Here is a 57,671-nt window from a genome sequence, read left to right on the forward strand (position 1 = left end):
CACTTATTATCAGCCAACAAAAAGATCTAATTCCTAATACACCGTTACCAGCAATCGATGTGCAATCCATTATTTTGACACATTTAACGGGAAAGGAACAAATTATGAGTACGGGCGGCTAGCTCATGGCCATCAGGCTAAGCGTCCAAGAGTCAAGATTGAGGCAGGCAGAGATAAATTTGGGCCCTTTTTGGAAGCGCCGAAACCATCCATGCGGCTCGATGTTGTGCATCCATGCACAACCACGTTCCAAAAAGGGCCCAAACTTACCTCTGCTGCGAGACTGTAAGTACTCTAAACATAGTATTTTCTGTGGTGCTAAGAGAACTATTTGCTTAGCCTGACAGCTATGGGCGGCTAGCTCTAATCGGTATTAGCAATTACCTTATAATCGCTTAATTTTAGATAGGTATTATAATTACCATTGAAGTTCAAAGTTTAGATATGTTATAACTTTGCACATTCTGATATAGCTTATCCTTGTTGTTAACGTAACCTTCTTATGCAAGACGTTCAATAACCTACATGATGTAAAAGAGAAATCTATGCAAATAAATTTAATCGATGGCAGCGTCATCGAACTAGAAGCTGAATCTAATGGGCTTGACTTAGTACGCCAAATAAAAAAATCACTGAATAGCCAGGCGCTAGCACTTAAAGTAAATGGCCTCTTTAAAGATCTTAATGTTAAACTGCAAGCGGGGGATAAAGTTGAAGTACTGACTTTTGATGACCGTGAAGGAAAAGAAATATTCTGGCATTCTTCAGCGCATTTACTTGCGCAAGCGATAGCACGTCTGTATCCAGAAGCTAAACCAACCATAGGGCCTGCTATTGAATCTGGTTTTTATTATGACTTTGCTGATTTGTCAGTTTCTGCGGATGATTTTCCCAAAATTGAAGCTGAAATTCAAAAAATTGTGCAAGAACGCATTGAACCTAAACGCATTGAATACTCTAATAAAGAAGAAGCGAAAAAAGCATTTAGCCATAATCCATTTAAAATAGAAATGATTGAAAATTTAGATGAAGGCTTAAGCGCTTATTCTCAGGGCGACTTTATTGATTTATGTCGAGGCCCACATATTCCCCACATGGGCGTAATTCAAGCATTTAAGCTTATGAAAACTTCTGGTGCTTATTGGCGCGGTAATAAAAATAATCCGCAGTTAACGCGCATTTATGGCATCTCTTTTCCAGATAAAAAATTATTAAAGTCTCATTTACATTTTTTAGAAGAAGCAGCAAAGCGTGATCATCGTGTTATTGGTAAACAGCTTGGCCTCTTTTCTTTTCATAAAGAAGGCCCAGGCATGCCCTTCATTCATCCCAAAGGCATGATTATTTGGAATGAACTGATGCGCTATTGGCAGGAACAACATGATAAAGAGGGCTATAAGCAAATTAAAACACCCATACTGATGTCACATGAATTATGGGAAACCTCGGGCCACTGGGATTTTTACCGCGAAAATATGTACCTTAGTGTGGTTGATGAAAAAGCAAGTGTACTAAAACCTATGAATTGCCCGGGCGGTATGTTGTTTTATAAAGAAGACATGTATTCCTATCGGCAACTTCCCTTGCGTATTGCTGAAGTAGGTGTCGTACATCGTCATGAATTTAGTGGCGCCTTATCAGGGCTATTTCGGGTTCGTTGCTTTCATCAAGATGATGCGCATATTTTTATGAAACCTACGGACATCGCTGATGAAATTCACAAGGTTTTATCGTTAGCAACCTCGATGTATCAATTATTTGGACTTGATTATCATTTAGAATTATCAACGCGGCCAGAGCAATCCATTGGAACGGATGAACAATGGCAATTAGCAACAGATGGTTTAATCGAATCATTAAATCGCTGTGGTTACACGTATCGCCTTAATGAAGGCGATGGCGCTTTCTATGGGCCTAAGATTGATATTCATATTAGAGATGCCATCGGCAGAACTTGGCAATGTGGGACTATTCAATTAGATTTAAATTTACCAGAACGATTTGACTTACATTACATTGATGCTCATGGCGAAAAACAGCGTCCAGTGATGATTCATCGGGTTGTTTATGGCTCCATAGAGCGGTTTTTTGGCATTCTTATTGAGCATTACGCAGGTAAATTTCCTCTTTGGTTAGCGCCTATTCAAGTCACAATATTACCAATTGCAGAAATTCACCATGACTATGCTCAGCAGGTATTAAACCAATTTATACAAGCTGGTTTGAGGGCTGAAGTAGATTTTGATAATGAATCAATTAATAAGAAAGTACGTAAAGCGCAGCTTAAACAAATTAATTACATTATTGTCGTGGGTGATAAAGAAGTAGCTGAGGGTACTTTAAGTGTGAGAGCAGCTAACACGCTTGTTGGGGCTAAACCGATTGCTGAAGTTATTCATCATTTAAAAGATGAATATCAAACACGCTCACCAAGGCGCAATACAATTTGATTTGGTATTTTGTAATAGCTTGCTCATAGGATAGCAAGCTAACTACATGGATAATGCGGTTTGCAAATCCCTCATGATATCTGCTTTGTCTTCTAAGCCAATATTTAATCGTATCAGTTGCCGGTCCTGCCAAGGACCTTGGGTAACAATCATGCTTGTTGCCAGTGATTCATAACCGCCCCAGCCAAATCCTAAACGAAATAACTGCAATTGATTTAATAATTGACTAACCTTTTTATCATCTTTAAGTAAAAAACATAACAAGCCACTGCCGCCATGAAATTGTTTTTGCCATAAAGCGTGATTATGACTTGCTGGTAATGGCGGATAAAAAACAGCTTCCACTTGCGACTGTTGTGTTAACCAATCAGCGGCATGCAACGCATGTTGATAATGCTGATTCATTCTTACTGGTAGCGTTTTTAAACCACGATAAGCTATTGCTAAATCATCTGCGCCAGCATATTGGCCTAACAGCCGACTCGTATTTAAAACGTTATCGTATAAGTTTTCATCCTTAAAAACGATACTGCCCATAATAGAATCTGAGTGACCAGCAATGTATTTAGACGTACTATGAATAACAATATCTGCACCTAATGTTAATGGATTAAAAAAATAAGGTGTCGCCCATGTGTTATCAACAATTAAAGGAATAGAGCCAATTTGTTTTTTTACCAAAGCAACGTCAGGTATCTCATAGCAAAAGGTGCCGGGAATATCTAAATAGACAAACTTAGTATTTGGCTTTAGATAGTTATCAATGCATGCTAATTCTTGAGCCGAAATGATATCAATCTCTAAATTAATTTTATTTTTAAACTCATTTAAAAAACGCATTAATGAAGGATAGCAAGTTTGGTTAATAATAATATGATTATCGTGATTCACTAGTGCCAAAATACATGTCGTAATTGCTGCTAATCCTGAACAAGTCACAATCGCTGCTAAACCCTGCTCAAGCTCAGCTAAAGCTTCACAAAAAATATCTGACGTTGGCGTACTCCATCGACCATAAATATGTTTAGTCTTCCCTTCATGCATCTCATCATAATCTTTAAACAAGACAGTTGAGCCGCGATACACAGGTGGGTTAACAAATCGACACTCATCTAATGAGAGATGACCAGAAAGGATAAAGTGGGTTGCATTCGTTTTTTTCATTTAAATAAAGCCAAAAAACAACAATCTACTGTGTCCTTAATCTAATTTTTTTTAGAAAACACTGCAAGTTTCTTGACTACCTGTTCTCGCTTTACGCCAAGCAGATTAGATTAAGTAGGCTAAAGTGTCATAGATTATATTTTTTATTATTCCTTTAAATCTGCTTGATTTTTAACTTAAGTGCAGTTAAATTTCCTTGGATGGAAACTGTATAAACAATTGGAAAACACAGATTTAAGGATAAACGATGAAACTCTCCCTTTTTAATCATCCCTGGATTAAAAAAGTTACTGCAAATAAACAAACACTAAAACAACAAGAAGCTTTGCAAGCCATGCAGAGATTCATTGCCCAATACGAATCTCGCTTTCATCTTATCCCAGCTCCCTTAGTGTTTGACAAAACCGATTTTGATGAACTAAGTGCTGCTACCAAAACCTTAATGGCTGTGCAAAAAAAGATCTTAGACGTACTCATACACAGGTTTTCTAAAGAGGAGATGTTAGACTACTTTGATTTACCCCAAGAAATCTTACCCTTGATTGATTGGCATGAATTAAGTTCTGGTGAAAATATGATTGCCAGATTTGACGTTTTACCTAATGAAGGTGGTTATCAATTTTGTGAAATTAACGCAGAATCCTGTATTGGTGGCTTAAAATTAAGGGATTGTTATAAAAAAAATATGTTGGCTTTAGGCATTGACTATGATCTTGATGAATCACCAAGACAAGCAGTAGCTGACTACCTTCAGCAAAAAGTAGGAGAAAAAAATTTAGAGCATGTGGTTATCTTCTCTATGAAACAATATTTAGAAGAAGGTACCGGCACCGTGCGCGCCCTCTACGACACAGTCTGCCAAACAATCAAAGATAAAAAAGTCATCTTAGCGCATGAGGGCGATTTTCCCGAAGCGTTATTAACACCAGAAAAAGGCGCCAAAACCTTAGTCTATCGTTTAGCTATGTATGAAGATGTGAACTGCCAAGCGCTCTTTCGTAACATCTTTGCCAGTGGCGCGACCATGGTAAACTCCTTTGCCTCGGAAATTCGCAGTAATAAAAAATGGTTCGCCATTTTCCACAATCCACAATTTCATGAATTATTAACTGAGAAGGAATTAAAAACTATTACTAAGTTTGTTCCTTACACAGGTTATCTAACTTACGAAAATATTGAGCAAGTACTAAAAGAAAAAGACAATCTGGTATTTAAAAAAAATAGAGCTTACGGCGGACACGGCGTTCTAATGGGTAGGGAGCACGAACTAAGTACGTTGCAAGAAAAAATAGCTGATCTAACCCATTGGACTTTTCAAAAATTAGTTCAATGCAACACAATTGATTTACCTCTTGATGATTCATTTAATTTAACAGCGTGCAAAGTTGTTCTTGGTTTATTTTTAATTAATAACCAAAATTCTGGCATGCTAATTCGGGCAAGTAATAAAAGCTCTATCGTCAGTGTTGCTACTGGCGGCGCTCATATTGGTTGGATGATACCAATGACTTCCTCACAAAGAGATAATCTTATTCAGCAAGTCGATTCATCGATTGATGAAAACGAGGAAATAGAAAAAAGTAGGAAATATACAGTTTTTTAGTTTAACTTAGGATGTAATACATGACGTATGCGATACAAGAACAAGAAGAGCAAGTACAGCTGACTAATATCATAGACATTTATGACATTTTCACTAGTAAAGCCGATGAATCATTAAGTCATCATCCATTTAAAAAAATAAAGTCTCAGGAAAGTATTATAAACTTATTTCCGCATTTCTTAGCCCTTTCTATCGCTTTTCCTTACATTCAAGCAGGTTCACAATTGCCTCTTATTCAAAACCTAATTGATAGTAATGAAGATGTTTCAGCAGCCCATGAAATTTTATCCGTGGTTGGCCATTTCCTTTGTTGGGATGAAACCGGAGGAGCGAATGTTTTGGAGTTTTTTGGTAAACCAGGTTTAGCTAAAATTTTAGAAACCAAAAAATGGTTTCATGCCAATATGCTCAGAGAGGATATTTTCCAAATCACAGGCGAGCAAATAAAACCTAATTTTGCTGAACCAACAAAAAGTTATTTAAATAAATTAATTAAAGGGTTTAGCAACTTAAATCCAGTTATCCGTTGTGCTCATATGGTTGCTTTTGAATACCATGCCCATGTCATCATTGATTCGTTATGGCATAGTATCGGCAAGCAATTTACTGTTAATCCCAATCAGCTCAAATACTTTAGAATTCATGTTGGCGGCGATGATTGTGCTGAAGCGTATCACGTCACTATGACTAAGGAAATGATAAATTACATTGTCAAACCTGCAGACAAACAGCTATTTATTACAACAGCACTTGACGCAATTGATACTCACCTAAACTGGTCTTTAAAAATTGCAACTTGCTAGGATATTAGGATGAATCAGCAAAAAACAGTGTTTGCCAAAACGCATAATAATTTGCAAGGAATAGTACGCCTAACCCTAATTCAGCTAATCCTTGCAAGCTTAATCTATCAACAAAATGCATTAGGCCCACTTTGGTTAAAATTACTTTTTAGCGTACTGATAGGCTTTGTGCTCTCAGGAATGATTAATTTAGCTCACGAATGCTTACACCAAAAATTTGCTGGCCATAGGTGGTTAAACTATAGCGTAGGAAGAGTTGCGGCGAGCTTATTATTAGTTAACTTTACCGTTTTTAAATGGCACCATCTTTTTCATCACCAATATGTAGGTACCGATAAAGATACTGAGAATAATGCTGATTTTAAAACGCTAAGCCAATATCTTGTCGCCTTATCGGGGCTGCGCTTAGCTAAAAAGAAAATAGCCAGTAGTTTCGCCGTGTTAGGCCAGCAATACCCTTATTATATCAATACCCAAAAGCAAAAGTCAGAAGCATATTATGATAGTTTAATATTACTTATTTTTCTCTTAATTTTATTAAGTTTAACCTGCTTTTATCCGCAACATATGCTGTTTGCTTACTGGCTGCCTTTGTTATTTGCTTACAGCGGCATCATGTTTTTTGCCATTCCTGAACACAATGGCTGTAAGCCTATTAAGGGTTATTATTCCCTAGCTCGTTCTGTTTTTACTAATCGCTTAGTCCGTTTTTTTATGTGGAATGGTAATTTTCATGCTGAGCATCATATTCATCCAGGCGCATTACCTTATGTCCTAAAAGATATTTGCGAGAAAGAAAAAAATTATATCTGGTATCGAGAAAAATCTTACCTCAAATGGCACTACCGATTATTAAAAAAATTAGTGATTCAACCTACAGTAGAAGAAAAGTAAATATGCCAAAAATAATTATCGGAAATGGTTTTAGTGATGCCATGGTAGGAGACGTGAGCAAGAACTCACTTGCGGTGCGGCGGACAGCTGCAGTAGAAGCCCGCAGACTAACTTGGTTTGTAGAAAATGAGGATTTGATTATTTTACCATCACCAGTTTCCAACGAGCTGATTAGTTATGTTAACAACATCATGCGCACGCAATTAAGCCAGAAGAATTTTATCTATACTTCACAAGATCCGCTAGAACCAAAAATAATTACCAGTGAAGTTTTGTTGAGCGAACGCATGTTATCGCAACTTAAAACTGCCACCCAACATACCAATAACTGGCAACTATTCCCCTACTTTTATACCTCTTCCATACAAACGCTCGCTGATGTTTTGCAAAATGAAGCGCATCACTGCCCCACCTTCCTAACACAAAGTGGTGCTGATCTTTTAAATCAAAAAGCGGCTTTTAGAGCAATTTATGCGCATGATGTGCCCATTGCAAAAGGCGCTGTTTGTCGCAATGTGCATGAACTGTATCAACAGGCAAAATTGCTGCTTAGCCAGACAGCTAAACTTATTATCAAACAAAATATGAACGCGAGTGGCGATGGCAACATTCTAGTGTCCATTGATAAAAATGGGCCGTTTGCTGGTATTCGAGACATTATATTTATCGACACATCAAAAGATTTTACATTGAATATGGCCAAGCAACTTTGGGACATGTTATCGGATGCGCATGGTAACCATCAATTGGTTATTGAAGAATACGTCACCAATCAAAACACCTTGTATGCTGAATACAATATAAAATCAGACTCAAGCTTTGAGATGCTAAGTTACGGCATTGTGCGCATGGAAGGTTCAGGCGATAAAAGAGGTAATGGCATAGCCAACTGGGTTGGTTTTGAAATACCTTATAAAGCGAACGTCGCGCCATCATTTTTAAATCATTGCAATCAGCTTGCTAGAACCACAGGACAATTAGGTTTTGTTGGCCGCATCAATTTTGATGCTATCGTCTGCGAAGATAACCAAATTTTATTTACTGAAGTCAATGGCCGTTTAGGTGGCTGCTCTCATTTAGCGCACGTTTGTCAAAAAATTCTTGGTAAACGTTTTCTTGATGAGACTACCTTAATTACCCGCAATCGTGTTCCAATTGCAGATTTTAAGCAAGTAATCTTACTTGCTGAGAAATTAAAACAATTATTTCGTCATAGCGGCATCATTATTTTAAATGAAGACATGGCATGCCTTAGACTAATGGAATATCTAGTTTATGCGCCAACTAAAGCAGAAGCTTGTGCTTTAGAGCAACAGTTTTTACACCAGTTAACCCTAATTCAAGAACGATGTAAGGAAATAATATGAGAGCTAAACACTCGGCAGACTACTTTGGTAGAACTAGAAATTTTTGGTGGAACAATGATTTTCTCAAGCTAATGGGCCAGCGCTGGGATTTATCAAATGTGCAACGTGTTTTAGATGTCGGCTGTGGTGTAGGTCATTGGGGTTTTATGCTTAATGAAATTTTACCTGAAACGGCAACGCTAGCTGGGATTGACAGAGAACCAGACTGGGTTAAAGATGCTACCGAGCGGGCTTACGATTATGGGTTATCTGAGCGTTACTCGTATCAACAAGGTGATGCTAATAACATTCCATTTGAGGATAATACCTTTGACATGGTCACGTGCCAAACCTTATTAATTCATGTGGCCAACGTTGATCATGTTTTGAGTGAAATGATTAGAGTATTAAAACCAGGCGGCTTATTAGTAACGGTAGAACCCAATAACATTGCTCGGAGCTTATGTTTAAGTACGCTGGATTTAGAAAACCCAGTTGATGATATTATTGATATTGCACGTTTCCAACTATTGTGTGAACGCGGTAAATTTAAATTAGGTGAGGGATATATTTCTATAGGCGATCAGCTGCCTGGTTTTTTTGTAAAACATAGCTTAAAAGACATCAAAGCTTACATGAATGACCGAGTTAAAATGGTTAAGCCAGACTATAAGACAGAAGAAGAACAAGCCATTATCGAAGAATTAAAACAATGGTCTAAAAATCTATTCTGGATTTGGAATAAAAAGGAGACGAAACGATTTTACTTAGCCGGTGGCGGTGAGCCTGAGAAATTTGAAGTTTATTGGGATAAAGCACTAGATCGCCAAAATAATCGCGCTCTCCAAGGAATTGAAGAAGGCGAATATGCAACAGTGGGTGGTAAATTAAATTATTGTATTTCTGGAAGAAAATAACGAAAGGTGCGCTTAGTGCACCTTATTCTGTTATGCGATGCTCGCCTTTGGCAATGCTTTGAGCCCAGTTCTTGCCATCAAATTGCACGTATTCAATATCTTTGGCAGGACTTAAATCTAGGCAGCGTGCATTCACACTAAAATAACCTACAGGATGTGATTTAGGACGATAAAACGGCATGATGCCGCAAACAACACAAAAAGTATGATCAGCAATGCAGTCACCGAATCGATAGGGTTTTAAATATTCCTGGCCGCTATGTAATTTAAAGCGCGCTTCAGGAACCATAAGCTCTTGATGCCCCGATTTATAACAAATACCACAATTACATTCAGTAATCAGTAAGTTGCGAGTGGCTGCCGCTTCAAATTTTACGCCACCGCAGTGACATGAGCCTATGTACCAAACCAAATCTTTTTGTTCATTGTTATCTTGTATTGTCACAATAATTCTCATTAAACATCAATGTTAGCTAGTGCATTTTAAGCTAGAGTGGTATAAAAATCTACATGAAGTTCAATGATTTAAGCCAATATGAGCATAATGACTGAACGCAAATTTACAAACTTAACTTATCATAAGTGAGCTTAGGATGCCTTGAAAACTATCTATATGATGATAATATTGCCCACTTAGATAACTGGCCACCTGAGAACCAAGCAAGTCAGGATTATAAGCGTAAATAATACTCGCCTAGCACATAACAGGATGAATACGATGAGTGATAAACCTACCCCGCATGATAAACATCGTACGATATTTCTAATCCTTATGGTCTTTATTGTGGCGTGTATTGAAACAGACATCTACTTGCCAGCAATGCCAGACATGATGCGTTATTTTGCCACCACTGAAGCCATGATTCAGAGCTTGTTAAGTTGGAATTTTATTGGTATTTGTTTGTCTGGCCCCTTATATGGCCCCTTATCGGAATCTTATGGGCGTAAACGTTTGTTAATCACCGCAATGTCAATTTTTACGCTAGGTAGTTTGGGAACTGTGTATAGTGATAGCATCCATACCATGCTAATTTTTCGTCTATTACAAGGGCTTGGTTGTGGCGGTTGTTTTACAATTGGCACAGCGATTATTTTTGATAAATTTCATCATGAAGAAGCAACGAAGGCTATCAATAATTTAAATGGTATTATACCCGTAATTATGGCCGCAGCACCTTTAATTGGCGGCTATTTAAACCTTCATTATGGTTTTCGTTCTAATTTCACGGTAATAGCGGGATTATCTTTAATCTCGTTGTTTATTTGTTTTTGGCAATTAGATGAATCCTTGCCAGCCAAGCAACGCACGCCATTTGATTTAAAAGGGATCCTTTCTGACTTTGCGCGTGCTATGCGCTGTTTTCGTTTTTGGGCACCTACTATATTGGTTAGCAGTATCTTTGCCGGTTATTTAAGTTATATTTCTTATTCAGCCCTTTTATTAGTCAATGACTTTGGTGTAAGCAAAGCTATCTTTCCCTTTTATCAGGCGACTGCGCTAATTGCTTTTCTTTGTGCTAGCTTAACTGCTAATCGCATGATCAAACAAGTCGGGGTTAATCGCATGAAACGATATGGGATGAGCTTATTAGGCTTTGGCGGGATAAGCTTTATTATTTTAAGCCTAGTATGGCCAAGCCAATATCAATTATTTCATAGCGCCATGCTCATTTACTCTTTCGGAGCAGGTTGGCTGATAGGACCTTTTTTTACTGAAAGTATGGAAGTCTTACCCGATATTAAAGGCGTTACAGCGAGTCTGGTAACAAGCTTTAGATTGCTGTTTACGGCATGTTTTATCTCAGTCGTTAGTTCATTCTATACCAGCTCACCAAAACCGTTAATTGTAGGCTTTATCTTTTTATTCGTTTTAGGTGCAATTACCTTATTTTTTTACCAAACAAAAACAGATAACGTGCTTATAGCCACTGAGCCATAAGATGGGGTTAGGCATAAAATTGGATAGAATTTAGCCTATTGGGATTACCTAAATAAGGAGCGATATTAAGCTATTTCTTAAAAATATTACTTGAAATATGTAAATTATAAATTCATAATGTGCTTTAATAGAGCTTTTTAATGGGTGTATTTATGAAAAAATTAATACTGGCTTCGTGTCTATTAGGTACTTCTTCAGTTTTTGCCGATGCATGTACTTTTAATTTAACTTTTAATAATAAATGGAACAATTTTAAAAACTGGACGATAGTCATAACGGATGTCTCAAACCCTGAACTACAAGAAGTAGTTGGTGGACAACTCTTATACTATGGAAAATTTCCAGACTCAGGTACATTAAAGGTACCCGTTCCAAATTGCTCAAAAAACACTCAAATTGGCCTTTTTGCTCATGCTCCAGGTCGTTCTGTAGCAATAGAGTCGGCGCCTATGAATTCAGACTCAGGCGTTCATGCACAAGCTTTTGCTCCCAATAGTTTCTTGGAAGGAATGTCACATTGCGTGGGTGATATAGCACCAACAGATTGGACAAATATCAATTTAGAAGTAGGAAGTATTGGTAAGCCAGGTGATTTTTTATTTACAGCTAGCCCAACAGGTAGTGAACCTGATTCATGGACAAAAGCTCAGCTCAATGCGACTTGCAAAAACCCCGAATTAAATCCTGGAGGAACTGACTAACTTTCTTAGTTAGTCGTTTACCCTAGGCTTTGTGGCTTAATTATATTAATCTTCTTGGCACGATGAGTTTAAATGACATAAATGTTAGTAAAAATTACTAAAACAATTAGTGAAATTATTCTAAGTGCCATATAATTGAATGAAAGATAAATAACTTATTAATAATATTAAAAATTTGTAAATGATTATGACAGATGATGAAGGTAAAAGTTACGATCTAATTGCATCGAAGTTTGCAGACATTAGAAATTCATTTCAAACCGAACAAAAATACATCGATTTATTCACATCCTACTTAAGACCTAGAGCTCATATACTTGATGTTGGATGCGGCTCTGGGACTCCGGTTTCCTCCTATTTAATTTATCAAGACTATAAGGTAACCGGCCTTGATTCCTCCGAAAAACTTTTAAAATTTGCCAAAAAAAATTGCCCCACAATGGAAATCATTTATGGCGATATGCGAACAGTTGAAATTAAGCAACAATTTGATGGCATTATAGAATGGTGGGCTCTTTTTCATGTACCTAAAAAAGATCATGCACTGATGATTTCTCGTTTCGCATCGTGGTTAAAAAAAGGCGGTTTCCTTGAATTTACCACGGGCGATACAGACTGCCATCTACGCACCTCCGAAATGTTAAAGCAAGAACTAAATTTTTATAGCCTCCACCCAGATGCGTATGAAAAAGCGCTGAAAGAAAATGGCCTTAAATTAATTTTAAAAGAATATGATCAAGCAGAACATTTAGTCTGGCTAGCCATGAAGGAATAGCAGGTGCCTTGCAATAAATAAATGATCTATACTCTGTAACTAGCTAAAATTAAACATTAGATGGGCGACCCTATACTCACTCATCATTTTGCATGCTCTGTCTAGATTAATTCTGCGACAGAGTCATTTTTTTCTTGTACTTCAGCATCAATTTGAGTATTTATAGGAAAATTAACAGTTACCTCTTCAATTTCAGAATTTTCTGCAGTGTCTGTATTTACAAAATCCACTCCCACATCATCCTCTTCCGTATCTGTTGCAATTAATTTTTTACTTTCCTCATCTTGCGACGAAAATTCAGCGCCAAGGCCCCCCAACATTGCCCTTAGTTTCTGATTAGGGTCGTCTATACCCTGAAGATTATCCAGAGGTAGAAGAAATGGAATGGAGGAAGAGTCTACAGTGGGAGTTTGCCTCAGACATGCCTTAATACCCTTCACTAAACCAATAATAAGTAAGGTAGCAGTAGCGCCAACAGCAGCACCAATACCAGCGCCTATAATGGTACCTAAGCCTGGAATAGGGATAAATGTTCCCAATATTGCTCCCACGATCGCGCCCGCCGTAGCGCCTGAGCCTACACTACCCACCATAGTAAGTACTTTACCTATTACAGAATTATTTTTCTTATATAGCCATTCATATGAACCTACCCCAGTTAATCCTAATGAGGCTACCCCGACACCACCAATTGCAGCGCCTAAAGCTATACCCATAGCGGTACCTACACCTGGGATAGGAATAAGTGTACCCAATACGCCACCCAATATCGCACCACCAATAGCTAACACGACACTTGCAGCAGCTTTGTCAAAAGCCTTGTTATTTGCAGTTAAAGGAATAGGAATACCTAGCTCTTGTTTTTCTACCTCAGCTTCAGTTTGTTTTATTAGAGTTATATTATTGCCAATTAAATTTACACACTTTTGAGGGCTAGTTGAAAATTGCAAAAACAACTCAGGATTTGTTCTAGGGAAATTACCTGCATATTCAGGGTGAGAGGGAGCTAAAGGTTGTACTCTGTTTTCATAATAAACAAAATCTCCTTGCTCATTACATACAGATATAACTGAATCCCCCATTTGGATACCCATTAGCGCAGCTTTATGAAAAATGGCTTTCGCTTGATGTATTATTTCTAAGTTGGCTTTGGGATGCTTTTTGCAGCTGTCAACTTTATCAGCAGGAACCGCCCTAAATAAGTCCCAAAGGGTATCTTTATTAATTTTACTAGGTGACCATAACCTTGAAAGATCTGCGCAATGAGCGCCGTAAAGTATAGCTTTTATTGCAGCAGCTTCAGCATTCTCTGGCGCTTCAATATCAAAGCCGTCATCTATATAGGAATGTGTTAAATGCTCTGCGTAAATTTTAACTTCTTCTTCACTAGAGAATAAATTTGGAATAAGTTCATTATCTCTTATATATTTTTTAAAGTTTTTAGCCGAGCTTTTTCTATATTTATGGTATGGCCTATCTAGATCCTTTTCCCAACCTTCCTCACCTTCTCGACCCGATACATAAAAGGCCATTGCTATTTGTAATTTAGTAATAAATTTTTGCTTTTTTTCCGGCGTATTAATTTGCTGATTAATATATTGTTTAACAGGATCCGAAGCATGAGCCTTATTAAACTCAACAACATCATTAACTAAAACCATCGTTTTTGCTGTGTGGCATAAACCGTGATTAGGACGATAGACCGCTAAGGTATCCTTCGTATGCCCATCTTCATAAAAAGACTTTAGCGTTTGATAAAAATGAAATTTATTACCCTTTTTGACCATAATTGGGTGCCAGGACCAATGATTACTTACGGTGCCCTTTGTGTTTGTTTCTTTATATGGTTGAGAAAGGTAGTCATCATAAGCAAATTTTAAAGCTTTTGCGGCTAGCGGCTGTATGGAACGTTCAATTACTTTAATAGGCGCAGGAGGTATACTTATAACTTGAGAAAATTGACTGTCTGCATCCTCATTATTTGGATTTGTTACTTCTGAGATGGATTGTCTTGGAGATCTTTCACTAGGCGTACGCATAATTAATCTGACTAAAAACTTTAATTCTTGTTACATTATAAATCACTTTTATTAAGAGAACGTTAAATTTTGATCTTATCCTGCATGTCACTAGCATAAACGTATTTAAATCTAAACAAGATCCATAAAATAATTAGGGTTAGTGCAGATAACAAATTGATTAATGATAAAATTGATAATGTAGCGCACTTCATATTATTCTTTATAAAACAAGTGCTTTTAGGTTAGCCACAAATCGCTAATATTTAAACTCTACTAGTGGCACAAAGCTTCTATTGTTTGCTAGGATAAAATTATGGCGTAGGTATCTATTTTATTACCCTTAAATTATCTCATTTATCAACGAAGTTTAGTAAAGTTACTGTTAAGGGTTTAGTCAGGACAATGGAATGAAAACAATAGCGATAGTAGGATTAGGATATGTGGGACTTGAGCTTGCAGTTTCACTAAGCAAAAAATATCGGATCATCGGGTATGATATACTTGAGCAGCGGATTCAGGAGCTTCGGGCTGGCCATGACAGAAATAACCTTGTTAGTGATGCACGCTTAGCTAAAAGTTTAATGACTTATACCACCGATATTCAGGATATTGCCGATGCTACAGTATATATAGTTACTGTCTCCACACCTGCCTATTATTATCTAATTCCTAATCTTGAGCCCCTGCTTAAGGCAACTCGTGATTTGTCACAATTTATTAAAAAAGGTGATCTAATCATATTTGAATCTACTGTATATCCTGGAACAGTTGATGAAGATTTAATTCCGCTGATAGAAAAGATTAGCCATATGAAATCTGGTGAAGACTTTCATGTGGGTTATTCTCCTGAGCGCATCAATCCTAACGATAAGGTACATACACTACAAACCGTGCCTAAAGTTATTGCCGGACAAAATGAACATGCATTGTCAATCATAAAGGAAGTCTATAGTGCTTGCTGTGACGAGCTATATCCAGTCTCAAACATCAAAACAGCTGAAGCTGTAAAAATTCTCGAAAATGTTCAGCGTGATATTAATATCGCAATAATGAATGAATTTACTGAATTTATGCATGCCTTAGACATTAATATGTATGAGGTTTTGGAAGCCGCAAAAACTAAATGGAACTTTTTATCTTTTAAGCCAGGTTTTGTAGGCGGACATTGTATTGCTGTAGATCCGCTTTATCTTGCATTCAAAGCTAAGCAAGAAGGGATAAACTATGATTTAATCCAAACTGCTCGCAAGATTAATGATAATATCACACATTTTATACGTTATGAGCTACTAAACTTAATGGTAACTCATAATCTCGGGCTCAAAGAGTGCACAATAGGTATATTTGGTATTACGTATAAGGAAAACACGCCTGATTTTCGTAATAGCATAGCATTAAAATTAATCAAGGAAATGAAAAAATATGGGTTTCACTTCAAGGTGAATGATCCATTTGCTGATCCCAGTATGGTCAGCAAAAAATACCATTTTGATCTAATAGAATTTGATCAAATGAATGATATTGATATTGCTATTATCATTAATGCACACCATCTATATTGTCAGGCTAGTATGGAGGGGTTTGCAGCAAAATTTAGTGAGAAAGTAATCATTATGGATATCCCTAATATATTTGCTAATGAAGCTAAAAATTATCCCAATATTGTATACTGGAATTTGTAAATTAAAGTGATATTTGCTGCCATATAAACACAGAAAGGATATTCTATGAGTATACGGAGCTGGGAATATTGGGTTCACGCCCCATTACGTAATATTTTTTATCATGAAAAAGGATTTACTATGATAGAAATACTTTTAGTTATTATAATATTCATTTTTTTTATAGTTATTTTCGCTTTGCCTGGCTACAAACTGTACCATAAATGGTTCTCTGAGGCTTCCTCGCCTATTACCAAAGAGCAGCAACAAATGATACAGTCCAAGCAGACTATAGAACCTGCCCTAGTAGATGATGTTAAAGATGCCAAGTTGCTTGCGATTGAAAACGCACTTAATTTTTATAAATTGGATAATGGATTTTATCCAACTAGCGAACAAGGCTTAATAGCATTAGTTAAAAAACCTGTGACTCCTCCAGTTCCTCAACATTGGGTCCCTTATCTTAAAAGCATTCCAGCATCTTACCGGTTAGTCTATTATAAAAATAAACCTAGGGTGATCGATTGTAGCGTATCTCATAATAACGAGATCTGGTTTATGAATATTGTCCAATGGCTTGGGTTAGATCCTTGTAATTAACGCTTACCAAAAAGGAAATTATATGAATGTATTGATCACTGGTGGTGCAGGATTTATAGGATCCCACATTGTAGAGTTTCATTTGAGCAGGGGCGATACAGTCTACGTGATAGATAATCTCAGCACTGGATCGCTTGATAATATTAAATCCTTTATGTCTAATCAAAAATTTCACTTTGACGAAAGTGATATACTCAATTCTGAAAAGCTAATCGAGTTCATTCGTAAGGCTGATCGAATTTATCACATGGCAGCTATGGTTGGTATGTATCATTTGCTAGCCCATCCTATAGAAACATTAATTACCAATATTACAGGTTGTGAGCGTATTCTGCGAATCATTAGTCAATATAATTTCAATGCAAGAGTGCTAGTTGCATCTAGTTCAGAAATTTATGGTCCTACTCATCATCAGTTTCTAAAAGAGGATGATTTATTACCTTTTAAATCTGCCGCTCACAGTAAGTGGGTCTATGCTACTAGCAAATTCACAGATGAAATTTTCTCACTTGCCTATGCTCGTGCTAAAAATATGAAAGTTACAGTATTGCGATTATTTAATACCATAGGCCCACGTCAAAATGGTATATATGGAATGGTGGTTCCTAGGTTTATTGAGCAAGCTATAAAAGATGAGCCGATTACAGTCTACGGTACGGGAGAACAAACTCGTAGTTTTTGTGACGTGAGAGATACTGTAGCAGCACTTGATTTGATTGCATGCAATGAAAATTGTGCCGGTGAAGTATTAAATGTCGGACAAGATCAGTGCGTAACCATTAATCAAATAGCAAAAATGATTATAACTTTATCTAACAGCGGTTCTGACATACGTTTAGTGCCCTATAAAGAAGCATATGGTCAGGAATATGAAGATATTATGCACCGACGTCCTGATCTGAAAAAATTTTACCACTTTACCCAATACAAATTTCGTTGGAATTTGCAAGATACCTTGCTTGATTTAATTCAGGCGAAACGTAAAGCTCTTAGTATTGAGTGGTAATTAAGGCAAAGGAGGCTGTTTTGCAAGCAGTAAATCTCTTGATTTTAGAATAGGCCCTTCACTTTCTCGAATAACAATACTGCCGTCAATAGTACGGACTACTGGCATCTCATATAATACATCAACTACCTGGCCTGGTTGCCAAGCTGAAAAGTCAATTAATCTATCAAATTCCCAGGCTTCCCAGATTATAAGTTTTCCATCATATGTGTAACAAAAAGCACCAGGAAATGGGCGGCTAACGCCTCGCACTAGATTAATAATTGTATTTGTCTTGTCTTTAGTAAAATCTATTAAACCATCTTCAGGGGTTCGCTTAGGAAAAAACCAAGGCTTACCATTTTGTGGCTGCAACTTTAATGGCCCTAATTTAATATCTTGCAATAGCTTGATAATTTCTTCTCGAGCAGTTAGCAACGATTTGTACAATACCGTCATAATTGTGTCATGCGAGGTAATAGAAAATACTTTTACCGAATAAATTTCACCAGCATCGGCTTCCGTCACGTATTTGAAGCAATGGTTATACAGCTTCTTTTTACCAAGAATAATTCCCCAATTAAGTGGGGAGCGCCCTCTTCCGCCAGGCAATGCTTCTGGGCTAGCATGAAATCCAAAAATTCCATACTGAAATTTACTAATAATTGACGACGGTATAAGCCGCTGCCAACCATATACAATACCTACGCCGAACGTATGTTTTGCAAAGAATTCATCATTTAATCGTTTCAAACTATAATCTTTTACGCAGTAAAAGTCAGCACCAATGCGTTTTGCAGTTTCTGCAAGAGAGCAATAGTCTGCCACATGATTTTTTAATAACACTGATTCATCAATACTAATAATAAGATCAATATGAACCTTGTGCGCATGCAGATACTCTACTATCAATCGAGTAGTTTCTTTCACTCCAAAAAAACATACACGATAGTGACTCATGTCTCTAATTATCCTGTGTTTTTATATTACATAGACAGACATTTTTGGGCAGAAATTCTTGGGGAAAATGATGACACTCACTGTTCATGGCTTGCCTCATTAGATGATATTTCTCAGCAATAATCGTTTTAAAATTAGTTTCATTATCGTACCCTTGCTTAGACCAAGAATAAGGATGAATTAATAATTGCATTTTTTTTACTGGTTTATGCAAAATATTAAGAGGATCCCCATATTTCCAGATATGCTCTGAGTCAGAGTAATAATAAATCTTTAATATATCTTGAGGTTTGTTACCATAAAAATGGAAAAAACGTTTATCATAAGTATTAATAAGTCCTTTAATTTTTATATTTTTTTTTAACAATTCATGACTAGGCCGGTGCCAAGAAAAACGATCGATTGCGATCCCAAGACCATTTTGTAACAATTCCACATCCTGTTTAACAGATGATGTTATCTGGCTAAAATCTTTTTGACTACCTGTGTTAACATGGAGACCAATCTTATGCCCCATGGCATGAATATTTTGGATCAATTCTTTGCTGCGATAAGAGAGCGGGTTATAACTATCATTACGAATTTGAAAAAAATAGCTCGAGCTAATACCCATTTTTTCATGCTCAAGCTTCGCCATTGCAAAAGCTTTTTCTATAGAAAACTCCACATCATGACGAAGTAAAAAAAAACGTTCATCATGGTCTTGAACGTCTGCAAAATCAATTAATGGCATTACTTTCATAAGATCTTTAATCAAGCGTTTATAAGTGTCATATGAAAAGCTATCCATAATTATTCTCCATATTACATAGTCATAATCTGCGAGTGATAATTAAACCGCTATACCAGGACTGATATGCTCCAATTGGATTTTCTCTAAGTGTGTAAGCGCCGCTAATTTTCAATTGCCAATCGGTAAAAATACCTAGAAATAATTGCGCAGCTAAATCTTCTTCATAAAAGAAACGAGGAAATGTTTCATCTTTCTGCATGCCAAATCCTCCAGATAAGCTCATACCAATATTTTCTGTAAAACCATGATATAACTCAATGGTTCCTTCATAGCCCTGGAAATGTAGGGGAGAAAAATAACCACTGTTCGTTCTACGCTTGTATCTCCAATCATCCGCGTTTATACCTAAATTAACCTGCCAATACTGAGAAGAATATACGCGCATCTTAGGCCAAATGTTATAATGCCAATATCCATTATAGTCACTCAAATCGGAGTGTGAGAGCACTATATTTAAATATTTTTGAATATAGGGTTGCCATTGCAAGGTCATGCCAATTCGGTTTTCCATAATTTGTAGCGAAATCAAACGTGGGGATTGAGGAACAAGATATGGGCGATAAAGATTACGTAAACTTTCAACTGTCAACACCGTTCTCTCATCTAAATTGGTGTTGAATAAAATATCATAAATTAGATGCTGGTCTTCACCATCAACATTTAATCCACCTACTAGCCCTGTCAGATTGAACAAAGAAGCAAATTGATGTGAGAGACCAACCATTAAGCTCTCATCACCAATCGAGGTTCCTCCGTTTATTGGATTTAACCCACTATCCTTATCTGCAGTAGCATATTCATAAATACCTTGTAACTGTATACTAGTGCTAGGTTTTAGAAAGTATTGCACATTTAATGTTGGAATATGATAAATGTTAGTAGTATCTGTTGCTCCTGTATAATTAAAACCCAAATTAATGTTGCTACGTAAGGGAGTTAAAACAATATTTTTGAGCCCTTGTAAAGCAGGGTCTGTAGGAGCAATTTGCAGAGCTTTATCAAGTGTTGCTACAGCACGATTAACTTGCAAGCCCTTTAACAGGGCAGTCACTTCAGTGGATAAGAGATAAGTAGAATTTGGATTAGTCGTTAGTAACAAATCATTGATAGCCAGTGAAGATTCATAATAACCACTTAAGGCAAGTAGTCTAGCTTTGACTTCTAAATATTTTTTAGGCTCTCCTCCTAATCTTTGATAATGAGCGAGCGCATCAAATGATATGGGATAACCTTCAACCCAAGACGATACCTCAGCATATTGGAGCCATCCTTCTTTATTTTGCGGATATAAGCTAAGTAAGGCCCTGTAATTTTCTATTGCCTCATCAGTAAAACCTCGCCAGGCCAGAGTATGCGCTAATTGAAGCATTGCGTCTTCATCATTTGGCTTTAGCTTAAGAATTTGCTCATAACTTTCTTGTGTTGCTGCTTTTTCTTCTGCCCATGCTGCAATTTTAGCCCTATCTCGCCAATAGGATATATTGAATGGCGCATATCGTACTGCTTCAGTTATAGCCAGATATGCATTTTTAGCGTCCTTTGCTGTCGCATAAATAGTTGCAAGCTGCTTATATAATGCAGCATTTCTTGGTTTAAGCTGAATTGCTTGTTTTATTACCTGAGCAGCAGCACTATATTGACGTTTTACAGCATAATTGTTGGCTAAATCAATCAGGCTATCATAACGGCTTTTAGGTTTAACAATATTAATAGGCGGTAAGTAAACTGTATTATTTATATTAGCAATACCGTTTATAGCAACCTTGTTTCTTGGATCTAATTTTAAGATATTCTGATAAACTTCTTTTGCTAATGCATAATCTTTAAGCCATGATGCATACATAGCTTTCACTTCCAAAAATTGGATATTATTAGGCTCTATTTTTAGTGCGCTGTTAATACTTTCCAGAGCTTGCTGAGGATTATTGGCCCCAGCATATGATTGCGCAAGTTCACGATACAAAGCCGCATTTTGAGGGGCAAGTGCAACGGCTTGCTGCAACATGGTAATAGCAGCCTGGGGATTATGAAGCTGATTTTGCAAAGAAGCTATTTCACGCAATAAACGCAATTGCAAATCGGTGTTCTTTCCTCTGATTAAATACAATGCCCGCTGATAGCTTTCTAACGCTTGCTCTGGGTTTTTGTTCCAATTTTCTAATAAACCTTGCGTCATCAGGTATTCATAATTAGATGGATTATATTTAACTGCCTCATTGATTTCAGCTAAAGCTTTTTTGGGTTGATTTAATTCGGCATAAATTTGCGATAAAAATTTATGTATTTCAGAATTTTGTGGTTGTATTTCTAGCGCATGCTGTAAGGCCTCAATAGCCAAAGACCAATTTTTCAATTCATATTCAATCTTGGCTACTTTAAGCCATAAGCCAATATTTTTTGGATCTGATTTTAAGATATTCTGATAAATTTCTTTTGCTAATGCAAAATCTTTAAGCCATGATGCATACATAGCTTTCACTTCCAAAAATTGGATATTATTAGGCTCTATTTTTAGTGCGCTGTTAATACTTTCCAGAGCTTGCTGAGGATTATTGGCCCCAGCATATGATTGCGCAAGTTCACGATACAAAGCCGCATTTTGAGGGGCAAGTGCAATCGCTTGCTGCAACATGGTAATAGCAGCCTGGGGATTATGAAGCTGATTTTGCAAAGAGGCTATTTCACGCAATAAACGCAATTGCAAATCGGGTTTTTTATCTTTGATTAAATATAATGCCCGCTGATAGCTTTCTAACGCTTGCTCTGGGTTTTTATTCCAATTTTCTAATAAACCTTGCGTCATCAGGTATTCATAATTAGATGGATTATATTTAACTGCCTCATTGATTTCAGCTAAAGCTTTTTTGGGTTGATTTAATTCGGCATAAATTTGCGATAAAAATTTATGTATTTCAGAATTTTGTGGTTGTATTTCTAGCGCATGCTGTAAGGCATTAATAGCCAAGGGCCAATTTTTCAATTCATACTCAATTTTGGCTACTTTAAACCATAAATCAGCATTATTAGGTTGATTTAATAATTCAGCTAGATATATAGATACCGTACGTTGTAACCTACCCTGATACTCAGTCAAATCTCCAGCGGGTATAGTCTCTTTCTGCTCAGCAGCAAATATCATGACATTGAATAGGATTAGTGCTCCGCCAAAAATTTTTTTAATGCACATTATTTTCGCCACTTCCTATTTTTACTAATCCACAAATCAAGTATTAAATTACTGATCACAACTAGTTCAAACAGCACCTGAAAATAGCGAATTGGAGTGAATAGAATAGCTTTAAAAAAATTTCTTAATCGTCTATTTTTATGCATTATTGCAATAACTGTTGAATACAATAAAGTTTCGGCGCCCAAAGTTATCAACAAGGGTTCCCATAACTGCAATAAGGCAAAAATAACAATAAACGTTGGAAAGGACATTTTTTCAATAGCCGTTGTAAAAATAAACCAACCTATATTGCGTCCAAAATTTCTAGTATAATTTTCCCCAAAAGGTTGGCGATAAGCTTCCTGAATTCTTCTACGTTCTTTTGCTTTTTGAATATTTGGATCATTTTTTTCTTGCCGCCTTCTTTTAAAGGCTTTGAAGCTCCTGAAAGGTGTTAAAAACAGATCATCAAAATAGTAACAGCTTTGTAAAAAGGAAGATGACCATTTAAATATTTGTTTGTGCATTTTTAGAATCCTTGGCTCACCTGTCATTGCATAGACATCTCTAGAATGAGTATTTTTATATCCTTCTTGTGCAAAGGCAAATCCAAAAAAAATATCTTCTGAAGTAGTCAAATCAAAACCAAACAAAGGCACATATTTGTCAAAAATATTTTTCAAATATTGACGTCTATATACCACTGCACATCCAATAGGAAAGATTAGGGTACCAAAAAATACCATTTCCCCATTATAAACACTGCGCTGCAAAAAAAGATAAAGCTCCTCTCGATAAGAATTAGTAATAGCGCGCTGAGTAAGTTGAAACCAAGTTTTGTCTGGAGAATAATCGATGTATGGGTACATCATGGAAAATTTTTCAAGCTCTCCTTCTTTAAATTCTCTCTTCCGATCTGCTTCTGTTAGAGGTAAAACCATACCACAAGCACTAGCTATTCCAACACCTTGATATAATTCCTCAACTATTCGCTCTAAATAATTGGAAGAACGAAGTATGGTATCTGCATCTAACAAGGCAATGACATCAGCATCACTTTCATTACATATATGATATACGCTGGGTGTTTTGCCTTCGTTAAGTTCTCGTTTAATAATTTTGATGTCTAAGTGTTTAAATTCAGCAAAAAGCCGAGCATAAGTTACTGTATGATCTTTACTCGCATCATCAACAATATAAATTTGTCTTGGTTTTAGAGTCTGTCGCGATAGAGAAGATAAACAGAGGATAATGGTTTTTTCTTCATTATAAGAAGGTATAAGTAAATCAACAGTAGCTTTTCTCCAATCTTCAGCTGGTGTAGGTACAGTTTTGTCAGGTCCCCGTAAAAGCCCAATAATACTTAAGATTGATGTCGGTCCTATTATAAAATAGGGAATAAATGCCATGTATCAATCTCCTGAATTACCTTTCCTTGATAACTATATTCAAAATATCATGTAAAAAATTTTTTTTAAACATCTGACCTAACTTAGTCTTAAGTTTTATATTAGGATTAAAATTAATTTATTCGTACTAGCAGATTGACTTTTAGTTCGATAACTATACCATAGCTGAAAATGAAGCATTCATTGCGCCTGCCAAGTTGCAAATTCAATGATTGAATTTAATCTATCTCATGAATTCTATTAAGAAAACCATTAATCACTCCTTAATTCTTGTAACGATAACCTGTGCCTTTTTTACGGTGGGTTATTATATTCTTCATGTTAATAAGGGATATAACTTGCTTGATGAAGGTTTTTTTTTATTAAGTAGCGCTAATCCCACAGATGTTAAACAGCAATTAACGTCGTTTAATTTTTACCTGCATTTTTTAATGCACTTTAATAGTAATATCATTTTTTTAAGACTTTTTTCATTAGTTATTCATCTTATTTCTTTAGGATTATTATCGTGCGCGTTCGCACGACTGCTAACTCTAGACACTATAAATAAACGATTAATTATTTTACTGACAGCTTGTGCAATGGTAACGGTTTATGGCTTAAATCTCATGTTTCCTACCGAGCTTAATTATAATTCATTTACCCTACTAGGCGCTGTTTTCTTTTACAGCATTATGATTTTTCTTCTAACTTCACCAACAGAGCGCTATACCAATTTTTATTTATTTATGCTCGGTTTTATTGCGGTTTTTATTTTTTTCAATAAATTTACTTCTGGATTATTATTAATTTTACTCTCCTTTTTTGCTTACATTTTAATTTGTATCAAAAATAAAAAATTTGCCAAACAAGCTTTATTATTTTTAATGCTAGGATTTTTATCGCAGTTAATAATTTATTTTAGTTTAATACAAAATTTACATGACTTTTTTACAGCTTATAAAAATGGTTTTCAATCTCTGAAAATAATGCCATCTAATCACTCACTTGCTCTACTTGCCGAAAATTACCAACAAGCAAAGGAATTAATTGCTTTCTCTTATGAAAAATACAAACTAATTTTTTATCTTCTAATCCTAAATTCTTTAACCGGGCAATTGTTCACTTTATTAAAACGTTGGCATAATTACCGACTGTTCTCCTGCGAAGTTTTAATAAACCGTTATCTTAATTACGGCGTCTTACTTTTATTTTTCTATCTTAGTTATAAAATTGACAAAAATTGGAGTATAGGTCGCTATAAAGAATTAGCCTCATTTTACTTCTCGGCAATGATACTCATGCTATTAGTCATGTTAGCAAAATTAAGCGGGCAAAATTGGCGTGCATTTCTTGCCATTGAAAAGCACAAAGTATTACCCTTAGTACTGCTAATCTTATTTTTAATATTACCACTCATTATTGCAATTGGTACGAATAATATAATCTATGTGCAAATACTTTTGAGCTGCTTTCTTTGGATGCCAGTTATTGTTTTTTTAGCCCATGAAATTTCAAAAAAACTTGGCAGAATGTTTATCTATTTAACGATTGCAGGGATAAGCGTTTTTTCTACTTATCAAGCCTTGTTTAATATGTATGAGTTTCCCTATGGCTTATATGGAAATTTACCTGCACAAAAATATTTAACTGATGTAAATAATACCAAGCTCTATGTGGATTCAACCACCAAATTTATTATAGAAAGTACGCGTGCGGAATTAAACAAATGTGGCTTTAAACCTAATGATTATCTAGTAAGCTTAACCGATCTTCCGGGTCTTACCTACGCTGTTAAAGCTCGCTCACCATCTTGCCCTTGGTATTTTGGCCTGTATAAGGACAGTGATCAATTCATTAAATTTTGTTTAAATTTATCTCCGGAAATTAAACCAACCTATTTGCTGCTTGATTCTTATCAAGGACAATGGCCATTATTCTCGGCTAACCAACTAGGGGCTATTTTTAAAAATTACACATTGTGTGGGGAAGTGAAAAATATTCCTACTGAAGGTGGCGTATGCTGCAAAGCTCGAGTGAATAATATTAAACTATTTAAACTCAATGCCCTAGTATAAATCAATCTTTAAAGAAAACGTGCTAGTCAGGCATGTGTTCCAAAGAATTGGTAAATGCTATAGACAACTGTCTGTAAATCTTCTTCACTTAGTTGATAATATAAGGGAAGCCTTACTAAGCGCTCACTTTCAACAGTCGTGTATTTATCTTCCCCAATAAACTCTGAGTATTTAACACCAGCCTTGGTATTATGTAATGGTACATAATGAAAGGTTGACCAAATATTTTGACTCTTAAGGTAAGCAATTAAACGGGTTCTGGTCTCTAAATCAATGCATTTTACGTAGAAAATATGACCATTGTGCTGACATTCTTTAGGAATAGTCGGCAATTGGATGTCGCCTTGCTCGGCAAGATTCAATAAAGCATCATAGTATAAGTTCCAACTCTTAAGCCTATCCTCATTGATTTCATGCGCAATCTCAAGTTGAGTCCATAAATAAGCCGCATTCATATCACTCGGTAAGTAACATGATCCAATGTCACACCACGAATATTTATCAACCTCGCCGCGAAAAAACTTATTACGATTAGTTCCTTTTGCTCGAATTATTTCTGCTCTTTCTATAAATTTAGAATGATTAAGTAAAATTGCCCCGCCCTCGCCCATCGAATAATTTTTTGTTTCATGAAAGCTAAATGTAGCAATATCACCAAGTGAGCCTAGGGATTTATTTTTATAACAAGACATAACGCCTTGGGCGGCATCTTCAATAAGCAAAAGATTGTGTTTTTGCGCAATTGCTTTAATAGCATCCATCTCACAAGCAACACCTGCGTAATGCACAACGACAATTGCTCTCGTTTGCGATGTAATTGCTTGTTCAATTAAAGTCTCATCAATATTCATTGTATCTGGTCGAATATCAACAAATTTAATTTTTGCCCCGCGTAATACAAACGCATTGACTGTTGAAACAAAGGTATAGGCAGGCGAAATAATTTCATCACCTGGCTCAATATCAGCTAAAATCGCTGCCATCTCCAAAGCATGCGTACAAGAAGTCGTTAGCATTACTTTAGTAATATGAAACTGCTGCTCAAGCCAATGATTGCATTTTTTGGTAAATTCGCCATCGCCAGAAATTTTATTATTTTTTATGGCTTGCTGAATATAATCAAGTTCTTTACCCGTGTTGGGTAGTCTATTAAAAGGAATCATATTAACTAATAAGGCTCATAAAATAAGGGGTTTTTGCTTAATTAAAAAAGCAATTAATAAAAAACAACCGGAAAAAAAGTGTAAACCAAGTACGCAATAAGCTGTTTTAGCCTTCCAATTAGAGGATTGATTTAACAGTAGCTTCAATGAAAATAAAAATAAGATATAGTTGGCAGCAATACTACCCCATAAGTAATTTGCTGAATTGTGCATAGGATATTCTGCTAAGAAGGAAAACATGCCTAGCGCCACTAGAAAAGTAAGCCATGCCATTAGCACATATTGATCTATTTTTTTGTAAAAAAAAATCAAAACAGTTAGTGGGAAAGCTATCGAGAGAATAAGGGATATAAAAATATGAGGAGAATAGGTTTTCCAAACTAAAAATGGTGCTATTTTTGTGCCAATAGAATGATCAAATAAATCATTCTGTACAAAGGTAAAATACCATTGATAAAATAATGTAACTAATATAGGTAGCGCAATAATTGCGGGTTTAACGATAGCCTCTCTATATTGCCCTAATCTTAAGTTAAATATAAGCAGCGCTAAACATAGTACAGGTATAAAAGCTAGGGCATAATTAGGTTTACAAAAAATACTAATAACAGCGAGCGCACTTATTATAAAAAATGGGTATAATTTGTCTGATTTAAAGTGATTTAATGAGTAATAATACAACAATAAATAAACAGGCATCGCTAACGTTAGCGTTGAATTATGCCATTGATTGGCTGCTATATTTCCCAAATAAATGTGAAATTTACTGATAAGGACTTGATTAGGATACTTATCAGGCGGGTAATAGCTTAAGATAGGCATGATGACAAGCAGACCAAAGGAGAGCAATGCGACTAGTTTGCTATCAATTTTCTTAGCGTTATTAGTTATTAGTATGAAATAACTTATCAGGTATTTAATACCCACTAAGGCTGCTAATAACATTATCGTTATAAACGCAAGATGTTCAAAGCGAGAAGAAAAGCCAGATAAAATTTGTACTAACTTATACCAAACAGTATAAACAGGAAAACTACCCTTAGTAGAAAAATCTAAAATAAATTGCGTATGGACAGGAATATCACTTATCCAATGTCTTTTACCGCTAGGCTGCCAAACTTGAAAATAAAATGAATTATAAAAAACAAAAAAACTAACAGTGACAGCTGCAATAAAACCTAAATAAATAAATTTATCTCTTCTTACTAATATCATCCTGACTCTTTAGTAACAGCCTACACCTTTCACCAAGGCTCAATAGACCTCATCTGAACTATGACACTCTTTGAGATATAAGGCCTCATAACGCAGCAAATCACGTTTGCGCTCTTTAATTCTTTTGGCAGGAATTCCTACGTAAATCCCCCAGGGCTCAGTGGATTTTGTCACCAAACTCATAGCGCCAATTGAGCAGCCTTCAGCAATATGAGCATCAGGCATCACTACCGCATTGCTGCCAATAATAGCATGTTTACCCACGGAAAGCCTGCCAAATTTTTCCTTTTTAAATTGTCTCGGAATAGTTGGATTAGTCAGTGTCTCACCATAATAATCATCTGATTGAGTGAACAAATTGACATAATAGGCCATGGTTACAAAGTCATCTATTTTAATACCATGAATCCCACCTGCCAAATTACCATGAACGCCCATAAACACATTGCGACCAAGCTCAATCCGACCGGACAGTACACAAAAGTCATCGATACGTGAATTATCACCAATTGCTATTTGCTGGGCATTATAGATTTTCGCTGTATTACTGATTTTTACATTCTTCCCTAAATAGTTAAACTTAAGGCTTTCTAGCTGTGATTGCGTTAAATATCCCACTACTCCCTCTTAAAAACAATGTGCGCACAACATGATATGAAATGATGGCTGTAATACCGGTAACGAAAATTTGCGCGACATATGAATTAACTTTCAACCAGTCAACAAACACATGTAACATTACTAAATTCACCAATAATAATAAAATATAATAAATAAAATAATAAAAAATAGTTTTATGATCAGATGAGGAATTAGTAAAGACTAAGGCATTATTCATAAAATAACTTATAATAGTGCCCAGCAGATAAGAGACGGTGCTAGCAAATAAGTAATTAAAATTAGCAAAAACCAAGCCTGCATACAACAAATAAGTGATTAGATTATAAGTGCCAGCCACTATAATAAATTTAATAAATTGAGAATTATCAGTAATTAATTTCATAAGCCATGTATTTCATCAAGAACATATAAAGGACGCCTGCGACTTTCATCCAAATTACGCCATAAATACTCGCCAATCACCCCTAAAGTTAACATTTGAACACCGGAGGTAAACATAATAGCTACCATGACTGCTGACCAACCAAGATGCGCTCCAAATAGACACTTTTGCATAATAATGTAAAATGCATAAATTAAGCTTAGTATACAATCAATCAAGCCAATAATAGATATTGTTTGAATAGGAACGTATGAAAAAGCTAACAGAGAATCTAAGGCTAATTTAAGTTTTTTAGAAAAAGTCCACCGGGATTCGCCTATTTCTCGTGCTTGTCTATTATACACCACTTCTGTGCGCTTAAAACCTAACCAAAGTACTTGCGCAAATAACGAGGTATTTTTCTCTTCAATTTTAATTAAAACATCAATAACCTGTTTATCAGCAAGAAAACAATCAAAACCGCCAAGTGGCATGTCTTTAAGAGCATAACGTTTCATTAGGCGATAAAAAACAGATGAAAATAATTTCTGGCTAAATGATTCAGCGCGTTGATTGCGTACAGCAACCACCACCTTATAGCCTTCTTGATATTTTTCAAATAATTGCAAGATCAATTCGGGAGGATCTTGTAAATCGGCAGAAATGACTACCGCACAATCACCAGACATGTGAGTAAGCCCTGCGCAAATGGCAACGTGTTGTCCAAAATTGCGTGATAATTTAAGCAGCTTAACTTTATCATTGCCTGCACGTAATTTGAGCGCTTCTTGGTAGGAATTATCTTTAGATCCATCATCAACTAAAATAAGCTCATAATCAGGTAATTTAGGTAACACTTGCGTGGCTAAAATACTATACGTAGCTGGCAGATTTTTTTCATTATGATAAACGGGAATAATTATAGATATCATTTTTGTCATTTATTTTATAACTACTGAATACTTTATACCTTTTGATAATCCTGATGCACACTGAGAATACAAGACATAACCATAAGTACCATTTTTCCCAGGTAAGGTGTTGTCTGTAAATGTCACAGCTGTTCCTTTCCAAAGGAGAACATCTTTATAGTTATTCACTTGATAATTTGCTATCGGTTTAGAATTTTGCGGCGCTTGCCAGCTTAAAGTAATGGCCTTTTTATTAGAACTTACTTTAGATTTTATATTAGCCGGGGGTAAACACTCCGTGGGCTCAGGCTTTTTTGAACATTGAAGCATGTGCTGAGAAAACTCGTAAGGTTTACTTTGTGCATTAGCGCCGCTACATTTACTACTAGCCTTAGTATCACTGCAAGGCCTATCGCGGCCTACAGACCACATTGATAACCAAGCAAGGTTATGCTCTTCAGCAAACACATTAAGCGTATCTGTATTGGCCAATGTAAATAATTCGCCTGGAATGTCATTAACACCAATCATGGGAGTCAATGCAAGGATTTGCCAAACTTCTGCAGATGACTTTTGTGGATAAACGGTTTTTAAATAATTAAATGTACTCATTGCCGCCTGCATGGCATAAACCGCCATATCTTTTGTATAAGCAGAGCCATAATCCATCACCATGATATTAACTACATAATTTAAATTTGCTTTTGTAGCCTCAGAAACAACTTTTTTTCCTAAAGAACCTAACCCATCAGGCATCACAGGTAAGGTAAAGCTAATTTTTAGATTGGGATTATTAACAACAATTGTTTTTAATGCGGTGATAATATTAGGTACATTTACTGTACTATGTTCGATGTCAAAATCTAAACCTGTAGGCTGATAGATATTAATAATATTTTGATAAATAGAAATGAGCTGGGAAACTGAACATTTATTAGATAAATCGCGTGGGTCAGCGCCCCCAAATGAAATCCTGTATTCAAGCCCTGCTTTGCGCATATTAGCCATTAACTGTTGGCCCCACCCAGAAGCCACTGAGTTATTACCGCTCCAAATAGGGTCACAAACACCATTGTCTTTTATAAACGCTAAATTAAAACTCTTAATACCCGTTTGTTGTGATACAGCGACTAAGTCTTGGGGTTCATTACCATTCATATTACTCGACATTTGCTGGTAGGGAGTAAATAAAATACATTGATTAGCGGTTGGGTCAACTGAAAGTCCTATGCCTTGAAGGGGCGCTGCCAGTGAAGATAAAGTAAAAAATAAAGCGCCTACGCCAGCAATATATTTTTTCATTATGGATTCCTTTCTTTTTATTATTTGACCTAACGCGTTACTTAAACAAAAATTCAAAATTATAAAAATCTTAAATTTAAATGAGTCTTTTAAAAACAATTTTATTCAAAAAATTTGAATAAATAATAACTGCCATTTTCACTATAAAAGAGCACGATTTAACATTTAATTGCTTAGGGAAGTAAATGATTTGATTATATAATAAAGTTAATTTTAAAAATACAGTTAAGCTGTACTGATGTTTATGGGCCAATCGCTGGATTATTGTAAGTTTCTATTGCCCTGTGTTGTACCGCACTTAAGAGTAAATCTATTTTTTCATTTTGATTTTTACCTTTTAAATCCATATTTTCATCGAGAAAACAACATAATACTTTACATAGCTGTCCGTCTTTTATAGCATCTGCATGCGTCTGCAAATTAACATTTTCCCCTCTTAGTCCTTGAATCAAAAGAGTAACTGCTAAAATTTTATCCTTTCTATCATGAACACCAAACACCGTTTTTTTATCACTTTCAGTAATGCGTTTATCAATATAATCCTCTAGCTGCTCAATTAGATTAAGCATATCTATGCTCTTTATTGCATCCAGATTTGTAAGCGCTTGCACTCGGCTTTTAAAGGCAACTGTAGGATTGTCTTGCACCCCTTTTGCTGAAATTATCAAATCCCTGAGCAAACGATAATTACTGACAATAGCCTCTTTATTTTCTGGATTTTCTTTGATTAATTGCGCTACTTTATTCGTTACGTATTCTTCAATACTGCCAGAAAAAGGCGGGCAATTTTCTGTCCTTATCCACTGAATTTTTCCATCTTTAAGAGGAAAGTCGTGACTTTTTAATAGGTGATTGGTTGCTTGACTGAGTGGAATTCCAAGCTTTAAAGCACGATCAACATCAAGTTGTACCTGCATGATATTGGCAACTTTATTTAAATTTCTGCCATTGGTTTGGGTAAAATTTTCTATTTCTGCAAATATTTTCTCTAACGCTTGAGCAGTATTGTCTGAACCCGCTAATTTTTTACCAGAAATATTTTGATAGATAGCGCCGAGAGACTCTTTAATATGCTCGATACCTTTTAAATCGCCAGTAGTTTCGAGGTGTTGAATGGCTTCCTCAAATTCATGTTTAGCACTTGATACGCCAGCTGTTGCTTTGCTACTAAACTGTTGGCCCATTTCCCTTAATGCATCAACAAGCTCCTGTGACGGTATCATGCCTGGATAATCTCGCCATAGCTTAGATTGCGCACGTGGTACGCCAGCCACATAAGCACGATTAAAAAAATCCAAAATGGGATTATTTTTATCTTCTATTTGCCCGCCACTAAGTTTAGGTGCATTCAATAAGTCATTTAAGGCATGGCCAAAATCAATCCTTGCGACATAATTATCTCCGCCCTCGGTAATAACAAGCATATTTCCAGGGTTAACGTCATGATCACCTACAATGGCAGACAGCACTAAAGCACGAGCTAAGCTTGGCTTTAATTCACTGATCCCCGGATGTGCCAGCGACACCTCTCCTGGCTTTGTTACTTCTTTATTTTCAGAAATAAATACTGCATGCTTTTTGCCTGGCGGAATCACTAGACCTATTTCTTGTACATAACCATCTAGCGTTCTTACACCATCTTTATCACCCTCTAAGTATTTAGAGGCAACATTTAATCTCTTTTGCTCTGCGTCATAGACAAGGCATACTTCTGGAACTTCTAAGGGTAATAAAGCGCGCCCAATGCATGAGGCAATGACTTCACCGAAATTCTCTCGGTCAGTATGCTTTGCTTTAATACGCCTTAAATAGTTAGGATTATCGAGGATAGAGGGCTTGAGTTGATAGTATTTGCCAGTTAAATCTTGTACCCTTACACTTCCAGTCACACCGCCGGTATGATTTTTTTCCTTTGTGTTAAAATCAGATATCCCTTTCATAAGTCCTCTCAATGAGAGTTTTATATTAATATAGTTCATATTTAAACCAATTTGGTAAATTATATTAAATATTGTTAATTTTTAACTCGAAATAAAAGTTATTAAAACCAGAAAAAAGATTGATTCAGACAAGGAAAAATCTAATTTTAGAGAAACAAAGGGATGTAGCCTGCAGCAAGTGTAATGAAGGTATTACAATAGGTTTAATAAAACATTCTCTATAAATCCCTGCTATATTAATATACTTAAAGAAGAATGGATTTCTAACGGCCTATCTTAACGCAGTACAATTAGCGTACTAAAGGCGCCGAGGTTAATAATGGATGATAAAAAGCGTAAGGATTATGAGCAACGATTATCATTAATCAAACCTTTCTTAAAACAAGGAAAAGTTGTAGCTACTGAAGATATTATCCCACTGCTAGAAGTCGCCATTAAATCTCGCGATATTGTTTGTCTTGAAGGCGATAACCAAAAACAAGCTGATTTTTTAGCACGTAGTTTATGTCAAATTAATCCGCAAAAGATTAATGGCTTGCATATGGTACAATCAGCTATATCCTTGCCTGAGCATCTTGATATTTTCGAGCGGAACATCGCTGAGAAAATTGATTTTTCCTTTGCCGGCCCGCAAGCAACACGCTTAGCGTTAATGATTCAAAAAAATCAAATTAAAATCGGTAATATTCACACTTACAATGAGCTTTATGCACGCTATATTATGGATTTAACGCCTAATGTGGCCCTTATTACTGCTGAAAAAGCCGATGTACAAGGCAACTTATTTACCGGTCCCAATACTGAAGAAACACCCGGTATTGTTGAAGCGACAGCGTATAAAAATGGTGTAGTGATTGCGCAAGTTAATGAACTAGTTGATGAATTACCACGTATTGATATCCCGGGTGGATGGGTGGATGTCATAGTTAAGGCACCAACAAATGCCTATATTGAACCTCTGTTTACGCGCGATCCTGCTTTAATTGATGAAATAAAGATACTCATGGCCATGATGGTTATCAAAGGTATTTATGCGCCTTACCAAGTAAATCGCTTAAATCATGGTGTTGGTTTTAATACCTGCGCTATTGAGTTAATTTTACCAACCTATGCTCAATCACTGGGCTTAAAAGGTAAAATATGTAAGCACTGGATGGTCAACCCTCTGCCCACGCTTATTCCTGCCATTGAAGCAGGCTTTGTGGAATCCATTTTCTGTGTCGGTGGCGAAGTCGGTATGAATGACTACGTACGGGCTAAGCCAGATATTTTTTTCACCGGCCGTGATGGCTCTTTACGTTCTAATCGTCTGTATGGTCAATTAGCGGGCCATTATAGTTGTGATGTTTTTATAGGTGCTACCTTACAACTTGATCTGCAAGGTAATAGCTCAACGGCAACCAAAGGCCGGGTGGCAGGATTTGGTGGCGCGCCTAATATGGGCTGTGATGCACCTGGACGACGACATTCTTCTTTTGCCTGGCTTAAAGCAGGTGCTGAGTTAAATAAACATAAACCATCGGCAATCCCCAGAGGACGCAAGCTGGTTATTCAAATGGTCGAAACATTTCAAAGTGCTGGCAAGCCTACGTTTGTAGAGCGCTTAGATGCATGGGAATTACAAAAAGAAATGCAAGCAGAATTACCACCAGTCATGATTTACGGCGATGATATCTCTCATATCGTTACTGAAGAAGGCATTGCCAACCTGCTACTCTGTAAAGATTTAGCAGAACGCGAGCAAGCTATTCGAGGTGTTGCGGGTTATACCCCTATAGGCTTAGAACGGGACGATGCAAAAGTTACAGAATTGCGTGCTCGTGGGGTTATTCAAACACCAGAAGATTTAAACATTTCTTTAAAAGAAGCTGATAGAGATTTACTGGCAGCCCAGACTATTCATGATTTGGTAACTATTTCTAATAATCTTTACTGCCCACCCAATAAATTTAGGAACTGGTAGGACTATTTATGGATAAATATGACTATAGTTTTGCACTAGAAAAACAATTAAAGCCTGGGCAAATAATTAAAGTAGGTGTGGCAGGTTCAGGTAATGTAGAAGTAGTGATACAACCAACGCAAGACTTAAATCAAACCACGATAGACGTTTATACTCAAGTCTTAGGTTTTAAAAGCACATGGGATGAAGTAATAAAACGCTACATTAGTGAATATCCCTACTCAGGTTTACACATTACCCTTTATGATGCAGGCGCAACGCCACCTGTCGTGGCTTTAAGATTACGTCAAGCCATTGAAACCTACCAAGCAGGCTATCCGCAAAGAGCATGTTATACCGAGGCTAGCGCTCGCAATAGAATTTATTCTTTAGTAGATGAAGGCAGTTTTAAGGAATTTTTATTAAATAAAAATACCCCTAGCCCTACTCTGCCTCAACTTAATATACAGGTCGAAACAGATGATGGGGTCATTATTGGCACAGCGCAATTTGCAGGAATGAACGTAGCCATTGCTTCACAACAGAAAGATTTTATTGGTGGCTCCGTGGGGGAAGTTCATGGTGCAAAAATTAATGGCTTAGTTAAGTACGCCATCAAACACAAACTGCCGGCAATCGTGCTTTTAATTGATAGTGGCGGTGTGCGCTTACAAGAAGCAAACGTAGGCGAGATTGCAATATCGGAAATTATTCGTTCTATCCTTGAGGCGCGCTCAGAAGGTATCAACGTGATTGGGGTGATTTGTGGCAATAATGGCGCTTATGGTGGTGTGGGTATTATTAGTGGCACACTGGATTATCTTATAGTAAACCAAGGCGCGCGCATTGGCGTCTCAGGCGCTGAGGTCATTCAAGCTGTACAAGGCATTGAAGTTCTGGATAGTAAAAACCGTCCCTTAGTATGGCGCATCTATGGCGGCAGAACTCGTTATTTGCAAAACGCCGCACAAGCCTATACCACTGATAAAATGAGTAACATACGTGATTCTATTATTAGCGCCCTAAAAACCCTTAGCTATCAACCTTCATTAGATTTAGAGCAGGTAAAAAATGAACATGCTCTTTTGCAACAACGGGTTAATGGGGCACAAAATTGTAATGAAGAAGGTGAATGGGTAGCTAAAAATAGGCCTGAACTAGCTGAACACGATATATTTAATTGCTCAGATAAACAATTTCTATCCTTAGTCTAGAAAGGAAATAGCCATGATTAATGATAAAATAACCTTAAATGAATTACTTTCGAGTGTCTTCAGTTCTCATCAAACAGAAGTAAAAAACAATATTATCTTTGGCTCAGGTCTAATCAATAACAATCGTTACAATATTATCGGCACCATAGAAGACACGGTATTTGGTGTTGATGAGAGTTTGGAAATGGCAACCCAGGTATTAAATCTAGTACAACAAAATAATCACGATCCCATTATTTTGCTTGCAGACGTTGTTGGTCAAAAACTAGCTGTTCGCGATGAATGGCTAGGCATGTATGCTTATTTTGCTCATTTACTAAAATGCCTGCACCTGGCTCGCAAACAGGGCAACAAAATTATGTCTATCATTTACAACCAAGCCATAGGTGGAAGCTTTATTGCCTTTGGCATGATGGCTGATCGCATCATCGCCCTTAAAAATACAGAGTTAGCTGTTATGTGGCTAGAAGGAATGGCTAAAGTAACCAAGCTAGATATTGACATGTTACGCTCAATTAGTGAAACGTCACCCGTTTTCGCGCCTGGTGTTGAAAACTTTAAAAAATTAGGTGGCATTCATGAAGTACTCAGTTTAGAGCAAGTCTCCCAATACATAGAGCAGGTTATCAAAGAACCTTCCATAGTAATAGATAATAGAGCTCAATTAGGTAAACAATACGGCGGCCGCACCATGGCCTATGATCTCATCACCGCGATTGAAAATTTATGAGCTATCAGCGCCATACGCTGTGTTATTTACAGCCTGATACACAATCTATAGTTTCGATCGCGCCACAAGAAAATAATTTACTGCAATATTGGCTGCTTCAAGGATTTCCACTTATTTATACTTATCAACCCCCACATCTTAAGCCAGACCAAGTACAACTCGCTATTCCCTATTTTAAAATAGCTACTCAAGAAAAAATTAGAATGAGCTTTGTCTTTTCTCATTTATCAATCATACAAAGTAAGCCTCTGCCTAGTTTAAATGAGGTATTTCCAAGCTTAAACTTTAAGTCGACTATTGCTATGCGAGTTTATGGTTCTTTCTGTTGGCAGCATCTGACGCAACAACCTTATGTACGACCGTCATCGGACTTAGATATACAAATCTTGTATTCCTCTGAATCGTTAATTGAACTTAATCATTTACATTCTATTTTAAGGCAATGCCTACAAATACCAGCCATTGATGGTGAAATCCGTTTTCCTAATTTTGGCGACTGTTCATGGCTTGAGCTTATTGAATCTTCTGCTGGTGAAAATATTTTATTTAAATCCACCCAACAGATCTATTTATTACCGCGAGAAAAATTATATGCAGCCTTTCCAACATTGCTTGCTTAGTCCCCAGCGCATTGCACGCTTTTATACCAAAATAGCCGTACGTGCTTTGTATGATGAGTTGTCCTTGTACCCTAAGCCAGGTTTGGTCAGTTTTATCGATAATGGCGCTCATCAAGACATGAATGGCTTATTATTTTTACGCAGTCTCTTTAGCCTAAGGCATTATTTTTTTAATATAAGCCTTCATGCAGCACTTGGCGATAGACCGCAACAATTAGTGCCCTGGGGATTAAAAGCCGAACAAGTTATGTATCAAACTACAAGAGGAATTAACACCCACCGCGGCGCTATTTTTGCTTTAGGTATTTTGTGTAGCACCCTGTCACGCTTAAGTATGCAAAAACGGGAATTTACACTTAATGAACTGCAACAAGCTATTATAAATTTTTGGTCAGATTATTTAAGCACCGAGCATCAGAATCTTAATACACATGGCACTGTTGTAAAATATAAATACAATGTTGCTGATGCCAAAGAAATAGCCATTCAAGGCTATCAATTAATCTTTACAATCTATAAATCTCTTGCACACTACCAAGACGATCATATTCTTTTTGGCATTCTTGCCTACCAACAACTCCTGCTTAACCTAGATGATATTAATATTCTCTATAGAGCGGGGCCTAAAGGGCTAGCCTTTGCACGCCAGCAGATTAGCAAAGGGATTTCCGCCTCTAACCGTGAAGACTCTATTGACCATATGATTCATAGCCATCAACTCTTTTCGCAACATAATATTAGCCCCGGTGGTGTTGCAGACATGCTAAGCATGCTTTATTTTTTAGTTTATTTATTTAAAGCAAAAACGCAACCTACCACAAATATAATAAGGAACTGTCAGTCGATGGGAATAGAATAATGACTATTTTATGCCTCTTTTCAGGACAAGGTTATCAAGAGCAGCACTTATTTAAGCTTTTTGAGGGCAATCAACAAGCCTTAGAATTACTACATGAATTTTCTAATGTAGCGTCCTTAGATTTTACGCAACCTACCCTACCCATTACCGACCCCCAATATAGTCAATTAATTATTGGCAGTTATCAACTTATTCTATTTTGGCTACTTAAACCCTTACTAGCAGCTCATCGACTGGATTTTGCCGGTTATAGCCTTGGTGAAGTTTCAGCATTTTTAGCAAGTACAAAAGCTTCTGCTGCCATTGCTTATCAAGTGCTTTCTTATAGAACTGAATTAATGACTTCTCTATTAAAGCAATATCCTAATAACAAATATGATCTGCTGTCAGTAAGAGCAACTGTGAGTTTAGAAGAAATCAATTTACTGTGCGCCCGTCATGAATGCTTTATTGCCATCATTAATGTTGAGCATCATTTTGTAATTGGAGGCACACTTCCTAACTTGAAAAAACTGCAGCTTGAATTGTCGCAAAATTACTTAAATGTTAGTAAGTTTCTAGCTATTAACCTTCCCTCTCATACGCCATTATATAGAGAGCAAAAAGGGTTATTAAAAAAATTTTTATCGCCTTTAAATCTGGAAACACTGCACTACCCCATTCTCAGCCCCATTAAATTGACAAAAATTTTTGCAAGCGTTGGAGAGCAAGCGCTTTTAGATCAAGAACTTTATACAACGATTCAATGGGATAAAATTTGTAATCTCATAACAGAATATCAATATGATTTAATTATCGATTTAGGCCCAGGACAAGCGATGACTGATTTTCTTAATTTAACTAATAATAAATTAACTATCTTAACTCTATCCCAATTTAAAAGTATTAAAGGCATCATGACAGCTGTGATGAATCATTTGAGCTAATGATTGCAATTGGGCTAAACGTACCTTCTTAATCAGCTGTTTTCCATTAACCCAAATTTGCCATTTTTGTCTTTTCCACCTTTAGATTTTAGAAAATTTTTATTTCTAAATTACAAATTAAGCTAACTCTTTAATGCATATATCCAATCAACTTAAAAGCAATTTTTCACAGCTTGATTCTTGTGTTTAACTTAAACGATTTACATACATAAATATTGCAAACTTTTTAAGTTAAATAAATACAAGAGCAATAGCGAAAATTTCATACTTTCAGGTTGATATAGATATATATTCATGCACACGTATATAAAATAGTATTACAGTTAAGTTTTATTATAATAACCTTATAATTGAAAAAAATAAGATAGTTTTATAGCACAAAACACGAATTATTCATTATTAGCCAATACAGTTTGTTACATAACACAAGTTGTCATTTCTTGTTTATCGGCCTGCTCCACGAATGTCGGTAATATGGCTAATTGTTTTTCAAAATCTGCTTCAAATTCATCCAACACTTGAGTTGAAGATAATTTTTTTTGCCCAAGATAATATGCATCATCCTGCTTATGTTTCATGTACTTCTGAGTAATTCTTTCATAGAAAAACTTTTGTACTTCAGCGCGATTTAATTTTTCTTTAACAGCCGGGCAAATGCCTTTCTCAACAAAAAAATTATCATAAAGTGCATTAAGCCGATTACTGAGTTGCTCAAGCACACCCACGCGATGCCTTTCAAAAGCAACTGTACTTTGATTGTGCATTCTAGCCTGCAATTCTTCCATGCCAAGATTAACAAAAATGGCGTGAAACTCATTAGGATTAACCCTATTTAACATATAATTTAAAACTTGTTCTTGCAAAAGGCGGCAAGCATTGTCTTGGCTAATCAACGTATCTGATGCAGTGGAGTTAATTCTGTTACCGTATTCTCTTTTTTGGGCATCAAAATAACTAGTGAATAAATATTCTGTACGTGCGGTGAAAATAAAGCATTCTTGTTTAATAGTTAATAATATTTTTTCAAAATTATTTTCTTCAGGGCTTAAACCTAATTCTTTTTCTATATCTTTAGCAATGAGCTCAAAAGAAATTTTATTTTTATCCTTACTGGTAATTTGTATAGTTAAACTTGTAACAACTCGCTCAGCAAGTTCTAGTGACTCATTTAGATTATATTTTGTGAGCTGGCTTAATTTTACTGCTAAAGAAAGTTTAAGCTCATCACGCATACAACATAGATGTTTTTGCGCCAGATGATTTAAAGTGTTGTATAGATAAATATTTATCCTTTTATACTCATCTAAAGCCTTGCTGTCATCTTGATTTACCAAGGCTACGCTCCTGTTCATTTCATCACTTAATTGTTGAACTGTGTTATTGAGTTCCGATTTAAATTCAGCAATTTTACTAGCTTGGTCTGTTAATACTAATTGCCTCAAATTATTTTTTATATCCTCTCTTTTAAGCGCATTTTTAGCTATTTTTTTGTCAAATATATCCTGCTGCTCTGCTAAAAATTTCTGCTTTTCCTCTTCAATCTTTCCTTCTAATTGTTTGACAAATTGTTCATATTTCCTAGCCATAGCTGCATCTTCAGGCTCTTGCAACTTCTCAAATATGGTAGAGTTTTTCTCTGGCTGACCTTGAGTTAAAGGTTTTTGTTTAAGGGTTTCATTAGCTTGGGCTTTAGAAGCTAGACTTAATTGTCTTTCATGCTCAAGTTTTTCTTTGAAGGTTTTAATACTTACTTGTTTTTGCTTATCACATTGAGCAGCGTAATCACTCAGTTTATCTTCAATATTTAGAAAAAACGCTTGTTCTCGAGTATCGATCGACTGTAATTCTTTACCTAGATCTTCAATTGAAAGAGGTTTACTTTTGTCTAATTTAAACAGCATAATGATTTTTCTCCTTAATTTGCAATGATTTTTATATACTCAAATTGGAGTAAAACACAGCTCTGTTCCTTTTTCAACACACTGCTTATTATATTGGCATAATGAGCTATAAGCCTAGATTATACTTAGCTCTTTAGTTTTAAGTTTTCATTTTCTTATATTTTACCTTTTTAAATTACACTCAAGGATTAGTGCAACGCTAAAAAAATTAAAAACTAATCAATTAAGGTCTTTGATTATAATGATAATTTGATGATCATGAACAAGCTTTTTGGCTTCTAGTTAGAGCAAGGGTAGGGAAAAATGCTATAAGTAACGCGTCTATTAAAACAAATTTTATATTAAAGCTATACTTTTATTATAAAACTGCGGCCTAGTTTTTTATACAAAGTACCTAATTAAATCACTATTTTTAATTGTAGATTGGCCATTAAACTTGTTAAGGAAGATTATATCAATGAAATTTGATAAGCAATTTTTAATTAATATTATTAATTTTCAATGCTTATCGATAAAAAATTGCAATGAACAAGTTCGACTACTTTATAAACAATTATCTAATTTTATATTAATATCAGAGAGTTTAGTAGTTACAGGGTTGTGTATTGTTCTTTGGGATATCAGTAACCGCCCTTTACTGATAGGCTGGCTTATCTATATGTATTTAATTTGTGAGGTAGGCCGCGGTATTTTAATTGCATTTTATAAAAAAAATAGAAAAAAATTTGATTATAATTTTTGGTTAAATTTATTTTGCTTAGGCGTTTTTTTCTCAGGCATCGGCTGGGGTTTTGTTAGTCTTTTTCTTTTACCAAAACAAGAAGATACCCATCAACTTATTACCCTAATTGTTTTATTTGGAGTAATTACAGCGGCAAATAACTTATACTCGCCTGTTTTTATTATTTATACATTTTTCTTAATTTTAGCCTTTTTGCCAGTAACTTTGTGGTTTTTCTTGCAAGGAGACCTCTATAGCTTATTAGGTTTAATGAGCTTACTTTATTTAGTCATTGTACTTAGTGCGGCGTATTATAGTCATAATCTTCTTTTAACTTCATTAGATCAAAATGATAAAATTCAGGCAAAAAGCGAAGAAGTTAAACACTCACTTGCAGTAACAAAAGCCATTTTAGAGTCAACCAATGATGGCATACTTGTAGTAGATTCACACAATAAAATTGAATACTATAATCAAAAATTTTTAGAAATCTGGCAATTTGATCAAGAATTTATTAAATCGCACACTCACGATGGCGCGGTAACTCAAGCTATAACGCAGCTCGAAAATCCCGATCATTTCTTAAAGCGCCTTAAATATATTACCCAACACCCAAACCTAGATAGTTTTGATGAGTTAAACTTTGTCAATGGCAAACGCTTTGAACGCTACAGTAAACCCCATATTTTAGAAAATAAAATCATTGGTCGCGTGTGGACTTTTCATGAAATTACTGAGCGTAAAAAAATGGAAAAACAAATAATATTTCAAGCAACTCATGATAATTTAACCGGTTTACCCAATCGAGCTCAGTTAACTAAAAAACTTTATCAAGAAATAAAATATGCCAAACGATTTAAACTCAATTTAGCCGTCTTTTTTATCGATCTCGATAATTTTAAAAGTATTAATGATAATATGGGTCATGAAGCGGGCGATATTTTATTGCGTCAAGTTGCAAAAAAATTAATATCTAGCCTGCGTGAAACTGACTCTGTTTTTCGATTTGGGGGCGATGAATTTGTCATTACTTGTTTAGTCCAACAAATGGAAGAGCTAAATAATCTAATCGAAAAAATACACTCTCGATTAATAAATCCAATTAAGATTGGGTTAAATAACGTGTTTATTACTGTAAGCATGGGTATAAGCATTTATCCCACACACGGTAAAGAACCATCAATTCTGTTAAAAAATGCCGACATTGCAATGTATTGGGCCAAAAAACAAGGACGAAATTCTTACTCGATTTATAAAGAAGAGCTCAGCGAAAGCTCTAGAAGGCGTATGGCACTTTTAAGCCAATTACACTTAGCTATTAAAAGAAACCAATTTTCCCTTGTTTATCAACCTATTGTTGATATAAATAGCGAGCAAGTTTGTTCTCTTGAAGTACTTTTGCGCTGGCATCACCCTAAAATTGGCAATATTTCTCCTAAAGAGTTTATTCCTTTAGCAGAAGAAAATGGCTTAATTATCCAAATAGGAGAATGGGTATTAAGAGAAGCTTGTAAACAAGCTAAAATTTGGCAAGAAGAAGGCCTTAATGCTATACAATTGTCTATCAATGTATCTGGAATTCAAATCAGTAAACAAACATTCTCCAATACATTAAAACAAATTTTAAAAGACAATGACTTAAAACCAGAATGCCTAATTATTGAGTTAACTGAAAGTACTTTGATGTCAAATCAACAAACCATTTCAACTACCCTTGAACAATTAAGAGGTATGGGAATAAAAATTTCAATAGACGACTTTGGCACAGGGTATTCTAGTTTTGCTTATCTTAAAGATTTTTCAATAGATAAAATAAAGATTGATAAAACATTTATCCGCGCCTGCCCAACTGCCTCTAATTGCATCTCAATTGTTAAAGCAATTATAGCAATGGGAAAAAATTTAAATCTATGCATTATAGCTGAAGGCGTAGAAACGCTAGAACAGCTAGATTTTTTAAAAACAATAGATTGTAATGAAATACAAGGCTTTCTCTTTAGCAAGCCATTGCCAGCTGAAGAAGTTTCGAAAATAGTTAATACTAAGCTAAGTAAAAGACTTGAAAAAAAAGGATTGATAAATACGCAATAATTAATCAGCCTAATGCTTAATTAAAAGCTTTTATTAAATGCTGCAATGGCTCTATTATCTAAAGATTCGCCTTAATCTTTCTATTTCCAATAATTAAACATTAAACCATGAATACCAAAAATTGGGTCAGCTTCAGGCAAGCCAACTTGTTTAATATTAATATCAACCAGCGGATGTTCATCTGCTCTGCCATATCTTACATCATAATCAACATCGTTAGGATAAGAACCTATGCACTTAAAGTCTTTAGAAGAACTGATATTTTTGTGCGAGACGCCTGCCGGAAAAATAATAACATCTCCTTTACTAATATTATAAATATTGCCTAAGTCACCACCAATTTGAACGCTACACTCTCCTGCAATAATAATTAATGCTTCGTGCGTATTGCTATGATAATGATGATAGTCATAAATACTATCCACCCAGGAATTAATCCAACCATTTTGTTTTAAATACTTTTGAATTAAGTCTGGGCTTGGAGTAGAAAATTTAAAAACTTGGTTATAAATTAGTAAAGGATATTGCGAATTATTGGGAAAATAATCATTAGGAAGTATTAAATCATGTATTATTTCTTTTGGCCGCTGTGGTAATAAATCATTCATGTATTAAATAAAACTCATCTTAATAATTCTAGATCTCAACCTATCATTGGATTGAAAAAAATAATAGTTATATCAGTTATTAATTTAGAAATTTTGAATAAAATCTCTATTTTTAAAACAATGACTTTATAATTATGCGCTGAAAAATTAACTTTCTAACGCATGTCTTTGCGAGCAAAGCGAAGCAATCTAGGTCGGATGTGTTAAGTAGTACCGCTATGGATTGCTTCACCTTTATAATGTAAAGGTTCGCAATGAGGCGGGTGTTTTAGCTAGGCTTTCTACGCAACAATATCGCCATACCTTAAATCCTAAGAATCAGGAGCATATAAATAATTAACCTATAATTATTTAACCTTTGCTGTGTCGATTTTCTTCTGTAGAGGCATCATCTTCTTTTTCTTTTATAGCAACCATTAAATCAACCTCTGCTTTTGGCTCTTTAAACATACTGTATCGATACGCTACGTGCAAGCCTATAGTAATAATATCCAATATTTTATCAAGCCAATGGAGCTCCTTCCACGTAGGTTGGTTGTGCTTAATTTCCAGAGCTAATGCTTTAGCAATAGATCGCGTTTCATCAGTTATGGTATCAACCTGACTAATAGTTATTTTAAGGGTATCCAGCGCTTTTTTTCTTGCCGCAATTGCATCGTCATCCCGATTTGCATAAAATTTTTTCTCTTGTTCCACAATATTTTTGAGCTCCCTTTCATAAGCTAATACAGCCTCTCTTAAGGCTTCAAGCTCCTCTTCCTTAGTATGAACTGGTTCAAAAGACAGCTCTTGTGCTGGTAATTTGATAGCTCCAATCAATTCATCTATTTCAGCATGTGCCTGTGACATTTGTGCCAGGTAAGATGTCTGATCTGGATTATTAAAATATTTATTAAAGCTTCTACTTTTAATATTATTACCAGCACTAGTACCATATTTTGCATCACTGACACGTTGGTCAATACAAGTATGTCCCTGGTCTCGAATAAAATTGTCGACTGCTTGTTTAACGCTATTAGCTGTAAATTCCGTCAAATCATCAAGAAATAAATTGGGTGTTCCTTGTAGCCTAAACGACTTCAAATCATCTGCATTCTTCAAGCGCTCTTGAATAAAATTCATCTCCGGAACAATTTCCAGGTTAATGGTTTGATGTCCGATGACATAATCCTTCTCCTCACGGGCTTTTTTCTTAGTAAGAAAATCATACCGCTCAATTAGGTTATCTGCTTCAAACTGATACAGTACTTCTGTGTACATGTCTTTTTGATATGTAGTAATCGCTTCGTCTAAGATAGCTTGCGCTGAAAGCTCTTTAGTAGGCTCCTTTTCTATTTCTCTTAAGAAATTCAGACTAGTACTTAATAAAATTTGATTAAAAATTATACTTTTCTGCCTTTCAATAGATTGTTTTAACGCATCTTCATTAGGCGCTTTTTCTTTATACTGTACTTTTACAGCCTCAGGAATAAGACGTTCACAATAAACAGCTGCTTGTGTATAAGCCTGAGACTTGGTAATTTCAAACTTGTCCGACTCCTCTAAGGAGCGAAGTTGATAATATAACCATCTTAATTTTACGATAGGCGCATATTGATCTGTGTCTGAGACGATCCATCCTCTTTTCGCGAGCTCTTGGGTAGCTAAAAGCTTACGAATGGACGCAGTTGGACAATTGTTTAAATATGTACATAATTTATTAAGATTTTTTAGCGAATCATTTATAAAATCAGCCATTATATAAACCTATTTTTCAAAAATTAGTTAAATTTTAACATCCTTTTATGGTTTAAATATTAAGGAAAAATTAATAGAATCCAAGTTTACAATACCTCAATCTTATTCAATTAATAATCAATTAGTTAAGAAATTAATTTTAAGTTTATAATTATAAATTTACACATAATTTACTAATAGCCTTAAAATTAGTCAGTTTTACCTTTTTTAATTACATAATTAACTGATTTTAAGGAACTTAGATGCATTTACTCTAGCTAATAAGCTTTTGCCACAGTACTCTTAATTTTTTCTTAATTATAATATGTTAAATTAATGTACAGTTTGATCTTATATTAACTAAAAGCCTTATGCAGCAAAATAATGAACTGAACAGTAAGACAATTAAATCTGATTTAAACTCTACTTATAAAACAGAGGCTTATAAAGAAACTAAGCTATTTAGACATTGTTTTATTGTTTTGAATCAGGATGGGACTGTCCTTAAGGCTGTTAGAAGCCCCTCTCTTACGGATAGTGAGCTTTTCTTAGCTCCCATGCCTAATACTATTGCCAATGATGAGAAATTTACTCATGCCTATGTTGTTGTAAATGGTACCTATATAAATAGTGCCGGAACTTTTGAAAAAGTACAGGTTATTATAATGAGAGGATTTTGTGGCAAAGATAGTGCGCATGATACCTTGTATCAGTTTTCAAAAAAATCTTATTTTACTGATTTACTTAATGAGATGGGCATTAAATTAGATAATTTTTATTATAGTGGAGAATGTAAATCTGACTTATCTATTAAAGGAATTAAAGCAATAATAGGTTTGCCTTTAGCTAATATTCAGTTTAATACTAAAGGAAGTAAAAGCGATGTATTTAAAACACCTACAATAAAAGATGAAACCCCACCAGAGCTTATTAGTTATATACCTAGGGGATGTTTTTCTCTACATAGTGAGTATGATAAACATTTAATACTTCAGGCACCTAATATGGATAAACTCAGCATTCCTTCATTGGTTCAGTTATCTTTTTTTAATAACAAAGATCAAAATATTGACTTAGATTTTAAGGCATTAACTCTATCTTCTAGAGATAAACCCAATGCGCCAGTGATTTAATAGAATATACTTTTTGTCACTGATAATAGCATTTGTTGGGCCAGAGGGCCCAACCTACAATCATGCCTACTCTTAGAAAAATTTCTACAGATACTTTCCCTATATTTTAAATAGTTATATAAAATAATTTGAAATATCGGGAAATCCCGATATAATTAGTTATATGAATCGATTAATTATTTTAAAAGCGCTCGCTAATGAGAACCGCTTACAAATTCTTGAATGGCTAAAAGAGCCAGGCAAGCACTTTATTTCATCGCACTGCGATGTAAGTACGGATGGTGTTTGCGTAGGTTTAATTGAGCAAAAAATAGGTTTATCACAATCGACTGTTTCTCAATACCTTTTACAGCTGCAACAGGCTGGATTAATTATAATGGAGCGCCGAGGACAATGGACATACTGTAAGCTCAATAAGCCTTTTATTAGCGAATTCATGAGTCAACTTAAAAACGCATTATAAAATTTTTTACAACTATATATCGGCAATTTGCGATATTTGGATTCATTTAAAGGAGGTTATCATGAACCTTGATTTACTTTTATCACCATTCCAATTAAATAAACAAATTCGATTAAAAAATCGCATTGTAATGGCTCCAATGACCCGTAATATGGCTAATGACGATCTGAGCCCTACAGCATTGATGAAAGATTATTATACACGTAGAGCCGATGCTGGATTAATTATCACCGAAGGCACCATTATTCGTGCTGATGCAAAAGGATACAGTAACGTTCCAGGTATTTTCACACGCAAACAAATTGAGAGTTGGCGTCAAATAACAGATGCAGTCCACGCAAACTCAGGCCATATTTTTTCACAAATTTGGCATCTAGGTAGGGTGTCGCACCCGCATTTTTTAGGTGGTCAATTACCAATTTCTGCTTCAGAAACAAAAATGACAGGCAAAGTGACACGCGCTGAAGGCTTATACTATGGCACATCACGTGCAGCTACATTAGATGAAATAAAAGACATTATTAATAGTTATGCAATTGCCGCCAAAAATGCAATAGACGCGGGCTTTGATGGTATTGAGCTTCACGGAGCCAATGGTTATCTTATTGATCAGTTTTTACATTATCATACAAATCATCGGACTGACGCTTACGGGGGAAATCCTGAAAATATGGCGCGCTTTGCTTTAGACGTAGTTAAAGCGTGCGGTGAAGCGATAGGTTATGAACGAGTAGGCCTTCGTCTCTCGCCAGGGGCTTATCTTAATGAAATTATTGGCGATAGCCGTGATGCGTTGGTATTTAAATATTTATTAGAACAACTCAATCACTTGCCAATTGCCTACGTTCACACCGGTAATTTCAATGATAAAATAACCTTTGAAGAATTGAATAGTCAAACCATGACCCGTTTCATACGTACACACTACAAAGGAACTTTAATTGCTTGTGGGAGTTATGATTTTGAAGAAGGACAAGAGAAAATTAAAAACAATGACTTTGATTTACTAGGAATTGGCAGGCCTTTTATTGCCAACCCAAACTTAATCCATCAATTACATAATAATGAAATAATTCGTCCTTATGAAGCGACCATGTTACAGACATTGTATTAGCCTGTTGACCAATAGTGTGAGGTATCCTCGAGCCCTATTGGTCTACTATTTACTCTCAATTCCTTCTTCTACAGCCTATCTAAATAGTTATAACTTGTTTTTCAATTGAGTCTTGTAACCCATTCTCTTGTGCCTCATGTACTTCTTGTACTTTTTGCGCCTCTTCTAATTGGTCAATTAATGACTTTGTTAAATGACTTACTTCCTTGTCAGTTGTGCTAAACATGCCAAAGCGTGTAATTTTGCCGGCACCATATGCAAAGCTGCTTCCGAATAAAAAGGCGCCTACAGCAGTACCAATCATTGCGCCAAGCCCAGCTCCTTTTATAGCACCAATAACGCCGCCAACAGAACCGGCACCAATTGCACCAATTATATTGCCAACAGCAGGTGCAACTGAACCTGCAGCGCCTCCGGCAACAGCACCAATTGCTAAACCAGTTAAAGCACCTAAGCAGATACCAATTAATGTTCCTACTACACAACAAGCGGCTATAGCAAATTTTTGTCTTCCTGAGAGTGTAATGCATGCTTGTTCATATTCTTTAGCAGCTTCTATAAATGTTTCTACGGCACGTAATTTAGTGTCATCCTCACTATCTGGATTTTTTACTTCACCCATGGCAACTTGGTGGGCCTTAATAAGATCTCTTGTATTGAGTAGAATATTTCTAATTTCCAATGTTTCCTTTTTAATCCTGTCATTAGCTTGAGCATCCAAAATACGTTCATACAATATATTTTTCAAAGCATTAAAGGTTTTTTTATCATCGACCTCCTTAATTTCGCTACCAAGCGCCTCGATGCCTTCGAGCATAGCAAATAGGTCTGTATTTTCTGCTTTTAACTGAGTAATTAAGTTCTTTATTGTTATCTCTTTAGGTATAAGGCCATCTTCCTCATAGCTTCGAAATAAGTTATTTCGGCTTGCATTGTCCATATTGCACATATAATTTAAAAAGAGTTTCTTAGCATGCTTTTGACGCGCAATAAAGCATTCCAGTAAATGACTCTTAAGATAATCTGCTATGTGATCCGGTTTTGCATTTGCACCTGATGGAATTTTTGCTCCTACTCTTTGAGCAAATCTTAATAATACTTCGGGTTTATTCCTATAATGGCCGATTGCTACATCAACTTGCTCGTCAATTTTTCTTTTAATTTTATGCTTATCAACCATAGAGTAACGTGCCAATGTTTTGAAGAACTCATCGCCATCCCTAATGCCTTTTGGGATTTCTGTATGATAAGCTGGTGGGCCTTCTGTGGATGGGCGATAACGCATTAAAGTTAAAATACCATCAGCATAATGGATTTTTCCATCTAATGTTCGCGGTCTAAAGTCCCCTAAGGCACCTCCAAAATCAATATTAACAGCTCTGGTATTCTTGCTATTTGGAATAAAGTAAGATTTATCATCCTTTTTAATATAGAATTCTTTGATAAGTTCAGGATGTTCATCAACCCATTCTTGGGCCATCTCTTCAATAACATAATGCTCGCCGTTAATTTCTTCGCTGTCTTGCGTTGGTTCAGCAACTTTTTTATAGCACTTACCCGAGAACTTATCATTTTCATAAATAGGAATCCGGTCATCTAAACCAGACGGATTTACCGCTACGGCTCCAATATTTTCGTAATGAACATCTGGATCATCTACAATGGCGCGTAGCGCAAGCCCAGGAATTAACCCATCATAACGTCCTAGCTGTACTATCTTATCAATATTACTGTCTGCACTTAGATATTTAGGACGACTACTTGGTATACTCTTCCAGTCCTCACCTACACGTGACTTATCGTAAGGCGGAATTTGATAAGCTAAATAAGCATCCTTAAACAAATCGCGATATCCTTCAAATACATAGGAGGCAATATAAACTCCATCATCAGGAGTTTGAATGTAGTTGACATCAGCAATTAAATCAGGAGATTCGCCAATTTCCTCAGCAATAAAACGCATAAATTGACTAGCAAATACTTCACAAATATTTTTATCCTCTTCAGGATCTTGCTTTACGTAAAATTTGCTAGGCTTCTCACCTTCTTGCTCCGAAGCTAATGTATATAGGCCACCATATGTACCTGCATCATTGGCTCCACCTTGTTTTTTTGAGAGGCGAGTCCATCTAGAGCCGACTTGAGCTTCATGCTGGCCTTCATTTTGGTCTTCATTCGGGACTACATAATCAAATGGAGGAAAGACTGGCATATTGTTACCTCTGAATGAACCCTATATAAGGGAAGTAAAAATTGATAAATTTTAACAAAAAGAAATTAAGGATTTATTAATAAAAAATCAAAATGTATTATTATTGATTTTTATGTTCAAAAAGCGTAAAAATTTAAAAAGAGCGAATAGAAAATACTCTAGAGTAATAATTTAATTGTAAGAAATTGATTTTAAATATAAAAATTGCACGATGAAGGGAATTAGAAATTCAAAACCTTGGTTTAAAGCCTGATGCTCTAATTTAAAATTATTTATTTTTCAATAATCTGAAATGTATCAAATTCTGGACAATGGACTGCCTAAAACAGCGCAGTCTTGGCACATTTATGCCACAATCATTTAAAATATTAAGTTTGTTATAATTTATTTGGTACTTAAATTAAATATTATTCTGGTATTTTAGTGCCATACTCCTTATTAAATTAAATTTTCAACTAATCAATTAAGTCACTATATTTAAACTCTTTTTGCCCACAACCCCCCTTTCTAAATTTCTTTTTTGTTTAAGATTAAGTTAGCCTACTTTATGGCAATTAAGATAGCTCTTTAAAAATATAGTCATTAATTAAGGTAAAATTTGTTTAATAAATAAACAAACTGTCTTATAATAGATATTTATTAACTAAATATTATGCAATAAGGTGGTTATGCGAGAAATTGAACACGTCGTTTTACCTGATGCAACAGAATTAGCTCACAACCCACGGGAGCATTTCGAATATTTAAAAAAATTAGAGAGTTTTATCAATCGTTATAATGAAGCTGATAAAACGGATAATCAATTAAACTGGACCTTGTTAGAAGTTATTATTCAAATAACCGATGAAATAGTTAATGCTTATCATAATAAACCTGTTTTTGATGATAGATATTATCATTTATTTGGTGGCTGGTATAAACGAAACTATGACTTGATTAATGAATATGCTAAAGAGTTAAGAGAGCAAGCTAAATTAGAAAATACAGCTGGGAATATTTTGTCTCCTCCTGCTGTTAAAATTTGGCAAAAGAAGACCAAGCCAAAATCAATCTTTAGCAAAGAACGTTCAGATCAGTATTTAGAACTGGATTTACCAATCGCTAAGATTGAAGAGGCCAGAGTTCGTGCTGTTCAATTAAAATATAAAGACCGAGATGCAAATACAACACTACGAGATTGCCTTTATCAATTAGAGGCAACCGTGTTCAGTATATTAAGCCGTGACGCTGATATTTTATCTGAAAAAGATCTGATGCGTAAGCGATTATACCACTTACTAGAACAAACAAGTGCGGCTTTGGGTCGATTGTCGACTCGTGATGAGGCTCTTTTTGAAATAGGGAAAATTACCCCACAATTTCCTGATAAGATCATTAACCCTGCAAGTGAAGGAAAATCACGTTTCGAAGAAATAATTGTACAACTTTATACAACACAAGATGATTTTTCTCACAACGGGTTTAACCTTCATTACCTAGGCGGTAATAATAATCGAAATTGGATAGCGTCGCATGATTCAGATGGAAGAACCTATGTTATACGTTTAGAAAAAGCAGACGATCCACCTACTGAATATTTATTAATAGATGAGCTTAAAAAAAATAAGCAAACATCGCCCTTTATTGCGCAAGATTTTTTCTATCATCCAACTCAAAGAGTAAACGAACTTGGTAGACCTATTAACTTAGCTATTTCCGAATATTGCCCACAAGGAAATCTCATTCATTATATTCAATCTAATTTTCCAGCGACTGAGTTAGCTTCTATAGCGTGTGCTATAGCGGATATTACGCGACAAATAGCAGAAATGGCATTAGTTTTCAAACAAAATGGTTTTTCTTATATGGACATCAAAGCTGAAAATTTTTTAGTACGTAATAATGGGGCAGTTATTACCGCTGATTTAAAATCTATTTTATTAATAGAAGATGAGCATATTTCTAGACCTCTTATTGTATCCACTGTATGCAATATGGCTCCTGAGCATAGGCTAAAACGTTTAGAATTAATGGATCCTGAAAAATACATGGTTTATCAAATCGGTTTACTGTTGTATGACTTAGCAACTAATCAGCAAAATAAAGACGAAGTTATTGACAAATTGCTAGACGATAAGGATTTAGAAAATACCTTAGCACTTGATTTTTCTTCAGATATATTTCAAACACCTTTAGGAGTACAAATTACTGAGCTTATTAACGCAATGATTAATAAAGATCACGTAGCACGGTTAACATTAGACGCTGTTATACAAAAATGCAAAGAGATTTCTACACTTAAGCCTGACCATACGTCGACTTTGTCAACTTCCTCGTCAACTGTATCGTTGATTGATGAAGTTGATGACAATGCACGTACAGTTTATATGAAACCCTAGTGAGAGTATTTATATGATTATAAAAAATTTAACGTCTAATTCTTGGGATGATTTAAAAAAAGAATTAACTCTTGTTGATGATAGGAAAGATGACCCTGACCAACAAAGAAAAATAACAGATTGGTGTAAAAAATATATTAAAAGTGATTTTGAGTTTGAATCTCTTGATCAGGCTAAGAAATTAATTGATAAATACTTTGCATTTAATCAACAACCTTTAAGCGCAGTGATTCATGAAGCAGCAAGTTTAGGCTTTAATCAATTCCTAGACCAAGCTCTAGAATTAGAAATCAATAATCAAATCATCGATGCACAAAATGAGCATGGTAATACACCCCTGCATTTAGCCGCTAAACACGCACAATTAAAAACAGTACAATGCTTATTAAACCATGATGCTAATGCAAATATAACCAATAAAAGTAATAATATTCCGCTTAATTTAGTGACTAGAAAAAGAAGTGAGCCAATTGATACCCTACTTTTTGAAAACCTATTAAAAGCAACGAGTACGCAGTCATTACGGTTAGGTGATAACACAAAAAGAAGTCCTATTTTAAATTTAGTTGCTTCCGATAACTTTGCTCTTATACAACAAGTCTTAGAAAAAAATCCCGATGCCATTGATGATAAAGCAACCTTGAATGAAAATATTCTTCATCTAGCTATTAAACAGCCATCTAACCAAGTAGTTAAAGGGTTAATAGATGAAGATAAAGGATATTATAAGCAGCTTATTTTGCAACGAACATCCGAACAATCAACCGTCCTACATCTAGCAGCAAGATATAATCCAACCATGATGCCAACCCTTTTAAATAAACTGCAACCGCCAGCTTTTAGCAAAGGACAAATTTTTGATTTAATAAATAAGCGTGATAACCGAGGTAGAACTGTCTTACATGTAGCAGCAAAAGAGCATCCTGAATTAATACCCATTCTTGTCGAACGGTTAAAATCATCTTTCAATCAACAAGAACTATCTAATTTAGTAAACAAGCCAGATAATAACGATCGAACTGCATTATACTATTTAAAAGATAACGATGAATCAAATATTAAACTTTTAAAGAATATTGGGGCTGAGCAAGATAACGCTAAGGATACTGCTCTACTTCGTAGAACACGTTCTTTTTCTATGTAGGTATATGCATATTTAATATGAAAATTAATTTATCAAATCTAGCTATATATCCTACGGAAGAATTATATCGCTTAGCTGTTGATGGTTATTATCATGATAAAACGGTAGATGGGATAAAAGAAAACGGATGGATAGGGTATGAAAGACGGCAACCTGGCTGCTTAAAGGCGCTATTTGATGCCATGGCTTTTGCAATCACTAATTTAGAAGATAAAAAACTAACGCTTAAATTAATCTTAAAATTACATCAAATTATTACTACAAATGTTCAAAAATTATCACCAGAAGTTAAGCCAGGTGAAGTACGTGACAATATTCCCGTAGGATTTTTATTAAATCCTCTCTCTGTCTCAAAAAGAGGCTTAAAAGAACTGCTTGATAATATTGAAAAAGAAAAAAAACTTCTATCTAAAATAGGGCTTATAAAACCTCTAAGGGCGACTGACAACGCACCCATAGATGAGCCTACTTTTAGAGATAGAATATTAGATTCAGATGAAACAATTTCAGCATCTACCATATCCGAAGTTAAAAAAAGATTTAATGCCAAGGATAATGATGACTTGGCGGCTATTATTTACCCAAATATCAGGCACTATGCGTATGTAGGACCTTTTGCTAGTGCAAGGTCAATTGAGCACGCCATGCAGCATTTAATTGATATTTACAATAAGAGAATAATAAAAGCGCACACCTTGCAAGAAAAACAAGATGTAATAATTAACTTAATATATAACCTTGAGCATCTGCACCCCTTTAAAGACGGAAATATAAGAACTTTAGCTATCGCTTTACTATTACGATTATCATTACAAAATAATATCCAAATCGCTACTTTTGAACAACCTAATATATTTGATGGCTTTAGCAGAGATGAGATTAGATTAAAATGGGATGAAGCTATAGCAGTAACAAATAGAATAATTAATGGCGAAAAATATATATTTAATTTTAAAAGTGCAACTATCCCTGTAGAAAATCAGGCAGCTTATGAGGAAATAATTGGTAATTTTATAAAAGCAATTAAAGCCTCGTCTTTACAATCAGAAGCATTACCAAAACGCCAAAGTTTTTTTAAATCATTTAGCTGTTTTGGCAAGGAAGCTACCGAAGATTCTAAATTTCTTCTTCCAAAAAAACAATAGTGTCGCGAGGTTTACAGATTGTACCGAGCCCCTCCAATCTATGAAGGAATTCAGTAAGCAATTAAGCTCTTCCACTCCACTAACATTTCTAATATTAGCTTAGTATGTTACTCTCAAGCAGTTTTTGTATTTTATCAAAAACGCTTATTAGGAGAAGTAAAATGAACAATCAAAATAATAATCGTTTTACAACCGGTTTATTTGATACTCGTGAATCAGCAGAAAAAGCTTACGCAGACGCAATTGAAAAAGGATATAAACCTGAGGAAATTACCGTACTGATGTCTGATGAGTCACGTAAAAAGTACTACGATTCTGAATTAGTACAAATGCAAGACGGTAACAAGGCAATGGAAGGAATGGCAGTTGGTGGCGCTGCTGGTGCTGTTATAGGCGGTACCCTCGCAGCCATTGCTGCAATGGGCACGAGTCTTGTTCTTCCAGGCTTAGGATTAATTGTTGCGGGCCCATTAGCTGCAGGAATAGCTGGCGCTGGTGCAGGAAGTGTTACCGGTGGTTTAATTGGCTCTTTAGTTGGCTGGGGTATTCCCGAAGAGCGTGCAAAATTTTACGAAAAAGGCATTAAATCAGGCGGTATTGTTCTTGGAGTAGAAGATAAGAATAATGTGAATCTAGAAAATAGCTGGTCAAAATACCACAATAGTAATTTCTAAGTTCAAATAATCAATACCACAAGCGTAGCAACTGTCTTGAGCTAAAAACTCAGGACAGCCGGCGTAGCCTGGGAGAAAGGCGCAGCCTGTATCCCAGGTTTACCTTTAACACCAATTACTCTCGCGGCATTTATGAGGTCGAACAGTAAACCAACTTGGCTTATTATAAAAACGTCAAAAAAATAGGCTCCTATTACGACATTGCACTACACCCCTTTGCTTGCTTGCAAGAAGAAGTGTAAATAATAATTTTTCAAAAAGTTTAATTTAAGTTACTATTGTTATAAGTTAGATTTACATGCGCATATGGTGAGCAAATG

The 57,671-nt window shown here is 35.5% G+C and carries 47 protein-coding genes (2 of these 47 only partly in view); 29 read left to right on the forward strand and 18 right to left on the reverse strand.

The genetic code is table 11. From position 1 onward, the window contains the following. Together DYE47_RS11380 and thrS are read left to right on the forward strand one after the other, a co-directional pair. Positions 1–122, forward strand: the 3' end of a protein-coding gene (locus DYE47_RS11380) for an alkaline phosphatase family protein (RefSeq protein WP_207385182.1). The gene continues 1,282 nt to the left of window position 1, outside the view; 122 of the gene's 1,404 nt are visible here — the last part of the coding sequence; the start codon falls outside the window, past its left edge; its stop codon occupies positions 120–122. 423 nt (positions 123–545) lie between these two features. Continuing rightward, on the forward strand, positions 546–2,450 hold the full coding sequence (thrS, locus tag DYE47_RS11385) for a threonine--tRNA ligase (protein WP_115303400.1): 1,905 nt from the start codon (positions 546–548) through the stop codon (positions 2,448–2,450). 42 nt (positions 2,451–2,492) lie between these two features. On the opposite strand, the gene DYE47_RS11390 is transcribed toward thrS, so the two are convergent. Further along, positions 2,493–3,614 (reverse strand): trans-sulfuration enzyme family protein, encoded by a 1,122-nt coding sequence (locus DYE47_RS11390; RefSeq protein WP_115303401.1) that lies wholly within the window; start codon positions 3,612–3,614, stop codon positions 2,493–2,495. A gap of 247 nt (positions 3,615–3,861) precedes the next feature. On the opposite strand from DYE47_RS11390, the gene DYE47_RS11395 reads away from it, so the two are divergent. From DYE47_RS11395 to DYE47_RS11415, 5 genes are read left to right on the forward strand one after another with little or no spacing between them, the layout of a single operon-like run. Beyond that, the gene (locus DYE47_RS11395) at positions 3,862–5,217 is read left to right on the forward strand and encodes a glutathionylspermidine synthase family protein (protein WP_115303402.1); all 1,356 of its coding nucleotides are present in this window, start codon (positions 3,862–3,864) and stop codon (positions 5,215–5,217) included. A gap of 20 nt (positions 5,218–5,237) precedes the next feature. Continuing rightward, positions 5,238–6,020 (forward strand): hypothetical protein, encoded by a 783-nt coding sequence (locus tag DYE47_RS11400; RefSeq protein ID WP_115303403.1) that lies wholly within the window; start codon positions 5,238–5,240, stop codon positions 6,018–6,020. 9 nt (positions 6,021–6,029) lie between these two features. Beyond that, a complete protein-coding gene (locus DYE47_RS11405; protein WP_115303404.1) occupies positions 6,030–6,914 on the forward strand; it encodes a fatty acid desaturase family protein in 885 nt (294 codons plus the stop codon). A 2-nt stretch (positions 6,915–6,916) separates the two neighbouring features. Next, positions 6,917–8,281, forward strand: a complete 1,365-nt coding sequence (locus tag DYE47_RS11410) for a preATP grasp domain-containing protein (RefSeq protein WP_115303405.1) — start codon at positions 6,917–6,919, stop codon at positions 8,279–8,281. Continuing rightward, positions 8,278–9,177, forward strand: coding sequence for a class I SAM-dependent methyltransferase (locus DYE47_RS11415; protein ID WP_115303406.1), 900 nt, complete (start codon positions 8,278–8,280; stop codon positions 9,175–9,177). The genes DYE47_RS11410 and DYE47_RS11415 overlap by 4 nt, the downstream gene beginning before the upstream one ends. A 22-nt stretch (positions 9,178–9,199) precedes the next feature. Here the strand turns inward: DYE47_RS11415 and DYE47_RS11420 are convergent, their stop codons facing one another. Continuing rightward, entirely contained in the window at positions 9,200–9,622 is a 423-nt protein-coding gene (locus tag DYE47_RS11420) for a GFA family protein (RefSeq protein ID WP_207385181.1), read from the reverse strand. 273 nt (positions 9,623–9,895) lie between these two features. Between DYE47_RS11420 and DYE47_RS11425 the strand changes: the two genes are divergently transcribed. From DYE47_RS11425 to DYE47_RS11435, 3 genes are all read left to right on the forward strand, one after another. Then, positions 9,896–11,116, forward strand: a complete 1,221-nt coding sequence (locus DYE47_RS11425) for a multidrug effflux MFS transporter (protein ID WP_160149894.1) — start codon at positions 9,896–9,898, stop codon at positions 11,114–11,116. A gap of 152 nt (positions 11,117–11,268) precedes the next feature. Continuing rightward, complete coding sequence (locus DYE47_RS11430) at positions 11,269–11,817, forward strand: hypothetical protein (RefSeq protein ID WP_115303409.1); 549 nt, start codon at positions 11,269–11,271, stop codon at positions 11,815–11,817. Positions 11,818–12,004: 187 nt separating this feature from the next. Further along, a complete protein-coding gene (locus DYE47_RS11435; RefSeq protein WP_160149895.1) occupies positions 12,005–12,592 on the forward strand; it encodes a class I SAM-dependent methyltransferase in 588 nt (195 codons plus the stop codon). Positions 12,593–12,693: 101 nt separating this feature from the next. Here DYE47_RS11435 and DYE47_RS11440 read toward each other — a convergent pair whose 3' ends face one another. After that, positions 12,694–14,631 carry a SidE phosphodiesterase domain-containing protein gene (locus DYE47_RS11440; RefSeq protein ID WP_115303411.1) on the reverse strand — a complete coding sequence of 646 codons (1,938 nt, stop codon included), beginning with the start codon at positions 14,629–14,631 and terminating at the stop codon, positions 12,694–12,696. A 389-nt stretch (positions 14,632–15,020) separates the two neighbouring features. Here DYE47_RS11440 and DYE47_RS11445 point away from each other — a divergent pair, with 389 nt between their 5' ends. From DYE47_RS11445 to DYE47_RS11455, 3 genes are read left to right on the forward strand one after another with little or no spacing between them, the layout of a single operon-like run. Beyond that, a complete protein-coding gene (locus DYE47_RS11445) occupies positions 15,021–16,295 on the forward strand; it encodes a nucleotide sugar dehydrogenase (protein ID WP_115303412.1) in 1,275 nt (424 codons plus the stop codon). Between the two features lie 45 nt (positions 16,296–16,340). Next, positions 16,341–16,874, forward strand: a complete 534-nt coding sequence (locus DYE47_RS16500; RefSeq protein WP_115303413.1) for a type II secretion system protein GspG — start codon at positions 16,341–16,343, stop codon at positions 16,872–16,874. 22 nt (positions 16,875–16,896) lie between these two features. Beyond that, positions 16,897–17,880, forward strand: a complete 984-nt coding sequence (locus tag DYE47_RS11455; protein WP_115303414.1) for an NAD-dependent epimerase/dehydratase family protein — start codon at positions 16,897–16,899, stop codon at positions 17,878–17,880. On the opposite strand, the gene DYE47_RS11460 is transcribed toward DYE47_RS11455, so the two are convergent. From DYE47_RS11460 to DYE47_RS11475, 4 genes are read right to left on the reverse strand one after another with little or no spacing between them, the layout of a single operon-like run. Next, complete coding sequence (locus tag DYE47_RS11460) at positions 17,881–18,819, reverse strand: methionyl-tRNA formyltransferase (RefSeq protein ID WP_115303415.1); 939 nt, start codon at positions 18,817–18,819, stop codon at positions 17,881–17,883. It abuts the gene before it with no gap. Between the two features lie 4 nt (positions 18,820–18,823). Beyond that, positions 18,824–19,609, reverse strand: coding sequence for a polysaccharide deacetylase family protein (locus tag DYE47_RS11465; RefSeq protein WP_115303416.1), 786 nt, complete (start codon positions 19,607–19,609; stop codon positions 18,824–18,826). Between the two features lie 22 nt (positions 19,610–19,631). Next, positions 19,632–22,799 (reverse strand): tetratricopeptide repeat protein, encoded by a 3,168-nt coding sequence (locus tag DYE47_RS11470; protein WP_242604194.1) that lies wholly within the window; start codon positions 22,797–22,799, stop codon positions 19,632–19,634. Beyond that, positions 22,799–24,190, reverse strand: a complete 1,392-nt coding sequence (locus tag DYE47_RS11475; RefSeq protein ID WP_115303417.1) for a glycosyltransferase family 2 protein — start codon at positions 24,188–24,190, stop codon at positions 22,799–22,801. The genes DYE47_RS11470 and DYE47_RS11475 overlap by 1 nt, the downstream gene beginning before the upstream one ends. 230 nt (positions 24,191–24,420) lie before the next feature. On the opposite strand from DYE47_RS11475, the gene DYE47_RS11480 reads away from it, so the two are divergent. Continuing rightward, a complete protein-coding gene (locus DYE47_RS11480) occupies positions 24,421–26,247 on the forward strand; it encodes a hypothetical protein (RefSeq protein ID WP_115303418.1) in 1,827 nt (608 codons plus the stop codon). Positions 26,248–26,273: 26 nt separating this feature from the next. On the opposite strand, the gene rffA is transcribed toward DYE47_RS11480, so the two are convergent. The 7 genes from rffA to DYE47_RS11515 all read right to left on the reverse strand — a co-directional run bounded on the left by rffA (position 26,274) and on the right by DYE47_RS11515 (position 33,760). Beyond that, the gene (gene rffA, locus DYE47_RS11485) at positions 26,274–27,410 is read right to left on the reverse strand and encodes a dTDP-4-amino-4,6-dideoxygalactose transaminase (RefSeq protein WP_115303419.1); all 1,137 of its coding nucleotides are present in this window, start codon (positions 27,408–27,410) and stop codon (positions 26,274–26,276) included. Between the two features lie 15 nt (positions 27,411–27,425). Further along, positions 27,426–28,625 carry a hypothetical protein gene (locus tag DYE47_RS11490; RefSeq protein ID WP_115303420.1) on the reverse strand — a complete coding sequence of 400 codons (1,200 nt, stop codon included), beginning with the start codon at positions 28,623–28,625 and terminating at the stop codon, positions 27,426–27,428. Positions 28,626–28,664: 39 nt separating this feature from the next. Next, a complete protein-coding gene (locus tag DYE47_RS11495; RefSeq protein WP_115303421.1) occupies positions 28,665–29,243 on the reverse strand; it encodes an acyltransferase in 579 nt (192 codons plus the stop codon). After that, positions 29,206–29,628 carry a GtrA family protein gene (locus DYE47_RS11500; protein WP_115303422.1) on the reverse strand — a complete coding sequence of 141 codons (423 nt, stop codon included), beginning with the start codon at positions 29,626–29,628 and terminating at the stop codon, positions 29,206–29,208. Before DYE47_RS11500 ends, DYE47_RS11495 begins: the two co-directional genes overlap by 38 nt. After that, positions 29,625–30,539, reverse strand: coding sequence for a glycosyltransferase family 2 protein (locus DYE47_RS11505; protein WP_207385180.1), 915 nt, complete (start codon positions 30,537–30,539; stop codon positions 29,625–29,627). Before DYE47_RS11505 ends, DYE47_RS11500 begins: the two co-directional genes overlap by 4 nt. 9 nt (positions 30,540–30,548) lie before the next feature. Next, positions 30,549–31,820, reverse strand: coding sequence for a chitinase (locus tag DYE47_RS11510; RefSeq protein ID WP_115303424.1), 1,272 nt, complete (start codon positions 31,818–31,820; stop codon positions 30,549–30,551). A 242-nt stretch (positions 31,821–32,062) separates the two neighbouring features. After that, entirely contained in the window at positions 32,063–33,760 is a 1,698-nt protein-coding gene (locus DYE47_RS11515) for a hypothetical protein (RefSeq protein WP_115303425.1), read from the reverse strand. A 319-nt stretch (positions 33,761–34,079) separates the two neighbouring features. On the opposite strand from DYE47_RS11515, the gene mdcA reads away from it, so the two are divergent. Genes mdcA through DYE47_RS11545 form a run of 6 tightly spaced genes read left to right on the forward strand, consistent with a single transcriptional unit; the run spans position 34,080 to position 40,051 of the window. Continuing rightward, positions 34,080–35,723 carry a malonate decarboxylase subunit alpha gene (mdcA, locus tag DYE47_RS11520; protein ID WP_115303426.1) on the forward strand — a complete coding sequence of 548 codons (1,644 nt, stop codon included), beginning with the start codon at positions 34,080–34,082 and terminating at the stop codon, positions 35,721–35,723. Between the two features lie 8 nt (positions 35,724–35,731). Then, positions 35,732–36,916: a biotin-independent malonate decarboxylase subunit beta gene (gene mdcD, locus DYE47_RS11525; protein ID WP_115303427.1), complete on the forward strand. Its 1,185-nt coding sequence runs from the start codon at positions 35,732–35,734 to the stop codon at positions 36,914–36,916. 13 nt (positions 36,917–36,929) lie between these two features. Then, on the forward strand, positions 36,930–37,646 hold the full coding sequence (locus DYE47_RS11530) for a biotin-independent malonate decarboxylase subunit gamma (RefSeq protein ID WP_115303428.1): 717 nt from the start codon (positions 36,930–36,932) through the stop codon (positions 37,644–37,646). Then, the gene (locus DYE47_RS11535) at positions 37,643–38,266 is read left to right on the forward strand and encodes a phosphoribosyl-dephospho-CoA transferase MdcG domain-containing protein (protein ID WP_115303429.1); all 624 of its coding nucleotides are present in this window, start codon (positions 37,643–37,645) and stop codon (positions 38,264–38,266) included. The genes DYE47_RS11530 and DYE47_RS11535 overlap by 4 nt, the downstream gene beginning before the upstream one ends. Continuing rightward, positions 38,238–39,125 (forward strand): triphosphoribosyl-dephospho-CoA synthase, encoded by an 888-nt coding sequence (locus DYE47_RS11540; protein WP_115303430.1) that lies wholly within the window; start codon positions 38,238–38,240, stop codon positions 39,123–39,125. Before DYE47_RS11535 ends, DYE47_RS11540 begins: the two co-directional genes overlap by 29 nt. After that, on the forward strand, positions 39,125–40,051 hold the full coding sequence (locus DYE47_RS11545; protein WP_115303431.1) for an ACP S-malonyltransferase: 927 nt from the start codon (positions 39,125–39,127) through the stop codon (positions 40,049–40,051). Before DYE47_RS11540 ends, DYE47_RS11545 begins: the two co-directional genes overlap by 1 nt. Positions 40,052–40,467: 416 nt before the next feature. On the opposite strand, the gene DYE47_RS11550 is transcribed toward DYE47_RS11545, so the two are convergent. Then, a complete protein-coding gene (locus DYE47_RS11550) occupies positions 40,468–41,952 on the reverse strand; it encodes a hypothetical protein (protein WP_115303432.1) in 1,485 nt (494 codons plus the stop codon). A gap of 457 nt (positions 41,953–42,409) precedes the next feature. Here DYE47_RS11550 and DYE47_RS11555 point away from each other — a divergent pair, with 457 nt between their 5' ends. Further along, a complete protein-coding gene (locus tag DYE47_RS11555) occupies positions 42,410–44,764 on the forward strand; it encodes an EAL domain-containing protein (RefSeq protein WP_115303433.1) in 2,355 nt (784 codons plus the stop codon). Positions 44,765–44,844: 80 nt separating this feature from the next. On the opposite strand, the gene DYE47_RS11560 is transcribed toward DYE47_RS11555, so the two are convergent. Together DYE47_RS11560 and DYE47_RS11565 are read right to left on the reverse strand one after the other, a co-directional pair. Then, positions 44,845–45,372: a cupin domain-containing protein gene (locus DYE47_RS11560; RefSeq protein ID WP_115303434.1), complete on the reverse strand. Its 528-nt coding sequence runs from the start codon at positions 45,370–45,372 to the stop codon at positions 44,845–44,847. A 351-nt stretch (positions 45,373–45,723) separates the two neighbouring features. Further along, positions 45,724–47,109, reverse strand: a complete 1,386-nt coding sequence (locus DYE47_RS11565; RefSeq protein WP_115303435.1) for a hypothetical protein — start codon at positions 47,107–47,109, stop codon at positions 45,724–45,726. A gap of 350 nt (positions 47,110–47,459) precedes the next feature. On the opposite strand from DYE47_RS11565, the gene DYE47_RS11570 reads away from it, so the two are divergent. The 3 genes from DYE47_RS11570 to DYE47_RS11580 all read left to right on the forward strand — a co-directional run bounded on the left by DYE47_RS11570 (position 47,460) and on the right by DYE47_RS11580 (position 49,798). After that, positions 47,460–48,221 (forward strand): hypothetical protein, encoded by a 762-nt coding sequence (locus DYE47_RS11570; RefSeq protein ID WP_115303436.1) that lies wholly within the window; start codon positions 47,460–47,462, stop codon positions 48,219–48,221. Between the two features lie 163 nt (positions 48,222–48,384). After that, complete coding sequence (locus DYE47_RS11575) at positions 48,385–48,684, forward strand: ArsR/SmtB family transcription factor (protein ID WP_115303437.1); 300 nt, start codon at positions 48,385–48,387, stop codon at positions 48,682–48,684. 58 nt (positions 48,685–48,742) lie between these two features. Continuing rightward, positions 48,743–49,798 (forward strand): oxidoreductase, encoded by a 1,056-nt coding sequence (locus DYE47_RS11580; protein ID WP_115303438.1) that lies wholly within the window; start codon positions 48,743–48,745, stop codon positions 49,796–49,798. A gap of 79 nt (positions 49,799–49,877) precedes the next feature. Here the strand turns inward: DYE47_RS11580 and DYE47_RS11585 are convergent, their stop codons facing one another. After that, positions 49,878–52,010, reverse strand: a complete 2,133-nt coding sequence (locus tag DYE47_RS11585) for a hypothetical protein (protein WP_115303439.1) — start codon at positions 52,008–52,010, stop codon at positions 49,878–49,880. A 668-nt stretch (positions 52,011–52,678) separates the two neighbouring features. Between DYE47_RS11585 and DYE47_RS11590 the strand changes: the two genes are divergently transcribed. From DYE47_RS11590 to DYE47_RS11610, 5 genes are all read left to right on the forward strand, one after another. Beyond that, positions 52,679–54,388, forward strand: coding sequence for a protein kinase domain-containing protein (locus tag DYE47_RS11590; protein WP_115303440.1), 1,710 nt, complete (start codon positions 52,679–52,681; stop codon positions 54,386–54,388). Between the two features lie 13 nt (positions 54,389–54,401). After that, complete coding sequence (locus tag DYE47_RS11595; RefSeq protein ID WP_115303441.1) at positions 54,402–55,532, forward strand: ankyrin repeat domain-containing protein; 1,131 nt, start codon at positions 54,402–54,404, stop codon at positions 55,530–55,532. 17 nt (positions 55,533–55,549) lie between these two features. Then, positions 55,550–56,677 carry a Fic family protein gene (locus tag DYE47_RS11600; RefSeq protein ID WP_115303442.1) on the forward strand — a complete coding sequence of 376 codons (1,128 nt, stop codon included), beginning with the start codon at positions 55,550–55,552 and terminating at the stop codon, positions 56,675–56,677. Between the two features lie 161 nt (positions 56,678–56,838). After that, positions 56,839–57,351 (forward strand): hypothetical protein, encoded by a 513-nt coding sequence (locus DYE47_RS11605; RefSeq protein WP_115303443.1) that lies wholly within the window; start codon positions 56,839–56,841, stop codon positions 57,349–57,351. A gap of 317 nt (positions 57,352–57,668) precedes the next feature. Then, positions 57,669–57,671, forward strand: partial view of a hypothetical protein gene (locus DYE47_RS11610; protein ID WP_115303444.1) — the start only. It continues 1,446 nt past the right edge of the window; only the first 3 of its 1,449 coding nucleotides appear in the window; the start codon lies at positions 57,669–57,671; the stop codon falls past the right edge of the window.

Source organism: Legionella beliardensis (genome assembly GCF_900452395.1).
Taxonomy (GTDB): Bacteria; Pseudomonadota; Gammaproteobacteria; order Legionellales; family Legionellaceae; genus Legionella_C; species Legionella_C beliardensis.

What these genes read in the sequence shown, in the direction of transcription:
- thrS (WP_115303400.1), top strand. Translation starts at nt 546, where the DNA reads ATGCAAATAAATTTAATCGATGGCAGCGTCATCGAACTAGAAGCTGAA.
- DYE47_RS11390 (WP_115303401.1), bottom strand. Translation starts at nt 3,614, where the DNA reads ATGAAAAAAACGAATGCAACCCACTTTATCCTTTCTGGTCATCTCTCA.
- DYE47_RS11395 (WP_115303402.1), top strand. Translation starts at nt 3,862, where the DNA reads ATGAAACTCTCCCTTTTTAATCATCCCTGGATTAAAAAAGTTACTGCA.
- DYE47_RS11400 (WP_115303403.1), top strand. Translation starts at nt 5,238, where the DNA reads ATGACGTATGCGATACAAGAACAAGAAGAGCAAGTACAGCTGACTAAT.
- DYE47_RS11405 (WP_115303404.1), top strand. Translation starts at nt 6,030, where the DNA reads ATGAATCAGCAAAAAACAGTGTTTGCCAAAACGCATAATAATTTGCAA.
- DYE47_RS11410 (WP_115303405.1), top strand. Translation starts at nt 6,917, where the DNA reads ATGCCAAAAATAATTATCGGAAATGGTTTTAGTGATGCCATGGTAGGA.
- DYE47_RS11415 (WP_115303406.1), top strand. Translation starts at nt 8,278, where the DNA reads ATGAGAGCTAAACACTCGGCAGACTACTTTGGTAGAACTAGAAATTTT.
- DYE47_RS11425 (WP_160149894.1), top strand. Translation starts at nt 9,896, where the DNA reads ATGAGTGATAAACCTACCCCGCATGATAAACATCGTACGATATTTCTA.
- DYE47_RS11430 (WP_115303409.1), top strand. Translation starts at nt 11,269, where the DNA reads ATGAAAAAATTAATACTGGCTTCGTGTCTATTAGGTACTTCTTCAGTT.
- DYE47_RS11435 (WP_160149895.1), top strand. Translation starts at nt 12,005, where the DNA reads ATGACAGATGATGAAGGTAAAAGTTACGATCTAATTGCATCGAAGTTT.
- DYE47_RS11440 (WP_115303411.1), bottom strand. Translation starts at nt 14,631, where the DNA reads ATGCGTACGCCTAGTGAAAGATCTCCAAGACAATCCATCTCAGAAGTA.
- DYE47_RS11445 (WP_115303412.1), top strand. Translation starts at nt 15,021, where the DNA reads ATGAAAACAATAGCGATAGTAGGATTAGGATATGTGGGACTTGAGCTT.
- DYE47_RS16500 (WP_115303413.1), top strand. Translation starts at nt 16,341, where the DNA reads ATGAGTATACGGAGCTGGGAATATTGGGTTCACGCCCCATTACGTAAT.
- DYE47_RS11455 (WP_115303414.1), top strand. Translation starts at nt 16,897, where the DNA reads ATGAATGTATTGATCACTGGTGGTGCAGGATTTATAGGATCCCACATT.
- DYE47_RS11460 (WP_115303415.1), bottom strand. Translation starts at nt 18,819, where the DNA reads ATGAGTCACTATCGTGTATGTTTTTTTGGAGTGAAAGAAACTACTCGA.
- DYE47_RS11465 (WP_115303416.1), bottom strand. Translation starts at nt 19,609, where the DNA reads ATGGATAGCTTTTCATATGACACTTATAAACGCTTGATTAAAGATCTT.
- DYE47_RS11470 (WP_242604194.1), bottom strand. Translation starts at nt 22,799, where the DNA reads ATGTGCATTAAAAAAATTTTTGGCGGAGCACTAATCCTATTCAATGTC.
- DYE47_RS11475 (WP_115303417.1), bottom strand. Translation starts at nt 24,190, where the DNA reads ATGGCATTTATTCCCTATTTTATAATAGGACCGACATCAATCTTAAGT.
- DYE47_RS11480 (WP_115303418.1), top strand. Translation starts at nt 24,421, where the DNA reads ATGAATTCTATTAAGAAAACCATTAATCACTCCTTAATTCTTGTAACG.
- rffA (WP_115303419.1), bottom strand. Translation starts at nt 27,410, where the DNA reads ATGATTCCTTTTAATAGACTACCCAACACGGGTAAAGAACTTGATTAT.
- DYE47_RS11490 (WP_115303420.1), bottom strand. Translation starts at nt 28,625, where the DNA reads ATGATATTAGTAAGAAGAGATAAATTTATTTATTTAGGTTTTATTGCA.
- DYE47_RS11500 (WP_115303422.1), bottom strand. Translation starts at nt 29,628, where the DNA reads ATGAAATTAATTACTGATAATTCTCAATTTATTAAATTTATTATAGTG.
- DYE47_RS11505 (WP_207385180.1), bottom strand. Translation starts at nt 30,539, where the DNA reads ATGATATCTATAATTATTCCCGTTTATCATAATGAAAAAAATCTGCCA.
- DYE47_RS11510 (WP_115303424.1), bottom strand. Translation starts at nt 31,820, where the DNA reads ATGAAAAAATATATTGCTGGCGTAGGCGCTTTATTTTTTACTTTATCT.
- DYE47_RS11515 (WP_115303425.1), bottom strand. Translation starts at nt 33,760, where the DNA reads ATGAAAGGGATATCTGATTTTAACACAAAGGAAAAAAATCATACCGGC.
- mdcA (WP_115303426.1), top strand. Translation starts at nt 34,080, where the DNA reads ATGGATGATAAAAAGCGTAAGGATTATGAGCAACGATTATCATTAATC.
- mdcD (WP_115303427.1), top strand. Translation starts at nt 35,732, where the DNA reads ATGGATAAATATGACTATAGTTTTGCACTAGAAAAACAATTAAAGCCT.
- DYE47_RS11530 (WP_115303428.1), top strand. Translation starts at nt 36,930, where the DNA reads ATGATTAATGATAAAATAACCTTAAATGAATTACTTTCGAGTGTCTTC.
- DYE47_RS11535 (WP_115303429.1), top strand. Translation starts at nt 37,643, where the DNA reads ATGAGCTATCAGCGCCATACGCTGTGTTATTTACAGCCTGATACACAA.
- DYE47_RS11540 (WP_115303430.1), top strand. Translation starts at nt 38,238, where the DNA reads ATGCAGCCTTTCCAACATTGCTTGCTTAGTCCCCAGCGCATTGCACGC.
- DYE47_RS11545 (WP_115303431.1), top strand. Translation starts at nt 39,125, where the DNA reads ATGACTATTTTATGCCTCTTTTCAGGACAAGGTTATCAAGAGCAGCAC.
- DYE47_RS11550 (WP_115303432.1), bottom strand. Translation starts at nt 41,952, where the DNA reads ATGCTGTTTAAATTAGACAAAAGTAAACCTCTTTCAATTGAAGATCTA.
- DYE47_RS11555 (WP_115303433.1), top strand. Translation starts at nt 42,410, where the DNA reads ATGAAATTTGATAAGCAATTTTTAATTAATATTATTAATTTTCAATGC.
- DYE47_RS11560 (WP_115303434.1), bottom strand. Translation starts at nt 45,372, where the DNA reads ATGAATGATTTATTACCACAGCGGCCAAAAGAAATAATACATGATTTA.
- DYE47_RS11565 (WP_115303435.1), bottom strand. Translation starts at nt 47,109, where the DNA reads ATGGCTGATTTTATAAATGATTCGCTAAAAAATCTTAATAAATTATGT.
- DYE47_RS11570 (WP_115303436.1), top strand. Translation starts at nt 47,460, where the DNA reads ATGCAGCAAAATAATGAACTGAACAGTAAGACAATTAAATCTGATTTA.
- DYE47_RS11575 (WP_115303437.1), top strand. Translation starts at nt 48,385, where the DNA reads ATGAATCGATTAATTATTTTAAAAGCGCTCGCTAATGAGAACCGCTTA.
- DYE47_RS11585 (WP_115303439.1), bottom strand. Translation starts at nt 52,010, where the DNA reads ATGCCAGTCTTTCCTCCATTTGATTATGTAGTCCCGAATGAAGACCAA.
- DYE47_RS11590 (WP_115303440.1), top strand. Translation starts at nt 52,679, where the DNA reads ATGCGAGAAATTGAACACGTCGTTTTACCTGATGCAACAGAATTAGCT.
- DYE47_RS11595 (WP_115303441.1), top strand. Translation starts at nt 54,402, where the DNA reads ATGATTATAAAAAATTTAACGTCTAATTCTTGGGATGATTTAAAAAAA.
- DYE47_RS11600 (WP_115303442.1), top strand. Translation starts at nt 55,550, where the DNA reads ATGAAAATTAATTTATCAAATCTAGCTATATATCCTACGGAAGAATTA.
- DYE47_RS11605 (WP_115303443.1), top strand. Translation starts at nt 56,839, where the DNA reads ATGAACAATCAAAATAATAATCGTTTTACAACCGGTTTATTTGATACT.